This is a genomic window from Burkholderia sp. THE68 (assembly GCF_009938265.1).
Classification (GTDB): domain Bacteria; phylum Pseudomonadota; class Gammaproteobacteria; order Burkholderiales; family Burkholderiaceae; genus Caballeronia.
The window spans coordinates 396,232-453,902 of sequence record NZ_AP022317.1 but is presented as its reverse complement, the minus strand read 5'-3'; the positions used below and the strand labels follow the sequence as shown (position 1 = coordinate 453,902).

The 57,671-nt window shown below is 61.1% G+C and carries 49 protein-coding genes (2 of these 49 only partly in view); 36 read left to right on the top strand and 13 right to left on the bottom strand.

Annotated features, from left to right (window positions below):
- Nucleotides 1-937 carry the 3' portion of an acyl CoA:acetate/3-ketoacid CoA transferase gene (locus BTHE68_RS23370; RefSeq protein ID WP_162069160.1) on the top strand. The gene continues 584 nt to the left of window position 1, outside the view, so the window shows 937 of its 1,521 coding nt (coding positions 585-1,521); the start codon falls outside the window, past its left edge; the stop codon is at nt 935-937.
- Between the two features lie 25 nt (nt 938-962).
- On the opposite strand, the gene BTHE68_RS23365 is transcribed toward BTHE68_RS23370, so the two are convergent.
- Nucleotides 963-1,646: a TetR/AcrR family transcriptional regulator gene (locus BTHE68_RS23365; protein WP_162068676.1), complete on the bottom strand. Its 684-nt coding sequence runs from the start codon at nt 1,644-1,646 to the stop codon at nt 963-965.
- A 169-nt stretch (nt 1,647-1,815) separates the two neighbouring features.
- On the opposite strand from BTHE68_RS23365, the gene BTHE68_RS23360 reads away from it, so the two are divergent.
- The 10 genes from BTHE68_RS23360 (at nt 1,816) to BTHE68_RS23315 (ending at nt 14,001) form a co-directional block, all read left to right on the top strand.
- Nucleotides 1,816-3,324 (top strand): aldehyde dehydrogenase family protein, encoded by a 1,509-nt coding sequence (locus BTHE68_RS23360; RefSeq protein ID WP_162068675.1) that lies wholly within the window; start codon nt 1,816-1,818, stop codon nt 3,322-3,324.
- Between the two features lie 71 nt (nt 3,325-3,395).
- On the top strand, nt 3,396-5,069 hold the full coding sequence (locus tag BTHE68_RS23355; protein WP_162068674.1) for a GMC family oxidoreductase: 1,674 nt from the start codon (nt 3,396-3,398) through the stop codon (nt 5,067-5,069).
- An 81-nt stretch (nt 5,070-5,150) separates the two neighbouring features.
- Nucleotides 5,151-6,230 carry a sugar ABC transporter substrate-binding protein gene (locus tag BTHE68_RS23350; protein ID WP_162068673.1) on the top strand — a complete coding sequence of 360 codons (1,080 nt, stop codon included), beginning with the start codon at nt 5,151-5,153 and terminating at the stop codon, nt 6,228-6,230.
- Entirely contained in the window at nt 6,227-7,246 is a 1,020-nt protein-coding gene (locus tag BTHE68_RS23345; RefSeq protein ID WP_162068672.1) for an ABC transporter permease, read from the top strand. Before BTHE68_RS23350 ends, BTHE68_RS23345 begins: the two co-directional genes overlap by 4 nt.
- 16 nt (nt 7,247-7,262) lie before the next feature.
- Complete coding sequence (locus BTHE68_RS23340; protein ID WP_162068671.1) at nt 7,263-8,762, top strand: sugar ABC transporter ATP-binding protein; 1,500 nt, start codon at nt 7,263-7,265, stop codon at nt 8,760-8,762.
- 7 nt (nt 8,763-8,769) lie between these two features.
- Nucleotides 8,770-9,729: an ABC transporter permease gene (locus BTHE68_RS23335; RefSeq protein WP_162068670.1), complete on the top strand. Its 960-nt coding sequence runs from the start codon at nt 8,770-8,772 to the stop codon at nt 9,727-9,729.
- 30 nt (nt 9,730-9,759) lie between these two features.
- Nucleotides 9,760-10,509 carry an electron transfer flavoprotein subunit beta/FixA family protein gene (locus BTHE68_RS23330; RefSeq protein ID WP_162068669.1) on the top strand — a complete coding sequence of 250 codons (750 nt, stop codon included), beginning with the start codon at nt 9,760-9,762 and terminating at the stop codon, nt 10,507-10,509.
- Nucleotides 10,509-11,468, top strand: a complete 960-nt coding sequence (locus BTHE68_RS23325) for an electron transfer flavoprotein subunit alpha/FixB family protein (RefSeq protein WP_162068668.1) — start codon at nt 10,509-10,511, stop codon at nt 11,466-11,468. Before BTHE68_RS23330 ends, BTHE68_RS23325 begins: the two co-directional genes overlap by 1 nt.
- Before the next feature lie 42 nt (nt 11,469-11,510).
- Nucleotides 11,511-12,944: an MFS transporter gene (locus tag BTHE68_RS23320; protein WP_162068667.1), complete on the top strand. Its 1,434-nt coding sequence runs from the start codon at nt 11,511-11,513 to the stop codon at nt 12,942-12,944.
- A 19-nt stretch (nt 12,945-12,963) separates the two neighbouring features.
- The gene (locus tag BTHE68_RS23315; RefSeq protein ID WP_162068666.1) at nt 12,964-14,001 is read left to right on the top strand and encodes a Gfo/Idh/MocA family protein; all 1,038 of its coding nucleotides are present in this window, start codon (nt 12,964-12,966) and stop codon (nt 13,999-14,001) included.
- Here the strand turns inward: BTHE68_RS23315 and aroQ are convergent.
- From aroQ to BTHE68_RS23285, 6 genes are read right to left on the bottom strand one after another with little or no spacing between them, the layout of a single operon-like run.
- Nucleotides 13,966-14,409 (bottom strand): type II 3-dehydroquinate dehydratase, encoded by a 444-nt coding sequence (aroQ, locus tag BTHE68_RS23310; RefSeq protein ID WP_162068665.1) that lies wholly within the window; start codon nt 14,407-14,409, stop codon nt 13,966-13,968. The genes BTHE68_RS23315 and aroQ overlap by 36 nt on opposite strands.
- A 19-nt stretch (nt 14,410-14,428) precedes the next feature.
- Nucleotides 14,429-15,262, bottom strand: a complete 834-nt coding sequence (gene aroE, locus BTHE68_RS23305) for a shikimate dehydrogenase (RefSeq protein ID WP_162069159.1) — start codon at nt 15,260-15,262, stop codon at nt 14,429-14,431.
- A gap of 7 nt (nt 15,263-15,269) precedes the next feature.
- Nucleotides 15,270-16,481 carry a CaiB/BaiF CoA transferase family protein gene (locus BTHE68_RS23300; RefSeq protein WP_162068664.1) on the bottom strand — a complete coding sequence of 404 codons (1,212 nt, stop codon included), beginning with the start codon at nt 16,479-16,481 and terminating at the stop codon, nt 15,270-15,272.
- A complete protein-coding gene (locus BTHE68_RS23295; protein WP_162068663.1) occupies nt 16,481-16,939 on the bottom strand; it encodes a MaoC family dehydratase in 459 nt (152 codons plus the stop codon). Before BTHE68_RS23295 ends, BTHE68_RS23300 begins: the two co-directional genes overlap by 1 nt.
- A gap of 2 nt (nt 16,940-16,941) precedes the next feature.
- Nucleotides 16,942-17,334 carry a VOC family protein gene (locus tag BTHE68_RS23290; protein WP_162068662.1) on the bottom strand — a complete coding sequence of 131 codons (393 nt, stop codon included), beginning with the start codon at nt 17,332-17,334 and terminating at the stop codon, nt 16,942-16,944.
- Nucleotides 17,331-18,281: a ketopantoate reductase family protein gene (locus BTHE68_RS23285; RefSeq protein ID WP_162068661.1), complete on the bottom strand. Its 951-nt coding sequence runs from the start codon at nt 18,279-18,281 to the stop codon at nt 17,331-17,333. The genes BTHE68_RS23290 and BTHE68_RS23285 overlap by 4 nt, the downstream gene beginning before the upstream one ends.
- Before the next feature lie 91 nt (nt 18,282-18,372).
- Between BTHE68_RS23285 and BTHE68_RS23280 the strand changes: the two genes are divergently transcribed.
- A complete protein-coding gene (locus BTHE68_RS23280) occupies nt 18,373-19,284 on the top strand; it encodes a LysR family transcriptional regulator (protein ID WP_502710605.1) in 912 nt (303 codons plus the stop codon).
- 1 nt (nt 19,285) lies between these two features.
- On the opposite strand, the gene BTHE68_RS23275 is transcribed toward BTHE68_RS23280, so the two are convergent.
- A complete protein-coding gene (locus tag BTHE68_RS23275; RefSeq protein WP_174258107.1) occupies nt 19,286-20,203 on the bottom strand; it encodes a LysR family transcriptional regulator in 918 nt (305 codons plus the stop codon).
- A gap of 89 nt (nt 20,204-20,292) precedes the next feature.
- Between BTHE68_RS23275 and BTHE68_RS23270 the strand changes: the two genes are divergently transcribed.
- The 13 genes from BTHE68_RS23270 (at nt 20,293) to BTHE68_RS23210 (ending at nt 33,601) form a co-directional block, all read left to right on the top strand.
- Nucleotides 20,293-21,126, top strand: coding sequence for a shikimate dehydrogenase family protein (locus BTHE68_RS23270; RefSeq protein WP_162068658.1), 834 nt, complete (start codon nt 20,293-20,295; stop codon nt 21,124-21,126).
- Between the two features lie 25 nt (nt 21,127-21,151).
- Nucleotides 21,152-21,934 carry a sugar phosphate isomerase/epimerase family protein gene (locus BTHE68_RS23265; protein WP_162068657.1) on the top strand — a complete coding sequence of 261 codons (783 nt, stop codon included), beginning with the start codon at nt 21,152-21,154 and terminating at the stop codon, nt 21,932-21,934.
- Nucleotides 21,935-21,966: 32 nt separating this feature from the next.
- Nucleotides 21,967-22,326 carry a hypothetical protein gene (locus BTHE68_RS23260; protein ID WP_162068656.1) on the top strand — a complete coding sequence of 120 codons (360 nt, stop codon included), beginning with the start codon at nt 21,967-21,969 and terminating at the stop codon, nt 22,324-22,326.
- Nucleotides 22,327-22,409: 83 nt separating this feature from the next.
- Nucleotides 22,410-23,024, top strand: coding sequence for an HD domain-containing protein (locus BTHE68_RS23255; RefSeq protein WP_162068655.1), 615 nt, complete (start codon nt 22,410-22,412; stop codon nt 23,022-23,024).
- Between the two features lie 470 nt (nt 23,025-23,494).
- Nucleotides 23,495-24,904, top strand: coding sequence for a dihydropyrimidinase (hydA, locus tag BTHE68_RS23250; RefSeq protein WP_162068654.1), 1,410 nt, complete (start codon nt 23,495-23,497; stop codon nt 24,902-24,904).
- A gap of 223 nt (nt 24,905-25,127) precedes the next feature.
- Nucleotides 25,128-26,627 (top strand): ABC transporter substrate-binding protein, encoded by a 1,500-nt coding sequence (locus BTHE68_RS23245; RefSeq protein ID WP_197919740.1) that lies wholly within the window; start codon nt 25,128-25,130, stop codon nt 26,625-26,627.
- 121 nt (nt 26,628-26,748) lie between these two features.
- The gene (locus tag BTHE68_RS23240) at nt 26,749-27,717 is read left to right on the top strand and encodes an ABC transporter permease (protein WP_197919738.1); all 969 of its coding nucleotides are present in this window, start codon (nt 26,749-26,751) and stop codon (nt 27,715-27,717) included.
- 23 nt (nt 27,718-27,740) lie between these two features.
- Nucleotides 27,741-28,559: an ABC transporter permease gene (locus BTHE68_RS23235; RefSeq protein ID WP_197919736.1), complete on the top strand. Its 819-nt coding sequence runs from the start codon at nt 27,741-27,743 to the stop codon at nt 28,557-28,559.
- On the top strand, nt 28,556-30,214 hold the full coding sequence (locus BTHE68_RS23230; protein WP_162068651.1) for an ATP-binding cassette domain-containing protein: 1,659 nt from the start codon (nt 28,556-28,558) through the stop codon (nt 30,212-30,214). The genes BTHE68_RS23235 and BTHE68_RS23230 overlap by 4 nt, the downstream gene beginning before the upstream one ends.
- Nucleotides 30,166-31,125, top strand: coding sequence for an NAD-dependent epimerase/dehydratase family protein (locus tag BTHE68_RS23225; RefSeq protein ID WP_174258106.1), 960 nt, complete (start codon nt 30,166-30,168; stop codon nt 31,123-31,125). The genes BTHE68_RS23230 and BTHE68_RS23225 overlap by 49 nt, the downstream gene beginning before the upstream one ends.
- A gap of 11 nt (nt 31,126-31,136) precedes the next feature.
- Nucleotides 31,137-31,895 carry an SDR family NAD(P)-dependent oxidoreductase gene (locus BTHE68_RS23220; protein ID WP_162068650.1) on the top strand — a complete coding sequence of 253 codons (759 nt, stop codon included), beginning with the start codon at nt 31,137-31,139 and terminating at the stop codon, nt 31,893-31,895.
- Nucleotides 31,896-31,911: 16 nt separating this feature from the next.
- Nucleotides 31,912-32,832, top strand: coding sequence for an allantoinase PuuE (locus BTHE68_RS23215; RefSeq protein ID WP_162068649.1), 921 nt, complete (start codon nt 31,912-31,914; stop codon nt 32,830-32,832).
- A 58-nt stretch (nt 32,833-32,890) separates the two neighbouring features.
- Nucleotides 32,891-33,601, top strand: coding sequence for a GntR family transcriptional regulator (locus BTHE68_RS23210; RefSeq protein ID WP_162068648.1), 711 nt, complete (start codon nt 32,891-32,893; stop codon nt 33,599-33,601).
- A gap of 51 nt (nt 33,602-33,652) precedes the next feature.
- Here BTHE68_RS23210 and BTHE68_RS23205 read toward each other — a convergent pair whose 3' ends face one another.
- The 4 genes from BTHE68_RS23205 to BTHE68_RS23190 all read right to left on the bottom strand — a co-directional run bounded on the left by BTHE68_RS23205 (nt 33,653) and on the right by BTHE68_RS23190 (nt 37,266).
- A complete protein-coding gene (locus BTHE68_RS23205; protein WP_162068647.1) occupies nt 33,653-34,504 on the bottom strand; it encodes a sugar phosphate isomerase/epimerase family protein in 852 nt (283 codons plus the stop codon).
- A complete protein-coding gene (locus BTHE68_RS23200; RefSeq protein WP_162068646.1) occupies nt 34,501-35,664 on the bottom strand; it encodes a dihydrodipicolinate synthase family protein in 1,164 nt (387 codons plus the stop codon). The genes BTHE68_RS23205 and BTHE68_RS23200 overlap by 4 nt, the downstream gene beginning before the upstream one ends.
- A 16-nt stretch (nt 35,665-35,680) precedes the next feature.
- Entirely contained in the window at nt 35,681-36,451 is a 771-nt protein-coding gene (locus tag BTHE68_RS23195; RefSeq protein ID WP_162068645.1) for a 3-ketoacyl-ACP reductase, read from the bottom strand.
- Between the two features lie 134 nt (nt 36,452-36,585).
- Nucleotides 36,586-37,266, bottom strand: a complete 681-nt coding sequence (locus BTHE68_RS23190) for a TetR/AcrR family transcriptional regulator (RefSeq protein ID WP_162068644.1) — start codon at nt 37,264-37,266, stop codon at nt 36,586-36,588.
- A gap of 203 nt (nt 37,267-37,469) precedes the next feature.
- Between BTHE68_RS23190 and BTHE68_RS23185 the strand changes: the two genes are divergently transcribed.
- The 3 genes from BTHE68_RS23185 to BTHE68_RS23175 are packed head-to-tail and all read left to right on the top strand — an operon-like array spanning nt 37,470 to nt 41,112.
- Nucleotides 37,470-38,978, top strand: coding sequence for a CoA-transferase (locus BTHE68_RS23185; protein WP_162068643.1), 1,509 nt, complete (start codon nt 37,470-37,472; stop codon nt 38,976-38,978).
- 14 nt (nt 38,979-38,992) lie between these two features.
- Nucleotides 38,993-39,763, top strand: coding sequence for an enoyl-CoA hydratase/isomerase family protein (locus tag BTHE68_RS23180; RefSeq protein WP_162068642.1), 771 nt, complete (start codon nt 38,993-38,995; stop codon nt 39,761-39,763).
- A gap of 50 nt (nt 39,764-39,813) precedes the next feature.
- Nucleotides 39,814-41,112, top strand: coding sequence for an MFS transporter (locus BTHE68_RS23175; RefSeq protein WP_162068641.1), 1,299 nt, complete (start codon nt 39,814-39,816; stop codon nt 41,110-41,112).
- A 2-nt stretch (nt 41,113-41,114) separates the two neighbouring features.
- Here the strand turns inward: BTHE68_RS23175 and BTHE68_RS23170 are convergent, their stop codons facing one another.
- Nucleotides 41,115-41,819: a hypothetical protein gene (locus tag BTHE68_RS23170; RefSeq protein WP_162068640.1), complete on the bottom strand. Its 705-nt coding sequence runs from the start codon at nt 41,817-41,819 to the stop codon at nt 41,115-41,117.
- Between the two features lie 201 nt (nt 41,820-42,020).
- Between BTHE68_RS23170 and ald the strand changes: the two genes are divergently transcribed.
- The 8 genes from ald to tssF all read left to right on the top strand — a co-directional run.
- On the top strand, nt 42,021-43,139 hold the full coding sequence (ald, locus tag BTHE68_RS23165; RefSeq protein WP_162068639.1) for an alanine dehydrogenase: 1,119 nt from the start codon (nt 42,021-42,023) through the stop codon (nt 43,137-43,139).
- Nucleotides 43,140-43,404: 265 nt separating this feature from the next.
- Nucleotides 43,405-45,747: a type VI secretion system Vgr family protein gene (locus BTHE68_RS23160; RefSeq protein ID WP_162068638.1), complete on the top strand. Its 2,343-nt coding sequence runs from the start codon at nt 43,405-43,407 to the stop codon at nt 45,745-45,747.
- Nucleotides 45,748-45,887: 140 nt separating this feature from the next.
- Entirely contained in the window at nt 45,888-48,581 is a 2,694-nt protein-coding gene (locus tag BTHE68_RS23155) for a hypothetical protein (RefSeq protein ID WP_162068637.1), read from the top strand.
- A 12-nt stretch (nt 48,582-48,593) separates the two neighbouring features.
- Nucleotides 48,594-49,538, top strand: coding sequence for a hypothetical protein (locus tag BTHE68_RS23150; protein WP_162068636.1), 945 nt, complete (start codon nt 48,594-48,596; stop codon nt 49,536-49,538).
- Nucleotides 49,539-50,775: 1,237 nt separating this feature from the next.
- Nucleotides 50,776-51,033: a PAAR domain-containing protein gene (locus BTHE68_RS23145; protein ID WP_162068635.1), complete on the top strand. Its 258-nt coding sequence runs from the start codon at nt 50,776-50,778 to the stop codon at nt 51,031-51,033.
- 4 nt (nt 51,034-51,037) lie between these two features.
- The gene (locus BTHE68_RS23140) at nt 51,038-52,273 is read left to right on the top strand and encodes a KPHS_23130 family T6SS system protein (protein WP_162068634.1); all 1,236 of its coding nucleotides are present in this window, start codon (nt 51,038-51,040) and stop codon (nt 52,271-52,273) included.
- Nucleotides 52,255-55,791: an ImcF-related family protein gene (locus BTHE68_RS23135; protein ID WP_162068633.1), complete on the top strand. Its 3,537-nt coding sequence runs from the start codon at nt 52,255-52,257 to the stop codon at nt 55,789-55,791. The genes BTHE68_RS23140 and BTHE68_RS23135 overlap by 19 nt, the downstream gene beginning before the upstream one ends.
- 42 nt (nt 55,792-55,833) lie before the next feature.
- Nucleotides 55,834-57,671, top strand: the 5' portion of a protein-coding gene (gene tssF / locus BTHE68_RS23130) for a type VI secretion system baseplate subunit TssF (protein WP_162068632.1). 22 nt of this gene lie beyond the right edge of the window; the window shows 1,838 of its 1,860 coding nt (coding positions 1-1,838); the start codon lies at nt 55,834-55,836; its stop codon lies beyond the right edge, outside the window.

Genomic DNA, 57,671 nt, shown 5'->3' with positions numbered 1-57,671 from the left:
CGCCGCGCTGGCCGCGCACAACAGCGCGGGCCGCGTCATCGTGCAGGTGAAGGAGCGCGAGCCTGAAGGCTATGTGCCGGCGCGGCTCGTGCGCATTCCGGGCATTCTGGTCGATACGCTCGTCGAAACGCCAGGGCAGGTGCAATGCGTGGTGTCGGACTACGATCCGGCGCTGAGCGGCGAAGCGCAGTGCGCCATCGGCGACGGATTCTACGAAGTGCCGACGGGCATCCGCCGCATCATCGCCGCGCGCGCCGCGCTCGAACTGCGTGAGGGGCAGTCGGCGAATTTCGGCTTCGGCATTCCGGGCGGCATTCCCGCGTTGCTCGCGCAGCAGGGGCGCATGGGCACGTTCTGGGGATCGGTGGAGCAGGGCATCCACAACGGCGCCATGCTCGATGGCCCCATGTTCGGCACGGCGCGCAACGCGCACGCGATCCTGTCGAGCGTCGATCAGTTCGATTTCTACAGCGGCGGCGGCGTCGATGTCTCCTTCCTCGGCATGGGCGAGATGGATGGCGCGGGCAACATCAACGTGTCGAAGCTCGGTTCGACGGTGGTGGGGCCGGGCGGTTTCATCGACATCACGCAGGGCGCGCGCAAGATCGTTTTCTGCGGCAGTTTCGAGGCGAAGGGCCTGCAAGTCGAGCAGGCGGGGACGCGTTTGAATATCGTTTCGCCGGGCAGCGTGCCGAAGCTCGTCGAACGCGTGCAGCACATCACGTTCAGCGGCGAGCAGGCGTTACGCAGCGCTCAGGAAGTGCTTTACGTGACCGAGCGCGCGGTGTTTCGACTGGAGGCCGAAGGCGTGCGTCTGATCGAAGTCGCGGATGGCGTCGATATCGAGCGTGACGTGCTGGCGCGCATGGCGTTCAGGCCGCTCGTCGATGAAGCGTTGCTCGCGCGGATGTCGGCATCGCAAGAGAAGGTGGCGTGAGATGACACCGCTCCGCGCGCAAGCTTCACGGCCGTACGAGCCGCAGGATGGTATCGATATTGAAGTCGAGGCGGCTCTTGAGCGCCGCCTTGTCCATGAAGTCGATGTCGAAGATCACGCCGCTCGTGAAGCGGTTCGTGAGGTAGTAGTAGCCGATCGCGGCCATGGTGATATGCAGTTGCCGCGCATCGACGCCGCTGCGGAACACGCCTGCTGCGACGCCGCGGTCGAGGATGCGCTGGAGCATCGAAATGAAACCCTGATGCAGTTCCTTGAAGCGCGCGGACTTCTTGACGTGCCGCGCGCGATGCAGGTTCTCGCTGTTCACGAGCGTCATGAACTCGGGGTTCTTGAGGTAGTAGTTCCAGGTGTGCGTGGTGAGCGCGACGATCGCGTCCTCGGGGGAGAGATGGTCGAGATCGAGCTTCTGCTCGGCGGAGCGGATGTCGGCGTAGACATCTTCGAGGACCGCGACGAACAACTCCTCCTTGCTGCCGAAGTAGTGATAGATCATCCGCTTGTTGGCCTTCGCGCGTGTCGCGATGGCTTCGACCCGCGCGCCCGCCATGCCGAGTTTGGCGAACTCCTTTTTCGCGGCTTCGAGGATGCGGGCCTTCGTCACCTCCGGGTCCCGTTGTCTGGGCTGACGCGTGACTTCGGCCTCGGCCGTCTTGGATGCGCGTTTCTGCGTGGTGGTGGCGAGGGTCATGTGCGTCGTCGAAATGAGAGTTGGAATGCCGGCAGGCGTTCAGGATGTTAGCGACTATAAACCAAAAATCGGCTTGTAAGGAAGTAACCGGATGGTGCAGAATGCGTTTCGATGACGCGGGGCGGCGTGGACGCCGGACGCACCATGAGAATGTTGAATGGAGACGGATATGAGTGATTTGAGCGAACTGGCAGCCTCGCTGCATCTGCCCGACGAACCGTTGCGCACGCCGATGTTCATCGACGGAAAGGACTATGCGGGTTCATCCGCCGAATGGGTGACGCGCAAGAGTCCGGGCCACGGCGTGGGCGTTACGGCGACGCTACGCGCATCGTCCGGCGATCTCGACGCTGCGGTGGCCGCCGCCCGCCGCGCGTTCGACGACGGTCGCTGGTCACGGCTTTCCGGCGAACAGCGCGCGACGGTCCTGCTGAAAGCGGCGCGCCTGATCCGCGACAACGTGGAGACGCTGGCGTATCTGGAAACGCTCGAAAGCGGCAAGCCGATCGGCCAGTCGCGCGGTGAAGTCACGGCGGCCGCGGGCATCTGGGAATACGCGGCGGGGCTCGCGCGCGTGGTGCACGGCGATTCGCACGACACGCTCGGCCCCGACATGCTCGGGCTGGTACTGCGGCAGCCGGTGGGTGTCGTGGGCATCGTCACGCCATGGAATTTTCCGTTCTTCATTCTTTCCGAACGTCTGCCGTTCGCGCTTGCCGCGGGATGCACGGTCGTCGTGAAGCCTGCCGAGCTGACCTCGACCACGACGCTCAAACTCGCCGCGCTGCTCACCGAAGCCGGTCTGCCCGATGGCGTGGTGAACGTGGTCACGGGTCTCGGTTCGGTGGTCGGTCAGGCGCTCGCCGAACACATGGACGTCGACATGATCTCGTTCACCGGTTCGACGCAAGTGGGCCGTGCGGTACTCGCGGCAGCGGGCGGCAACATGAAGAAGGTCGGCCTCGAACTCGGCGGCAAGAATCCGCAGATCGTGTTCGCCGACGCCGACCTCGACGACGCCGCCGACGCCATCGCGTTCGGCATCGCGTTCAACGCGGGACAGTGCTGTGTGTCGGGCAGCCGGCTCGTCGTGCACCGGTCGGTGGAAGCCGAACTCGTCGAGCGTATCCGCGCGGTGCTCGCCCGCGTGCACACGGGCGATCCGCTCGATGCGTCCAATCATGTCGGCGCGATCGTCGAGGCACGTCAGTTCGACAAGATTCGCGGCTTCATCGATGCGGGCACGCGCGACGGCGCGCAACTCGTGTGCGGCGGCGACGCGAGGAGCGAAGGTGAACGCTTCTTCATCCAGCCGACGGTGTTTCGCAACGTGCAACCCGGCAGCTCGCTCGCGCAGGACGAGATTTTCGGGCCGGTTCTGTCGGTTACGCCGTTCGACAGCTTCGAGGAAGCCATCGAACTCGCGAACGGCGTGCCATACGGTCTCGCTGCAAGCATCTGGACGCGCGATCTGCAAGGTGCGTTCAGGAGTTTGCGCGACGTGCAGGCGGGCCGCATCTGGGTCAATTGCACGATCACCGGCGGTCCGGAAATGCCCATCGGTGGATTCAAGCAATCGGGTATCGGTCGCGAGACGGGGCGCTATGGCGTCGAGGAATACACGGAGATCAAATCCGTGCATGTCCAACTCGGCAAGCGGGCGCGCTGGATCGCGTAGGGCACGTTCCGGAGAGAGCGACGCGCAAAGGCCACGCGCGACTCGTGGCGAACAAGGAATCGGAGACAGCAATGTATGACTATGTGATCGTGGGCGGTGGCGCGGCGGGCTGTGCGCTCGCGGCCCGTCTGAGCGAAGACGCGAGCAGCCGTGTGCTGCTGCTCGAAGCCGGTCCCGCCGATACCGACCCGTACATCCATATGCCGGTCGGCTTCTTCAAGATGACCGGCGGCCCGCTGACCTGGGGCTATCGCACGGTGGCGGCGGCGGAAACGCAACGGCGCGAGATTCCGTTCGCGCAGGGGCGTGTGCTCGGCGGCGGCGGTTCCATCAACGCGATGGTCTATACGCGCGGTCAGCCCGCCGACTACGACGCCTGGGAACGCGAAGGCTGCACCGGCTGGGGCTTTCGCGACGGCGTCCTGCCTTATCTGCGCCGCATGGAAGACAACGAGCGCCTGTGCAACGAATATCACGGGGTAGGCGGACCGCTCGGTGTATCCGATCTCATCAGCGTCAACGAACTGACCAAGGCCTTCGTGCTCGCCGGTCAGGAAGCGGGCCTGCCGTACAACAGCGATTTCAATGGCGCGCAGCAGGAAGGCGTCGGCGTGTATCAGGTCACGCAACGCGGCGGACGGCGCTGCAGCGCGGCGGTCGGCTATCTGCAACAGGCGCGCTCGCGCAGCAATCTCACCGTGAAGACGAACTGTCTCGTATCGCGCATCGTGATCGAGAACGGGCGCGCGGTGGGCGTCGAATATGCCGATCAGAACGCGCGCTCGAATGTGATCGTGGCGCGCGCCGAGCGCGAGGTGATCGTGACGGCCGGTGCGATCGGCTCGCCGAAGATGCTGATGCTCTCGGGCATCGGCCGCGCGGCGGATCTCGAGCGTGCGGGCATCAAACCCTTGCACGCGCTCGATGGCGTCGGCGCGAATCTGCAGGATCACTTCGACATCGATATCGTGTACGAGCTCAACGGCCCGTACAGTCTCGACAAGTACGCGAAGAAGCACATGATGCTGCTCGCCGGCCTCGAATACAAAATGTTCAACAAGGGGCCGGTGACGTCGAACATCGCGGAAGGCGGCGCGTTCTGGTACTCCGGCAGCGATGTGCCGACGCCCGATCTGCAGTTCCACTTCCTGCCCGGCGCTGGCGTCGAAGCGGGCGTGCCGCCGGTGCCTTCCGGTTCGGGCTGCACGCTCAACTCGTACTTCCTGCGCCCGAGAAGCCGCGGCAGCGTGACGCTCAACAGCGCCGATCCCGCCGACGCACCGGTCATCGATCCCGCCTACATTCGCGATCCTTACGATCTCAAGGTGGCGGTCGAAGGCATCCGTCAGAGTCGCGAGATCATGAGCCAGAAGGCGTTCAGCAAGTACATCAGGAGCGAGCACTTTCCGGGCGGCTCGGTGCGCACGCAGGCGCAATACGAGGAATACGCGAAGCAGTACGGGCGCACGGGTTATCACCCGGTCGGCACCTGCAAGATGGGGATCGACGAGATGTCGGTGGTCGATCCGCAATTGCGCGTGCGTGGGATCGAAGGCTTGCGGGTGGCGGATTCATCGGTGATGCCGCGCATCGTCAGCTCCAACACCAATGCGCCGACGCTGATGATCGCGGAGAAGGCCTCCGACCTGATTCGCGGACTCGTCGCGGCGCCGATGCCGCTGACGGGTCAACTGGCGGCGCACGCTGGCCGCTCGATGCGCGACGCCAGCGCGACCGTGGCGTAGGCGCCCGAAGGGTCCGGCATCACCGGATTCTTCAGGCAATAAATAACTATCCGTATATTTATTATATTGGTGGGAGACATCATGTCGAATCAAGCTCAACGCGCGGTCTTTTCGCGCCGGGATTTCATGAAGCTCGGCGCCGGGGCGGCGTTCGCGATGGCCGGCGGCGGCCTCTCGCGCCTGTCGCTCGGCGCGGACAAGACGACGCTTGCCTGTTCGTTTCGCTCGCTGACCAATCCGTACCACGCCGCGTTCAACAAGGGCGCGCAGAGCTTTGCGGCGAGCGTGGGCCTGCCTTATGTGCCGCTCACGACCGAAGGCAGTTCCGAGAAAGGCATCGCCGATATTCGCGCACTCCTGCAGCGCACCAACGGCAATCTCGTGCTCAACGTCGATCCGAACGATTCCGCCGATGCGCGCGTGATCGTCGAGGCCTGCTCGAAAGCGGGCGCGTTCGTGACGACGATCTGGAACAAGCCGAAAGATCTGCATCCGTGGGACTACAACCCGGACTACGTCGCGCATCTTTCCTACGATGGCGTCGCCTACGGCGAGGAAGCCGCGACGCAACTCTTCAAGGCGATGGGTGGCAAGGGCGGCGTCGTCGCGCTCGGCGGCATCTTCAGCAATGTCCCCGCGATCGAGCGCAAGGCGGGTCTCGATGCCGCGCTCAAGAAGTTTCCCGACATCCAGTTGCTCGACTTCCAGGTCGCCGACTGGAACTCGCAGAAGGCGTTCCCGATCATGCAGGCCTGGATGACGCGCTTCAACGCGAAGATCAAGGGCGTATGGGCCGCCAACGACGACATGGCGCTCGGCGCGATCGAGGCGTTGCGCGCGGAAGGGCTGGCCGGCCAGATGCCGGTGACGGGCATGGACGGCACGCCGCCCGGACTTGCCGCGATCAAGGCGGGCGAGCTGATCGCATCGGTCGACTGGGACCCGTACTGGCTCGGCGGCATCGGCCTGTCGATGGGACTGCAGGCGAAGGACAAGAAGATCGACGTGGCGGCCCTGCCGAAGGACCGGCGCGAAACGTATTGCAAGGCCACGTTCGTGACAAAGGCGAACGTGCAGGACGTCATCAAGCGCGCCGCCGCACCCGGCGGTGACTGGAACAACCTCTATGCCCGCGTGGCGGGTCCGGTGGTGTATCGATGAACAAGCTGACCGTAGCGCCCACCCGGCAGGCCGTACGCATAACAACAACCGGGACTCCGAAGGTATCGAAGCAGGCTCTGCTGCGACGATTCGCACCCGTTCTGGTGCTGGTGGCGCTCGGTCTTTGCATCGGCGCGCTGAACCACGACTTCTTCGATCCGATGAACCTGTCGCGCATCGCGGTAGGCGCGGCGATTCCGCTGACGATCGCGCTCGGTGCCGCGTTCGTGATCCAGCTCGGCAGCATCGATCTTTCGGCGGAAGGCATCGTCGCGGTGGCGGCGATCGCGGTGTCGATGCTGGTCGAGAACTCGTACAACGATAACCACTACGGGCTATGGGTGCTCGCCGTGGCGATCGTGGCGGGCGTGCTGCTGGGTTTCGCCAATGGCGCGCTGCATGTGTTCCTGCGGATTCCCTCGTTCATCACGACGCTGTCCATTGGCTTCGTGGCGACGGGCATCGGGACCGCGTGGCTGTCCGGGAACACGATCCGCGTCAGCGATCCGCTGCTGCGCGCGATTTCGATCACACGCTATTTCGGCCTGCCTCTGTCGGTGTGGATCGCGGTGCTGATGCTGGGACTCGCGTGGTTTGTCTATAAGCACACGCTGCTCGGCCGGCATACGCTGGCGATCGGCGGCGGCGAGGACCTCGCGCGCCTGAGCGGCGTGCGCGTGCCGCGCGTGCGCATCGCGGTGTTCGCGCTGGCCGGTGCTTTCTATGGCGTCGCGGGCATCCTCGCCGTCGCGCAGTACGGACAGGGCCACGCGCGCATCGCCGATGGGCAGTTGTTCGTCGCCATCACCGCAATCGTGGTCGGCGGAACGTCGCTCGCGGGCGGCAACGGCAGCCCGATGAACACGCTGATCGGCACGCTCATCGTCATCGTGCTCGGCAACGGCATGGTGCTGCTCGGTGTTCCGCCGTACGTGCAGCAGGGCATTCAGGGCGTGCTGATCATCGCGGCAGTGACGCTCGCGCTGAATCGTTCGCGCCGCCGCATCGTCAAGTAAGCGTGAGGAGATGAACATGCTGTCACTCAGGAATGTCACCAAGCGCTTTCCAGGCGTGCTCGCGCTGGACGACGTATCGATCGACGTGCGGCCCTATGAGATCGTCGGTCTGATCGGCGAGAACGGTGCGGGCAAGTCCACGTTGATGAAGCTGCTGACGGGCGCGTATCGCCAGGATGCGGGCGATATCACGCTCAACGGCAAGCCGCTTGCGATCCGCAATCCGCGCGATGCGACCGCCAAAGGCATCGCGATGGTGTATCAGGAGCAGTCGATCCTGCCGAACCTGACGGTCGCCGAGAACCTTTTCCTCGGCCGCGAGGAGGAGTTCGTTCGCTTCGGCCGCATGAACTGGAAGAAGCTCAGGCAAGCGGCGAGAAAGGAACTGGCAACCGTGCGTCTGGACATCGATCCGCTGACGCTCTGCGAAGACATGTCCTTCGGTCAGCGGCAGATGGTCGAACTCGCGCGTGCGCTCTCGCTCGCCAGCCGCACGGGCGGCACGCCGATCATCCTGCTCGACGAGCCGACCTCCGTGCTCGAAGCGGGCGAGATCGAGATTCTCTTCGGGCTGGTGCGTGAGCTGAGATCGCGCGCCTCGTTCGTGTTCGTCTCGCATCGGCTGGATGAACTGCTGTCACTGAGCGATCGCGTGTATGTGATGAAGGATGGCAAGGTCGTGTCGGAGATGGCGTCGGGCACTGCGTCGGTGGCGAAACTGCACGAACTGATGGTGGGCCGTTCGCTGCATGGCGAGTACTACCGCGAAAACCTCCAGAAGCCGTGTCGAGAGGAAGTGGCGCTGTCGGTGCGTCACGCATCGCTCGGTCATGTGCTCGACGACGTGTCCTTCGATGTCCACTGTGGCGAAGTCTTCGGCGTCGCGGGTGTGGTCGGGTCGGGGCGCGAGGAACTGTGCCGCGTCATCGCCGGACTCGAAAAGCTCGATCGAGGCGAAGTGCTGGTCGGCGAAACGCGTCTGAAGCCACAGGCGAACCATGCCGTTGCGCTGGGCATCGGTTACGTGCCGCGCGAACGCAAGGTCGAAGGCCTCGTCACGCAAATGAGCGTCGCGCAAAACCTCACCTTGCCGCGTCTTGGCGCGGTCAGCCGTGGCGGCATCGTGAAGAAGGCGAACGAGCGCGCGTTCGCCAACGAGTGGATTCAACGCCTGCACATCAAGACACCGGGCGCCGATGCTTCCTGCCGCAATCTCTCGGGCGGCAATCAGCAGAAGGTGGTGCTGGCGAAATGGCGCTTCGCGGGCAGCCGGATTCTCGTGCTCGATCATCCGACGCGCGGACTCGATGTCGGCGCGAAAGAAGAGGTCTATCAGCTGATCCGCGAACTGACGGCGGAAGGCGTCGCCGTCGTCCTGACCGGCGACACGCTCGAAGAGATTCTCGGCCTCAGTCATCGCGTGATGGTGATGCGCGATGGCCGCGCCGAGAAGATCCTGCCGTGCGAAGTCGGGCACAAGCCTTCGCAGGTCGAAATCGTCGAACACATGGTCTGAGGTCAACATGCCACAACTGAACGCACCCCTCGCGGCGAAGTTGCGCGACAACGCGCCGTTTCTCGCACTCATCGTGCTCTATGTCCTGATCGAGATCGCGCAGCCGGGCTTTTTCGCGCCATCGACGCAACTCGGCCTGCTCGCCGATAGCTCGACCCTGTTCATCATGGCGGCGGGCACGACCTTCGTCGTTCTGCTCGGCAGCATTGATCTTTCGTTGCAGGCGGTGGCGTCGCTGTCGAGCGTGATCGTCGCGATGTTGCTGCCGCGCTATGGCGCGCTGGCGGCGGTCGTCGCGCTGGCGGCTTCGTTCGGCATCGGACTGTTGAGCGGCGTGATCCAGACCGTGTTGCGCATCCCCTCGTTCATCGCGACGCTCGCGGTCGGCGGGATTGCATCGGCGGCGGCGCTGACGCTCTCTGGCACGCGCTCCATCGGCATCAGCGACGAGATGCGCAATGCGTCGCTCGGCTGGACGACGGGCACGTCGTTCGGCGTGCCGCATGAAATCCTGCTCGGCGTCGCGGTGTTTCTGTTCTGCGTGTTCCTGCATCGCTCGACGGTGTTCGGCCGGCGTACCGATGCGATCGGCGCGGGCGAGCCGGCGGCGATCGCGTCGGGGGTGCGCGTGTCTGTTACCAAGTGCCTCGTGTTCGGCACTTCGTCGTTCTTTGCGGGACTGGCGGGCGTGGTGATGGCGGGTCGGCTGGGAAGCGGTTCGCCCACGCTTGCCGATCAGTTCCTGTTGCCGGCGATTGCGGCCGTGATCGTCGGCGGCACTGCGCTGACGGGCGGCGCGGGTGGCATCGGCCGGACGCTGGTCGGTGCGCTGCTGGTGTCGGTGGCGCGCGTGGGGATGACCTTCGTCGGCATCAGCGTGTTCGCGCAGCAGATCGTGTTCGGGCTGATTCTGATCGTCGCTGTCACGGTGGCGTTCGATCGTTCGAAGGTGTTGATCATCAAGTGAGTGTCGATTTCGTCGAAGGAAGATTGGGTCATGAAAATTCTGGTACCGGTGAAAAGAGTGGTGGACTACAACGTGAAGGTCCGAGTGAAGTCGGACAACACGGGTGTCGATATCGCCAACGTGAAGATGTCGATGAACCCGTTCGACGAGATCGCTGTTGAAGAAGCGGTGCGTCTCAAGGAAGCGGGTGTTGCGACGGAAGTGATCGCTGTGTCGTGCGGCGTGACGCAGTGTCAGGAGACGTTGCGCACGGCGCTGGCCATCGGCGCGGATCGCGCTGTGTTGGTGGAATCGTCGGAAGAGTTGCAGCCTTTGGCCGTAGCGAAGTTGTTGAAGGCCCTGGTCGATCAGGAGAAGCCGGAACTGGTCATCCTCGGCAAGCAGGCCATCGACGACGATTCGAATCAGACCGGTCAGATGCTCGCGGCGCTCGCGGGTCTGCCGCAGGCGACGTTCGCATCGAAGGTCGTGGTCGCGGATGGCAAAGCGACGGTATCGCGTGAAGTCGATGGCGGCGCGGAGACGCTTTCCCTCAAGCTTCCCGCCGTGGTCACCACGGACCTGCGCCTGAACGAGCCGCGCTACGTGACGCTGCCGAACATCATGAAGGCGAAGAAGAAGCCTTTGACGACGGTGAAGCCCGCCGATCTGGGCGTCGATGTCGCGCCGCGTCTGAAGACGTTGAAAGTGGTCGAGCCGCCGAAGCGCAGCGCGGGCATCACGGTGCCGGACGTGCAGATGCTGGTGGAAAAACTGAAGAACGAAGCGAAGGTAATCTGATGACGATTCTTGTTATTGCGGAACACGACGCCCCGAAGGAAGCCCCCTTTGGGGGCAACGCGTCGATCAAGGCATCGACGCTGAACACGGTGGCAGCGGCGGCGAAGATCGGCGGCGATGTGCACGTGCTGGTCGCGGGCTCGAACGCGCAAGGCGCGGCGGATGCGGCAGCGAAGATCGCAGGCGTAAGCAAAGTGCTGCTCGCCGATGCGCCTCACCTCGCCGAAGGCCTGGCCGAGAACATTGCAGCCACGGTGCTGACTATCGCGAAGGATTACTCGCACATTCTCGCTCCGGCGACGGCTTACGGTAAGAACATCGCCCCGCGTATCGCGGCGCATCTGGATGTCGCGCAGATCAGCGACATCACCGCCGTCGACAGCGCCGACACCTTCGAGCGCCCGATCTATGCGGGCAACGCGATCGCCACCGTGCAATCAAGCGATCCGATCAAGGTGATCACGGTTCGCGCAACCGGCTTCGATCCGGTCGCAGCGGAAGGCGGTAGCGCATCGGTCGAAAAGATCGAAGCCGCCGCCGATGCGGGCCTCTCGCAGTTCGTGAGCCGCGAAGTGACGAAGCTCGATCGTCCGGAACTGACGAGCGCGCACATCATCGTGTCGGGTGGTCGCGGTCTGGGCAGCGGCGAGAACTACACGAAGACGCTGGAACCGCTCGCGGACAAGCTCAACGCGGCGCTGGGCGCATCGCGTGCGGCGGTCGATGCGGGTTACGTTCCGAACGACTATCAAGTCGGTCAAACCGGCAAGATCGTCGCGCCGCAACTGTATGTGGCGGTCGGCATCTCGGGCGCGATCCAGCACCTGGCGGGCATGAAGGATTCGAAGGTCATCGTCGCGATCAACAAGGATCCCGAAGCGCCGATCTTCAGCGTCGCGGATTATGGGCTGGCGCAGGATCTGTTCGAAGCCATTCCAACGTTGACGGCGCTCGTCTGACACGTCGATCACGCGAAACGATCCACCACTTCGGAGACATGCATGGCCACACGAAACAATAACGAGCCGAGACACAGACACCAGTCGAAGAAAGCCGCTGCCAGCGGCTGGATTGGCTCGACGCTGGAGTACTACGACTTCTTCATCTACGCGACGGCGGCATCGCTGATCTTCCCGCAGATATTTTTTCCGCAGAACGATCCCAAGATCGCCATCGTCGCATCTCTGGCGACCTATGGCGTGGGCTACGTCGCGCGTCCGATCGGCGCGCTCGTGCTGGGGCACCTCGGCGATACCCACGGGCGCAAGTTCGTGCTGATCCTGTGCATGTTCATGATGGGCTTCTCGACCATGGCCGTCGGCCTGCTGCCGACCTATGCGCAGCTGGGCCTGTGGGCGCCGGCAGGGTTGGTCGCGATGCGCCTGATTCAGGGCTTCGCGGTGGCCGGCGAAATCGCGGGCGCCAGCTCAATGGTTCTGGAGCACGCTCCGTTCGGCCGGCGTGGATTTTTCGCGAGCTTCACCCTGCAGGGTGTACAGGCTGGCCAGATTCTGGCGGCGGCGGTGTTCCTGCCACTCGCGCACTACCTGCCGAAGGATGCGTTCAATGTCTGGGGCTGGCGCATACCGTTCATCCTGAGCTTTTTCATCATCGTCGCGGGTTACTACATTCGCCGCGATGTCGATGAGACACCGGCCTTCGTCGAAGAGGGCGAGCAGGGCGAGATTGCCCGGTCGCCGATCTTCCAGGCGTTCACCGATAGCTGGGCGGATATGTTGCGCGTCGCCTGCATGTCATTGACGACCGTTATTCCCGTGGTGGCGACGATCTTCGGTGCGGCATATGCCGTGCAGCCCGCTTATGGCATCGGCTTCCATACGGACGTCTATCTCTGGATTCCGGTACTCGGCAATCTTCTGGCGGTGATACTGATTCCCTATGTCGGCAATCTGTCGGACAAGCTCGGCCGCAAGCTCCCGACGATCGTCGGCGCGCTCGGCTCCGGCCTGCTTTCGTTCGGGTATCTCTACGCCATCAGCATCCACCACGCGCCGCTGGCGATCGTCATGGCGCTGCTGATGTGGGGCGTCGCATATCAAGGCTTCAATGCTGTCTTTCCGAGTTTCTATCCCGAGTTGTTCCGCACGCGCAATCGCGTGACGGGCGTAGCGATCGGCCATAACACCGGAATCACCATCGCGGCGCTGATGCCTGCCCTGTTCGTCGCCGTGGCGCCTCCCGGCGGAACGGCCAACATTCCGCTCACCATCGGCGCGATCACGCTGGCGGCGACGATCATCGCGGCAATGGCGGCGCTGACTGCGCGGGAGACTTATCGCATCCACCTGAACGATCTGGGCAAACGCGGTGGCGTTCCTGTCGGCCATGGGGATTATCATCGGATACGCGCGCAGACGCTGGCCGACGCGAAAGCGGCCAAGGCGGAGCGTTCGACCGTTGCGCCGGAAACGTAAAATTTTCGAGGACATCTCGATGCACAGGATTCGAATCGCAATCGTCGGCGCTGGATTGGCGGCGACGCCTCACGCGCTTGCGCTAAATGAATTGCGTGACGAGGTGGAGGTTGCAGCCGTCGTCGGCCGTTCGCCGGAACGGGTGGCTCACTTTGCCGGCACGCATGGGTTTCCCGCTGGCGCGTCCTTCGATGCGATATTGAAGGACGCGACCATCGACGCCATACTCGTGCTCACGCCGCCGAACACGCATCTCGAACTGGTCGAACAGGCCGCTGCGGCGGGCAAGCACGTGCTGCTCGAGAAGCCGCTCGATATATCGATGTCGCGCGCAACGCGCATCGTCGATGTCTGCCGTACAGCGGGCGTCAAGCTCGGCGTAGTGTTTCAGAACCGCTTTCGTCCCGCCGTGCGACGGCTTGCGGAACTGAGCGCGAGCGGCGCGCTTGGTCCGATCGCCTGCGCCGGCCTCGATCTGCGCTGGTGGCGGCCGCAATCCTATTACGACGAGCCTGGCCGCGGCACTTATGCGCGCGATGGTGGTGGCGTGCTGATGACGCAGGCGATTCATTCGCTCGACATTCTCCTGTGGCTCGCGGGAGAGGTGTCAACCGTCGTGGCGGCGACGGCGACAACGGCATTGCACAAGATGGAAGCCGAAGACTTCGCGAGCGCCGCGCTGACCTTCGAAAGCGGCGCTGCGGGTCACGTGCTGGCGACGACGGCTGCGTTCCCGGGCTTTCCCGAGCGCATCGAGCTGACCGGCGAAAACGGAACGGCGACGCTCGAAGGCGGGCACTTGCGCGTGTTTTTCCGCGATGGACGCACCGACGAGTTTCGCGATCCTTCATCGTCCGGATTTGGCGCGAAGCCGATGGACTTTTCACACGCCGCGCATCGCGACCTGATGAAGAATTTTTGCGATGCCATTCGCGAGGACCGCGAACCCGGCGTCACCGGCGATGACGCGCTGCGCGTGCAGCGTTTGATCGAACGCATTACCGCGCCCGTGGCTGATACTTCACGTGTGCTTGCCCCGAGCGACCGCCGCCCTTAAAGCCAGCAGATAGCTCTCCAGACCAAAGCCGCAGATCTGCCCATCGACCACTTCCGCGAACACGGAGTGATGCCTGAATGGTTCGCGTGCGTGGATGTTGGACATATGCACTTCCACGACCGGGCAGGTGAGAATCGCCAGCGCATCGCGGATGCCGTAGCTGTAGTGCGTCCATGCTCCGGCGTTGATCAGCACGGCGTCGCGGCGTTCCTCGAAGGCTCGGTGAATGCGCTCGCACATCGCCCCTTCGCTGTTGCTCTGAAACGATTCGACCTGCACGCCGAGTTCAGCGCCGAGGGACTGCAAACGGGCATCGATTTCGGCCAGCGTGATCGTTCCATACTGCGCGGGATCGCGCTTGCCGAACATGTCGTGATTGATGCCGTGAAGCATCAGGATCTTTTTCATTTGCCGTTTCCTTGCACGTTCAATCGAGAGGTACCGTAAGTCGGTCGATCACCGCCCGCGTGGCGGGCCGCACGCCGCGCCACCAGTCGAAGGCTTCCGCCGCCTGTTCCACCAGCATCCCCACGCCGTCCGCGATGCCACCCACGCCCGCGTTGCGCGCGAGGCGCAGAAAGGGCGTCAGGCGTTTCCCATAGGCAAGTTCGTAGGCCGCGCCTTCAGGGCTGAAGACGCTCGGAGGCACGGGCGGCAGATCGCCCGTGAGACTCGCCGATGTCGCGTTGACTACCAGATCGAAGCGTCCTTTCGCCTCCAGATCGCCATATCCGCAAGCGGAAATCGGACCACGCGCGCTCACCTGCGCCGCGAGCGCACGGCCCTTGGCGATGTCGCGATTCACCAGGATCACCTCGGCCGGACGAGCGGCGAGGAACGGCAGCAGCGCGCCCCGCACCGCGCCGCCCGCGCCGAGTATCAGAGCGCGCTTGCCGGCCATCGGCAGGCCGAGATTGACTTCGATATCGCGCACGAGCCCGATGCCATCGAAATTCTCCGCGATGATGCGTCCGTTCTCGAACTTCATCGCGTTGACGGCGCCCGCGAGCGCCGCGCGCTCGCTGCGTTCGTCGGCCATGGCGAAGGCCTTGAGCTTGAAGGGCGCCGTGACGTTCATCCCGCGGCCACCCGATGCAGCGAATGCACGCACGGTTTCAGCAAACGCCTGTTCGGGTTCCAGCGGTCCTTCGATGGCCGTATAAGCCATGTCCTGCCGTGTCTCCTCCGCAAAGATTCCATGAATGAGAGGAGATTTGGTGTGTCCGATCGGATTGCCGATCACAGCATAGTGGTCCGTCATCATGGCCTCACTTTGAAAACAGCACGCCTGCGGTCTGCATGGCGTCGATCTCCGCGGGTCCGAAGCCCAGCGATCGCGCCACTTCTGCGTTGTGCTGACCGAGGTCCGGCCCGACGTCGCGAATCGTCGTGTCGCAGTCGGAGAAGCGGAACGGCAGGTTCGGCAGGCGCAGCGTTCCGAAGCGCGGATGCTGTTGCTCGACCACCATGCCGCGCGCGACGATCTGTGGATCGGCGAGCACTTCGTCGATGCGCTGCACCTTGGCGCAAGGCACATCGACGCTGTCGAGCAGTTCGAGCACCTGTGCGACCGGCCGCGCCGCTACCCAGGGCTTCACGACCGACAGTATTTCCACGCGATTGGCATTGCGCCCATTGAGGGTGTGGAAGCGCGCGTCGGCGCCGAAGCCTGCCGGTCCGCCGTGCGTTTCGACGAGCGCGGCGAAGCGCTTCCACGCGTCGTCGACCTGCGCGGCGATGACGAGATCCGCGTCGGCGGCGCGGAACACGCCGTAGAGCGTCGAGGTGGGCATGTCGTGGCCCGTCTGTTCGGGCAGGATGCCCTGCATCGTGTAGCACTGCACTGCGTATTCGTGCATCGACACGAGCGTGTCATAGAGCGCCATGTCGATGTGCTGGCCCCGGCCGCTTGTCACGCGACCGAGCAGCGCGGCGTTGATCGCGGCGACCGCGTGGATGCCGGTGTACATGTCGCCGAGCGAAATGCGCATCAGCGGCGGCGGCGAACCGGGCTCGCCGATCATCTGCATGATGCCGCTCTTCGCTTCGGCGATGAGACCAAAGCCCGCGCGATGCGCATCCGGCCCGGTGTGTCCGTACGCGGAGATCGAGCAATAGACGAGGCGCGGATTGCGCGCGCAAAGCGCTTCATAGCCGAGGCCGAGCTTGTCGAGCGCGCCTGGCCGGTAGTTTTCGATGAACACGTCCGCCGAGTCGCACAGACGCTGCATGAATTCCTTGCCGCGCGGATCCTTCATGTCGACGCTCACGCCGCGCTTGCCCATGTTGAGCTGCAGGAAATAGGCGCTTTGCTGGTCGTCGAGGACGGTGGCGTGCTGGCGTCCAGCGTCGCCGTTGCCGGGACGCTCGACCTTGATGACTTCCGCGCCGAGCGCCGCGAGACAGCGTCCGACATAAGGGCCGGCGAGAAAGTGGCTGTAGTCGACGACGCGCAAACCTTCGAGTGGACGGGCCTGCATCAGAACGCTCCCGGACGGCGCGGCACCATCAGTCGATGCTCGCCGCGCTGGACGACCTGGCCGTCCTGGTTGATCAGCTCGGACGGCAGCACGACGATGCCCCAGTCCGGACGGCTCTTGCTCGCGCGCATCGCGCCGACGCGGAACTTCACGTGCAGCACGTCGTTGACCTTGATCGGCAGCAGGAAGTCCCACGTCCAGCCGAGCGACATGCCCGGCAGGAAGCGATATTCGCTTTGCGTCTTGAGTCCGTCCGCGATCGACAAGCCGAACAGACCGTGCGCGACGATCGAACCGAAGTGGCTGGCGTTCGCATAGTCCTCGTCGACGTGCACCGGCGTGTGGTCGCCCGTGAGGTCCGCGTACGCCAGGATGCGTTCTTTCGTGACCGTGTAGGTGGGGCTGCGGCATTCGTCGCCTTCGCGGGCGTCGTCCCAGTATTTCTCGATGATGTTCATGGTCACGCCTCCGCGCGTGGATTGATCGCCAGCGCTCGTGCGACGCACGCGGCGGGTTTCGCCTGAATCAGTTCGACCGCGAGACCATCCGGCAGTCGCAGCCAGTTGCGTCCCTGCGGCATTTCGGTGACGCCGAACGCTTGCGCGGCGGCGAGCGCGGCGTCGAGGTCTTCGCACATCACGCCGAGATGCGCGAGCCGGCCTTCGGGACCTTCGTAGCGCGGATCGTGGATGAACTGCAGGCCCCCGAGCGTCCAGTACTGGCGCGGTGATTCGAGAGTCCCGTCCACTTCGCGCATGGACATGCCGAGCACTGCTTCGAAGAAGCGAATGTGCCAGTGGATGTCCTTCACCCAGATCGCGACGTGTTCCAGATACGCTTTTGAGCCGCTCATGCTGTCGCTCCTTCGCGTTGCCGGTCCGTCATCGCACGCTCGATGCCCTTGATACATGCGACCAGGGTCGAATTGACCGGCGTCGGCACGCCGAGCCGTTCACCCCAGCGCACGACCGCGCCGTTGATGAAGTCGATCTCCGTAACCGATCCTTTTTCCAGGCTTTGCAGCATGGAGGTCTTGAACTCGGGCGCGAGTCCTTCGGCTGCGAGATTCCAGGCCTGTTCCGCATCGGTCATCGATAGCCTGATGCCCGCTGCCTTGGCCGCCGCCATCGCTTCGGCCACGGCGGCGAGCGCGGTCGCCTTCAGGGCAGGCTCCTGATATAGCTGGCCGTACGTGAGACGCGTGATGCCGGTCACCGCGCCCGTCGCGACATTGATCAGCAGCTTGTCCCACATCGTGCCGAGGATGTTGTCGCTGACCTGCGTTGCGAGACCCGATGCGTTGAACGCGTCGGCGATGGCCTTTACCCGGCGCGTGAGCTGACCATCGAGTTCGCCGATGTAGGTGAGTTTTCCGCTTACGCCGCGCTGGATGTGGCCCGGTGCGCGCAGTACGCCTCCGACATACGTCTTGCCAGCCAGCACGCGCTCCCGCCCGACGATGTCGGCGAGCACGACTTCGTGGCCGAGGCCGTTCTGCAACGACAGCACCAGCGTGTCGGGGCCGATGAGATCGAGCGCGCCGCGCATCGCCGAATCCGTGTGAAAGGACTTGACCAGCACGACCACCAGATCGACGGCGCCGACTTCGGCGGCGCGTGTCGCAGCCTGTACTTTGACGCGCCGGGAACCATCGGCATCGTCGACTTGCAGGCCGTCGCGGCACATCGCCCCGACGTGTGCCGGCGAGCGGTCGATGAGCCAGGTCTCGTGCCCGCCCTCGGTCAGTGTGGAACCGATGGCGCAGCCCAGCGCGCCGGCTCCCAGAATTGCGATCTTCATTGGCGTCTCCCGATGTGTTGACGCAACGATAGAAGTCGCCGTTCATCATGGCAATGCAATGACTACAATGATGTCATTGCGTTTCGTAATAATGGCCGTGACCCCGACCGAACTGCCCGACCTGAAGCTGCTGCAGCTTTTCGACCTTCTGTACGACACGCGCAATGTCACGCGTGTGGCGGAGCAGCTCGGGCAGAGCCAGCCGACGATCAGCATCTGGCTCGGGCGTCTGCGCGAATTCCTGCAGGATCCCTTGTTCATCCGCACGCCGGGCGGCATGGCGCCGACGCCGCAGGCAGACGCATTGATCGGCCCCTGCCGCGAAATTCTCGAATCGCTGCGGCGCTTTGCTGCGTGGGAAATCGCGTTCGATCCCGCGACCGCGAAGCGCCGGTTTCGCATCTGCATGACCGATGCGAGCCACATCACGCTGCTGCCGCGCATGCTGGCGCATATCCGTGCGCAGGCGCCGGGCGTTCGTCTGGAGGCCGCGAGAATAGACGGGAACACCGAACGGGCGCTGGAATCCGGCGAGGCGGATCTTGCGATCGGCCATGTGCCGTGGCTGAGCGGCGGCATCTACCAGCAGCAGTTGTACACGCAGGACTGGGTGTGTCTGACGAACCGGCATCACCCGCGTGTGCGCGCGAAACTCGGCGTGAAGCAGTACCGCGCGGAGGGACATGTCGCGATCGCGGCGGGGACGGGCGCCCAGTTGCTCGAGCAGGCGCTCGTGCTGGCGCAGGTTCAGCGGGACATCGTGCTGGAGTTGCCGGGCTTTCTCGGCCTCGGAGCAATCATCCAGACGACGGACCTGATCGCCACGCTGCCGCGGCATATCGGCCAGACGCTCGCGAAGGTCAATGACCTGTCGATCCATCCGTGTCCGATTCCCGTGGAAGGCTTTGCCGTGCGGCAGCACTGGCACGCCAGATATCACCACGAACCGGGCAATCGCTGGTTGCGCGAAACGGTGGCGCAGTTGTTCAGCAGCTTGCGCTGAGTCACGCCTTCCACAGCGCGAACTCGCCCTTCGAGAGTTCCTGCTTGAGAAAATCGATGCAGACGCGCACCTTGGCCGACTGCGCCGCGCGTGCCGCGGACATCGCCCAGACGTCCGCTGGCTGCTCCCACGCGGGCAGCACGCGCTCCAGCGAGCCTTCCGCGAGCGCCCGCGCCACATATGACTGCCCGACCATCACGATGCCGTGACCATCGCGGGCCCAGCGGAGCACTACGTCGCTGTGATTCGACGCAAGCGGCCCGGTGACTTTCACCGTGCTCCAGCCGCCCGGCCCGAGCAGACGCCACACGCCGAACGGCTCGTCGCGCTCGCGAAAGACGAGACAGTCGTGTTGCGCGAGTTCATCGACGCTCTTCGGCCGGCCGTGCGCGTCGAGGTAAGCGGGCGCCGCGCACAGCACGCGCGGACTGACGGCAATGTGATGCGCGATCAGCCCGGGATCCTGCACCGCGCCCACGCGGATGTCGAGATCGAAACCTTCGTCGACGAGATTGACGCGCCGGTCGACCAGTTCCAGCCAGATTTCGAGTTCGGGATAGCGCTTCTTCATCAGCGAGACGATCGGCGCGATGTGGCTGCGCCCGAGGCGCTGGCTCGAACTGATGCGCAGCGACCCCTGGGGATTTACCCGCAGACTGGAGAGGTCGTCGCGCATGGCATCGACGTCCTGCAGGATGGCGCGCGCCCAGCGAACGACCGTTTCGCCATCGGTAGTGAGCGACACACGGCGCGTCGTGCGATGCAGCAGCTTCACGCCGAGCGTCTTTTCCAGCAAGGCGATGCGCTTGCTGACGTGTGTTTGCGAATTGCCGAACTCATGCGCGGCCGCCACGAAACTCAACCGGCGCGCGACTTCGCAGAACAAACGGAGATCGCCGAGCATCGGTTCATTGAGCATGATGTGGTGATTATGGAGTGCTGGATCGAATAATAATAGTTTGAATCGGCGATAGTAACCTCCGGTCATGCTTTGAAACGGAGACAAGCATGATCAATGGCAATACCGGGCTCATCGCACATATCGGCTATCCGACGCACGCCTTCAAGTCGCCGATGATCTACAACCCTTACTTCGAGCATGCCGATGTGGATGCCGTCGTCGTGCCGATGGGTTGCAAGGCCGAGCATTACGCGGCCTTCCTCCGCTCGATCTTCACGCTGGAAAACATGCGTGGCGCGCTCATTACGATGCCGCACAAGGTGAGCACGGTCGGCTTGCTCGACGACGCCACGCCCACCGTGAAGATCGCCGGATCGTGCAATGCGGTGCGGCGCGCGGACGACGGGCGGCTCATCGGTGACATGTTCGATGGCGAAGGCTTCGTGCGTGGCGTGCGCCGCAAAGGATGCAAGCTCGAAGGCGCGCGTGCGCTGGTCGTGGGCTGCGGTGGCGTGGGGTCGGCGATCGCGGCATCGCTGGCTGCGGCGGGCGTGGCCTGGCTCAGCCTCTTCGATGCGCGGGCCGAATCGGCGCAAGGGCTGAAGGCGCGCCTCACGACTCACTACCCGAGACTCGAAGTCACGACAGGCAGCAACGACCCGGCCGGTTACGACCTCGTCGTCAATGCGACCCCGATGGGCATGAACGACGGTGATCCATTGCCCGTCGATGTAGCGCGCATCGCGCCCGAGACCTTCGTCGGCGAAGTCGTGATGAAGACCGAAATGACGGCGTTTCTCAAGTCCGTGCAGGCGCGCGGCTGCCGTTTTCAGGTGGGCTCGGACATGCTGTTCGAGCAGATTCCCGCTTACCTCGAATTCTTCGGCTTTCCGACGACGACGCCGGAAGTGCTGCGCTCGGTCGCGAAGCTGAGCTATTGATTTCACCAAAAACCAAGGATATCTAATGAACGAGATGCCACGATTCGGCTGGTGTGGACCCTTGCAGAACGCCGCGCTGATGAAAGAGGCCGGCCTCGATTACATCGAGGCCCAACTCGTGCCGATGACACTCGAAGACGATGCGTCTTTCGGCGATGCCAAAGCGCGCATCGTCGATTTGCCCTTGCCCGCGCTCGCGTTCAGCTATCTCTTTCCGCACGATGCGCGCATCGTAGGTCCCGAGAAGGACGAGCGTCGGAATCGCGCGTACTTCGATCGCGTGGTGGAACTTCTCACGCTGGCGCGGGCGCGCGTCGTCGTGCTCGGCAGCGGCTGGACGCGCAACATTCCGGAAGGCTGGACGCAGGCTCAGGCCGAAGATGAATTTCTGACGACGCTCGCATGGTGCGCCGATGCACTCCAGGGCAGCGGCGCCACGCTCGTGATCGAGCCGTTGAACCGCAAGGAATCGAATCTGGTGAACAGCGTTGCCGATGGCGCGCGGCTTGCCAAAACGTTGAATAGAAATGAAGTGCGCGGCCTTGCGGACTTCTATCACATGGACGAAGAAGCCGAGCCGCTCGATGAAGTGCGCGAGCACTGCGCATGGCTCGCGCACATTCATCTGGCCGACACCGGGCGGCTGAATCCGGGCACGGGCTCGTACGACTACTCGACGTTTTTCGGGCATCTCAAGGCGAGCGGCTATCAGGGCCTGCTCAGCGCCGAATGCGGTTTCAAGGGTGAACCACTCGCATCAGTGCGCGAGAGCGCGGCGTTTCTGCGCGCAGCGTGGGACGCGGCATAACGCTGAACCGATCTCACCGGAGGAGACAAGACATGGATATCGCCATCGATGGCGGGACGGCTACCGACCGCGCCGCGAGTAAGTCGGCCAGGCGCCTCATACCCTTTCTGCTTTTGATGTACGTGCTCGCGTTTCTGGATCGCGCGAACGTCGGCTTCGCGAAACAGGCCTTGCACGATGTCGTCGGCATCTCCGATGCGGCGTTCGCCTTTGGCGCCAGCATCTTTTTCATCGCCTATGTGCTGCTCGAAATCCCGAGCAATCTCGCGAGCTTCGGATCCAGCGTGGCCGGAGTGATTCTGCTGAGCGGTGTGGTCGTGCTGGCGGCGCTGCTGTTCATCGGCGCGCGGCGCTCTTCGCCGCCGGCGGTTGCGAAGGCCGTTCACACTTGAAGCTAGCTTATATAATTGCCCGCGTTCCCGACGGCTTTCGCTTCGCGCCGGAAACAGTTTTCAGCCGAAAAGGAATGCGCCATATGACTCATTCGTCCCCTGATGAAATCGCACGCCAGCTTGCCTTCCTCGTCGAGCTGGACAAGCTGAAGTCGATCATGCGGCAATCGCCGCTGATCGATCAGAGCAGAAAGGAGAACTCCGCGGAGCACTCCTGGCATCTGAGCATGTTTGCGCTCGTTCTCTCATCGCATGCGAAGGATCTTGATGCCCTTCGCGTCGTCAAGCTTTTGCTGGTTCACGATATCGTCGAGATCGACGCCGGGGATCATCCGATACATTCGGCCAGTGGTAACGACGCGCTGGTCCAGCAAGCTGAACAGGATGCAGCCGAGCGTATCTTTGGGCTATTGCCCGAACACCAGGGGCGTGAAATGCTCGAACTCTGGCGCGAGTTCGAGGCGGCGCAAACGCCCGAGGCCATCTTTGCCAAGGCACTGGATCGATTGCAGCCGCTGCTGATCAATACATTGTCGAACGGTGGAACGTGGACGGAGAATGGCGTTACGCAACAGCAGGTGATGGAACGGTACGGACCGGTGATCGCGCGTGGTTCACCGATTCTGTGGGAGGCAGCAAGCAAGCTCGTCAGTGAATATTTTGCCGAAGCTGGTCGGAGTCAAAGCGGCCAACGGTAGGCATTGACTCCCCAAGTCAAGCCCGTAAAAAGCGTCCCGGATCGCCCCTAGCGGCGATGCCGGGACGCTGTCCTTTCAGAGACCATTCCGTTCACGACAGTTCTCCGCCGCTTCGTTCGCATTGGACAGTGAGGAAGCCGAATCAATGGATCTGAGGTCATCAGACCGCTGAAACGAATCGGCGCTGCAATTACCGTTTGCAGGCTTCTCACCCACGCGTCATGTGCTGGTCGCAGACCGCGCGCGCCGGCGCGCTCGCCCGGCACGACTATTTCCCCGCAGACCGATACATCGGGTTTGCACCAATTGCGCACTTAATGCGCTGATTTGAATATTCATTTCATGTCAACAAGAATGTAGACAAGAAATGTCGAGTCAAATGTTGACGATAGGTGTTGACGGAATTTTGACGCGGTACATTCGCTGCAAGTCGATACTCCATGCAACCTTTCCGAACGCAAGGACGAGCAATGCCGAAAGCATTCGATCTGGTGGTTCGAAACGCTCACGTAGCCACGGCCAGTGATACGTTTCGTTCCGACATCGGCATCAAAGACGGCGTGATCACGAACCTGGGGTTTTCATTGCCCGAGGGTGAGCGCGAGCTGGATGCCAATAACCGTGTCGTGACGCCGGGCGGCGTGGATGGACACTGCCATCTGGATCAGGTCATTCCGCCTCCGGCCAGAATGGCCGACGACTTCTTCTCGGGCACGAAATCCGCTGCGTGCGGCGGGACGACCACGGTCATCCCTTTCGCCGCGCAGCAGAAAGGCCAGTCCTTGCGTGCCGCGGTCGAGGAGTATCACCGCCGAGCCGAAGGACGCGCGACCGTCGATTACGGATTCCATCTGATCGTGGTCGATCCGACGGCTGATGTAGTTGCGAAAGAACTGCCGCAGTTGATCGAAGAGGGGTACACGTCGTTCAAGATTTATATGACTTACGACGACCTCAAGTTGAACGACCGCCAGATGCTCGACGTGCTCGCGGCGGCGCGTCGCCATGGCGCGATGACGCTGGTCCACGCGGAAAATTCGGAATGCATCGGGTGGCTGACGGAAAGCCTCGTGAACAACGGGCTCACGGCGCCGCGCTATCACGCGAATGCCCGACCCATGCTGGTGGAGCGTGAAGCGACGCATCGTGCCATCAGCTTCGCGGAACTCGTCGATGTCCCCATTCTCATCGTGCATGTTTCCGGCCGCGAGGCAGTCGAGCAGATTCAATGGGCGCGAAATCGCGGGATGAACATTCTGGCGGAGACTTGTCCGCAGTATCTTTTCCTCACTGCTGAAGACCTTGGCATCGACGACAGCTATCAGGGCGCGAAGTGTGTATGCAGTCCGCCGCCGCGCGACTCCGCGAATCAGAACGTCATATGGAGAGGGCTGGCGGACGGCACGTTCACCATTCTCTCTTCCGACCACGCCCCCTTTTCCTTCGATGATGAAGCGGGAAAGCACCCCAACGGGGAGCAGGTTGCGTTTCCCTACATCCCGAACGGCATCCCTGGGCTCGAGACCCGGCTGCCGCTGCTGTACACCGAAGGCGTACTGGAGGGACGCATTTCGCTGAACCGGTTTGTCGAATTGACTGCCACGAATCCCGCCAAGCTTTACGGCCTGCATCCAAAGAAAGGGACGATTGCGATCGGCGCCGATGCAGACCTCGTCATCTGGGATGAAGTCGAACGGACGTTGACGAATGACATGTTGCATCACGCCGTCGACTATACGCCCTATGAAGGACGCAGAATCCGCGCGTGGCCGGCTTTCACGCTTTGCCGTGGGAGGGTTGTATGGGACGGAAAGGACTTCACAGGCAAGGCGGGCGAGGGCAAGTTTCTGCGCCGCGGACTGCCGACGCTGCGCCGCTGACGTCAATGAATGGATTTGAATACCAAGTAGATTCGATAATAGTTAGCTATACATATCAACGTAACCGATAACTGGACGTGAGGCCAATATGATGAAAGAAATCACCAACGTATCTGCTGATTTACGGTCGAGTCGAAGTCCGCGTGGCATCGCGCTGGCCAGCGTAGCCCTTGTCGCGTTGTTCGGTGCCGCCGTACCGGCTCACGCCCAGAACAACAATTCGGTGCTGGTGGTAGCCGGTCCGCGTACGCCCGAGTCGCTGGATCAGGAGTACCCGCCGACCGAAGCCAGTCACGAAGCGCGGCGCAATATCTTCGAGCGGCTTCTGACTTACGAGATGAAGTCCGGCGAAGGTGGCGTCATGGTCGAAAACTTCGACAAGCTCAAGGGCGCGCTCGCCGAGTCCTGGCAGACGTCACCGGACAAGACGTCCATCACGTTTCACTTGCGAAAGGGCGTGAAGAGCGCGGCAGGCAACACGCTCAACGCGGACGATCTCATGTGGACCTTCGAGCGGGGATGGAACCTGAAGGCAAACTTCCACTGGTATATGACCCAGGTGCTGAAGATTCAGGACTTCAAGTCCGCATTCCAGAAAGTCGACGACCAGACCGTGAAGGTCACGCTGCCGAAGCCGTCGCCGCTCATCGAACGAATCTGGGTCAACAACGACCTCGGCATTCTCGATTCCGTGGAAGCCAGGAAGCACACGACGTCCGAGGACCCCTGGGCCTCGCGCTGGCTGTCGAGTCATTCCGCCTCTTTCGCGCCGTATCAGGTGACGAAATATTCGCCGGGACAAGAGGTCGTGTATGAAGCGAACCCGAACTACTATCGCGGCGCGGCGAAGATTTCGAAGGTGATCTTCCGCGAGATGCCGACATCGGCCAATCGGCTGGCCGCCCTGCAGGCGGGCGCCGTGGACGTTGCTGAATGGCTTCCGCCACGGGAGCTGAACACGCTCTCCAGCATTCCGACGGTGAAGGTCTGGAAGGTGTACGGCAACTATGTGCAGCGCGTGGAAATGAATAACAACACGCCTCCGTTCAACAACGAAAAGGTGCGGCAGGCGCTGAACTATGCCGTGCCTCGCGATGAAATCCTCAAGTCGATCTTCTATGGCACGGCGCGCCCGACGAAAAGCCCCATCTCGGAGATCTACCCGGCTTATACGGACAAGTACTTCGACTACAGCAACAACATCGAAAAGGCGAAGGCGCTTCTGAAGGAAGCCGGTTTCGAGAAGGGCTTCAAGACTCAGCTGGGTTACCCGACGGGCGACCAGACTGAAGAGGAGCTCGCAATCGTGTTGAAGACCGCCTTTTCCAGGATCGGCGTCGATGTCGAGTTGCAGAAGCTGCCTGCTTCGACGCTCGTCGAGCGCTATTCGAAAGGAACGATCCCAATGTACTTCTTCCGCGACATGGCGATCGTCCCGGACGCGGGATATGTCGCCAATCTCTGGCTCAATAGCGCGTCGCTGATCAATTATTCGCATTACAAGAATCCGGAAGTCGATCAGCTGATCAACGAAAGTCTTTCGTCGACAGACGAGCCGAAGCGCAAGACGCAGATGGAACGGGTGCAGCAACTGGTGATGCAGCAGGCTCCGTGGGTCTTTCTCATCAATCCCGGATACCAGCTTGCGACGCGAAACAACGTGAAGGGCTACAGCTGGAACACGACGAACGGGAATACCTGGTACGACTTCTCGAAAAACTGATGGGCCGGGGCCGCCGGCCCCTCTTCAATTCGATGAAAGTGAGGCAACAATGGCGCTGATATCGTTCTGGCGGTCGATTCCACGGCCGCTTCGCATCATCCTTGCTCGGCTCGGAACACTGGTGCCCCAGTTGTTCGGGGTCATGTTCGCGACGTTCCTGCTCGTGCGTATGCTCCCGGGCGATCCGGCATTGCTGATGCTCGGGAATATGGCGACGCCCGAAGCCATCGCAGCCCTGCGCGAGAAGCTTCATCTGAACGCGTCGATCTGGTCGCAATTCGGCGCCTATCTCGACGCGCTCACGCACGGCGATCTGGGCACTTCGATGTTCACATCGAATCCCGTCACGGTCGATCTCTTCCAGCGCGTCCCCGCGACGTTCGAACTGATCGTGTATTCGATGCTTCTCACCATCATCATCGGTGTCGGGCTGGCGGTGGTGTCTGTGGTGCGTAAAGGTGGCGTCGTGGATCGCATGGGCAAGGTGTACGGACTCGCCGCGGGCGCGATTCCGGATTTCTGGGTCGGACTGCTGCTGATTTATGCGCTCTTCCATATGGCCGGAATCGCGCCGGCTCCATTCGGCCGCATCGATACGTTCATCACCCCGCCTCCGACGATAACCGGCTTCTACACGATCGACAGCATTCTGACTGGCAACTGGGTTGCGTTGAGGTCGTCCGTCTCGCACCTGTTCCTGCCGGTGCTGACCTTGAGCATCGTCAACGCCGGCGGGCTCATGAAACTGAGTCAATCCGTGTTCGAGGATATCTACAAGAGCGAGTTCATCCGGCACGCGAGAGCATCGGGCCTTTCCGAGCGGCGCATCATCCTGAGCGCCTTGCGCAACAGTCTTCCGCCGATCATCACCATGGTCGGGTTTCTCTTCAGCTTTCTGCTCGGCGCGGCGGTGCTGGTGGAAACGATCTTCGCGTGGGGTGGGCTTGGCCAATATGCGGTTCAGTCCGTGGTCAACAGCGACTATCCGGCGCTTCAAGGCTTCGTGCTCGTGGCTGCCGGTTTCATTCTTCTTGTCTATACAGCGGTGGACGTGATGTACGGACTGGCCGACCCGAGGATCGAAATATGAAATCGCTCCGACTCTTCTCCGACTTGCGTTTCAGCGCAGGCTTGACGACCGGCTGTCTGCTGCTTGGTCTGCAGATCGTGCTCATCGCGTTCGCGCCGTGGATATCGCCGTATTCGCCCGTGGATGCAGACCCGCTGAACGTGCTGAAGGCACCGTCCTGGCAACACTGGTTCGGAACCGATGTATCAGGCATGGACATCCTATCCCGGGTCATCTACGCGACCCGGATCAATCTGCTGATCAGCATCACGGCGGTGGCCGGCGCGTTCGTGATCGGCGTGCCGGTCGGGCTGCTCATCGGCTTCTACCGGAACGCGGTCAGTACGCTCGTGATGCGGGTGTTCGACTTCATCCAGTCGTTTCCCGTGTTCGTGATCGGCATGGCGCTCGTCTCGGTGATGGGGCAGGAAATCTGGAACGTGGCGATCGTCCTGGCCGTGCTGTTCGTACCGATGTTCGCCCGGCTCATCCGGGGCGAGGTTCTCTCGTTGCGCGACAGGCCGTTCATCAGCGCGGCTCGCTGCAGTGGCGCAACGGATGGCACGATCATGTTCAGGCACATCCTGCCCAATGCCATCACGCCGGCCATCGTGCAGATTTCGATCAGCATCGGCATGGCGATTCTCCTGACCGCCGGCCTGTCATTCGTGGGCGCTGGCGTGCGAATGCCCACCCCCGAGTGGGGCCTCATGGTCGCGAACGGCGCTCAGCAAATGATTCTGGGTGTCTGGTGGGCGGCGCTCTTCCCTGGTCTGGCGATCGTGGTTTCCGTGCTCACGTTCGCCGTCCTCGGGGACGCGCTCAAACGCTTTGCTGCACCAGCCTCGAAAGGTGAAAGATGAATACTTCCGCAGATTCATTGCTGCTCGAAGTCGACGAGTTGTCGGTCGACTGGGGCGACGAGCAGACCAGAGTGCTCGATGGCATCAGCTTTTCACTCAAGCGTGGCGAAATCATCGGCATCGTTGGCGAGACGGGCGCGGGCAAGTCGGTGCTGGCACGCGCGATCATCGACATGCTTCCGGACGGCGCGCGCGTGAGCGGTGGCACGATCAAGGTCGAAGGGCGCGACATCCTCAAGCTCAGCGAGCAGGAGCGGCAGAAATATCGCGGCGGCGATGTCGCGCTCATCGGTACGAACGCAAAGATGCTGCTCGATCCGGTCGAGACGGTCGGCGCGCAGGTCGTGCGCGTGCTGCGCGACCATAAGCGCATGAGCCGGAAGCAGGCGTGGTCCGAAGCGATCGAACTCTTCAGGCAGGTCGGCATCGTCAATCCGGAAGCGAGAGCGCATTCCTATCCGCATGAAATGTCGGGCGGCATGGCCCAGCGCGTGGTCATCGCCATGGCGCTCATCGCGCAGCCGAAGATTCTGCTGGCAGACGATGCGACGCTCGGCCTCGACGCGACGATCCAGCTTCAGGTTCTCGACCTGATGGCGCAAAAGGGCAAGGATCTGGGTCTCGGCGTCGTGCTCATCACGCATGATCTGGGGATCGTCGCGAATTACTGCGATCGGGTGGCGATCATCAAAGGCGGCAGGCTGATCGAGCTCGCCGAGGTGGAAGACTTCGTCAAGGCGCCTGAGCGAGAGTACAGCCGCGAGCTGCTCGATGCGGCGAAGGTGCGCCCCTCTACGCTCAGGCTCAATACGGGTTCTGCTGCCGGCATTGCGCCGAAGCCGCCGCTGCTCGAGGTCGAGAATCTCGTCAAGACGTTCAAGTCCGACCGCACGCATGCGGTGGTCAGGGCGATCGATGATGTTTCGTTCAGGATCGCGCGAGGTGAAACACTGGCGCTGGTCGGCGAGAGTGGCTCTGGCAAGACCACGACGGGTCAGTGCCTGCTGCGTCTGCTCGAATCGGATTCCGGGACGATACGCTTCGATGGCCAAAGCACGCGCGCGATGAGCAACGCGGAGTTTCGAGGCATTCGGCGCCGCATGCAGATGGTGTTTCAGGAGCCTTACGTATCGCTCAATCCGCGCTGGCGCACGGGCGACCTGATTGCGGAACCCTTCGCGCTTCTGCCGAAGATGACGCGCGCGGACCGTCAGAAACGCATTCTCGAACTGCTGCAGCTCGTCGGGGTGTCGGCACGGCGCGTCGGCGCCTATCCGCACGAGCTCACCGCAGGCGAGCAGAAGCGAGTCGGCATCGCGCGGGCGCTGGCTGCCAATCCGGACTTCGTCGTGTTCGACGAGTGCACGACCGCGCTCGACATTCGCGTCCGTGCGCAGATCATCGATCTCGTGCGCAACCTGCAGGCGGAAATGGGGCTGTCGGCGCTTTTCATCACGCACGATCTGAACTCCGTCCGGTCACTGGCGCACTACGTGGCCGTGATGCAGTACGGGAAGATCGTGGAGACGGGCGAGACGGAATCGATTTTCGCTGCGCCGGTGCAAGCGTACACGCGCAAGCTTCTGCAGGCGGAACTTCCCATCGAATGCAAACCGAGAGTCGCGGCTCTCGATGTCGTAGGAGCCAGACAATGAGCAAGGAAAGGGTGCTTGTCACCGGAGCGGCAGGTTTGGTCGGCAATGCGATTGCGCGCGCCCTGCTGGACAGAGGCGACCACGTCGTTGCAATCGACCGGTTCGCCGGCCGGATCGAAGGTGTCGACGTCATGCAATGCGATCTGAACGACGTCCACCAACTGCATGCCGTGACCGGTCCCGGCCTTGCCGGCGTGATTCATTGCGGCGCGTTTTCCGGTCCGATGGTCGCGCGAGACAACCCGTACGCAATGGTGCAGGTGAACATCGTCGGCACCGCGAATGTCCTCGAACTCGCACGCATCTACAAGTCGCGGCGCTTCGTGTTCTGTTCGTCGACCAGCGCGTATGGTCACGCAAAGGGCGATCCGGTGCGGGAAGATTCGCACATGGAGCCGGAAAGCCTCTACGGCGCGAGCAAGGTCGCAAGCGAGCAGATGGTCTCTGCCTACGCAAAACAATATGGTGTCGACGGGGTCAGTATTCGTCTTTCGTGGGTGTACGGGCCGCGCCGCACGACCGACTGCGTCATTCGGGACATGCTCACGAATGCGCGAGCCGGCCTTCCGACGACGCTTCACTTCGGCGCTGACTTCCATCGTCAGTTCATCCACGTCGACGATGCGGCCGCCGCGCTGCTCAAGGCGTTCGATGCGCCCGCGTTGCCGCGACGCACATACAACGCGACCGGAGGAACGCGAGTCACGCTGTCGGATATCGCGGATATCGTGAGGGACATCTACCCGGCGGCCAACATCGAACTCGCGAAGGGTCCCGATCCGCTGGACGAGTTTCAGGACGAGTTCGATCTCTCGGCGGCAAGACGTGATCTGGACTACGTTCCGCGTGTCGCACTTGCGGAAGGGATTCGCCGATACGCGCACTGGCTGGAACAAACGCATAAAAGCTAAGGAAGACACTCATGGAATCGTTCTCCCTCGAAGGAAAAGCGGCCGTCGTGACCGGCGGCAATACCGGTATCGGACGCGCGATCGTCGAATTGTTTGCCGCGCACGGAGCAAAGCTTCTCGTCGCGCATTTCAAGGATCGGGAGCGCACCGCGGCGTGGGCATCGGAGCTGGAGGCACGCGGCGCCGACGTGAAAGTCGTCGAGTGCGATGTCACCGACGATCAATCGGTTGCGCGACTGGGCGACTGGACGCGCCGTTCTTTCGGACCGGTCGACATTCTGGTGAACGGAGCGGGCGTCTGCAGCGAAATTCCGTTCGGCAAACTTTCGGTCTCGGATTGGGACCTGACGATGGCGGTCAACCTGCGCGGCGCGTTCCTCGTCACGCGTCAGTTCTTCGATGGGATGAAAGAGCGCCGCTACGGCCGGATCATCAACATCGCCTCACAGCTGGCTTATAAGGGAACGGTGGACGCGGCGCACTATTGCGCCTCCAAAGCGGGTCTCGTCGGCTTCACGCGCGCGCTTTCCTACGAGGGAGCGCCGTTTGGCGTAACCGTCAATGCCATCGCTCCTGGGCCGGTCGAGACGGCGATGCTGGCCGGTTTCACGGACGAATGGCGCGCGATGAAGTTCGCGCAACTCCCGGCCGGACGATTCGGTCAGGTCGACGAAATCGCCCCGACCGCGCTGCTATTGGCGTCAGAAACCGGAGGCGCTTACTACATGGGTCAGACGTTGTCGCCGAACGGCGGCGACGTCATGATTTGACGGAACCGGAGATTTCATGAGCAACGATCGCACGACACCCGCACGCAATTTCGAGGGTTATGGCGCCAACCCGCCTTCGGCCAACTGGCCGAACGGGGCACGTATCGCAATCAACCTCGTGTTGAACTACGAGGAAGGTTCCGAACCATCGATCGAGCACGGCGAAACGCAGAGCGAGACCTGGTTCACCGAATCGCATGGCCTGCATTCGGGCGTGGTCGGTCGGGACCTGGCGGCGGAAGGGCTTTTCGAGTACGGCAGCCGAGTCGGCTTCTGGCGGCTCATGCGTATAATTCAAGAGCGGAATTTGCCGGCGACGATTTACGGGTGCGCCCTGGCGCTGGAGCGCAATCCGTCGGCCGCGGCGGCCATTCGAGCGTCGGGCTTCGACGTCTGCAGTCACGGCTGGCGGTGGATACAGCACTATCGGCTTGCGCCGGAAGAGGAGCGGCAGCACATCCGGATGGCCGTCGAGTCGCTCACGCGTACGACCGGCCGGCCGCCCGAAGGGTGGTATTGCCGCTATTCGCCATCGGTGAATACAAGGCGTCTGCTCGTCGAGCACGGCGGCTTTCTGTACGACTCTGACTACTACGGCGACGAACTTCCGTTCTGGACCACGGTAGGCGAGACGCCGCACCTGGTCATTCCGTATTCGCTGACGACAAATGACGGACAATATGCGGGTACCACGGGCACGTCGCAACAGTGGTTCGATTTCATGAAAGACGCATTCGACATGCTGTACAAGGAAGGAGCGAAGACGCCGAAGATGATGTCAGTCGGCCTTCATCTCAGGCTGATCGGGCATCCGGCGAGGGCCGCCGGTCTCGAACGATTCCTCGACTATGTAAAGAGTCACGAGGATGTCTGGTTTGCCCGGCGGATCGATATTGCTCGCCATTGGATCAAAGAGCATCCTTATCACGGTGTGTGACAACCCTCACGCCGGCAACTCCGAGGCGCCCCCCGAGCGTCCAGAAAGGCTTTCCAACATGCCCAAGAATTCAGTTCTTCCTCTTCTCAACGATACGCAGTCGACGGACAGCACGAGCGACGAAATCTACGAGCGAATCTACCTTGCAATCCTGGAGCATCGGCTGACACCGGGAACGAAGCTGGCTGAGGAGCGCCTTGCTTCGATCTTCAAGGCCAGTCGCGCGCGGGTGCGGGAAGCGCTGAGCAAGCTGGCCTATGAGCAAATCGTCGAGGTTTTTCCGAAGCGAGGCTGGTTCGTCGCAAAGCCTTCGGTGGAGCAGGCTCGGGATGTATTCGAGGCCCGAAGACTGATCGAGCCCGCTGTCATGCGCCGTCTGGCCAATAGCATGACCGACGAGAAGCGGGCAGCATTGAAGGAGCATCTGGATAAGGAGATGAACGCTCGTAAAGTCGAAGACAAGCGCGCGATCATCCGCTTGTCCGGAGAGTTTCATAACCTTGCGGCAGCGCTCGCCGGTAACTCTTCATTCACCCGCAGCTTGCGCGAGCTTTCCACCCTGACATGCCTGGTCATTCTTCTGTACAACGCACCGATCGTCGCGAGCTGCCGAGCCGACGAACATGAGCGTATCGTGGTTGCCTTGAATCAAGGCGATGGCGAAACGGCCGCGAAGATCATGCTCGAGCATCTCGACCACATCGAAGGTTCATTGGATCTTGACTCGACAGAGGACGAAGCGGACCTTGAAGAGATCTTCCTGCGCTAGTCCGGAGCGGACTAATCTGGAGTTTCGACTTTCTACGCAAACGGATCAGCCTCAGCAGACCGATTGCAAGCGCGCGGCGCACGTCTGCAGGACCTGATCGGGTGGGCGTTTCCACCAGTTGTCGCGCGAAAAGATCTCGACTTCGACCATGCCGGCATAGCCCGCATTTTCGACATTTCGCCGGAAACCCCGCAGGTCGATCACGCCATCGCCCATCATGCCGCGATCGAGCAACAGATCGTTCGTCGGTACGAGCCAGTCGGAGACGTGGTACGCAAAAATGCGATCGTCCTTGCCGATCGAAGAGACCGCCGCTTCCAGCCGCGGGTCCCACCAGCAGTGATACACGTCGACAGCAATTCCGAGGAAGCCATCGTTATGCGGATCGAGTTCGCGCGCGATGACGTTCGCCTGATCGATCGTGTTGATCACCGACCTTTCGCCCGCATACATCGGATGCAGCGGTTCGATCGCCAGGCGGACGCCCAGCTTGCGCGCCGCTTCGAGCAATGCGCCGATGCCGTCCCGTACCTGCGTGCGCGCCGCCGACAGGTCGCGGCTTCCTTCAGGCAGGCCGCCGACGACCATCACGAAGCATTCGGCGCCCAGTTCAGCCGCGTCGTTCAGCGCCCGGACGTTCGACTGAATGTTGACCAGACGCTGCGCCTGCGTCGCGGCAGGGAAGTACGTCGACCGACAGTACCCGCTGACCTTGAGTTCCAGCGCACGAATCTGCCTGGCGATCCTGCTCACGCCGGCCGCTTCCACTTCATGACGCCACGGCGCCAGTCCACCGAAGCCCGCTTTGGCGATCCGGTCGATCGTCACGTCGATGGTTTCGCGATGTCCGAGTGTCGCGGTGTTGATGGAACAACGGGCGAGGTGAAGAGGTTCCTTGATCATTGCCCGCATCCGAGCGTGGTCATGACCGCTCGCATGCGGCTGACGGCCAACTCGGGATCCTTGAGCAGATTCGCCTGATCGGCGAGCCGGAAGACTTCCGCCAGATAGGCAGGCGGCCTCATGCCATGATGGCCACCGAGCATGAAGAAGTGCGGCTGGAATCCGTTCAGATAGGCGAGGAAGACGACTCCGGTCTTGTAGTACTGTGTCGGCGCGCGAAAGATATGGCGCGACAGCGGCACCGTTGGCGCGAGCAGCTCGTCATAGCGAGCGAGATCGTTCGCGGCGAGCGCGGACAACGCCTGTGACGCCGCAGGCGCGATCGCATCGAAGATGCCGAGCAGCGCGTGCGAGTAACCGTACTCGTCGCCGGCGATGAGCACCGGGTAGTTGAAGTCGTCGCCGGTGTACATCTTCACGGACGCAGGAAGACGTCGGCGGAAGGCGATTTCCTTCGCGTCATCCAGCAGCGAAATCTTGATGCCATCGACTTTCGCTTCATTCGCGACGATGACTTCGAGACAGACCCTGGCCGCGTTTTCGAAGTCGGCATGACCCCAGTATCCGGCCAGTTCGGGATCGAACGCCTCGCCGAGCCAGTGAAGAATGACCGGCTTGTCGCACGCAGCCAGCACTTCGCGATAGACACGAATGTAGTCGTTCGCATCCCTGGCCACGCGCGCGAGGGCGCGGCTCGCCATCAGGATGATCTGGCCGCCCGCGCGCTGGACGCTCTCGATTTGCGTCAGGTAGGCCTTGATGACATCGTCGCACGAGCGCGCGTCGTTGACCGGCAAGTGATCCGTGCCGCAGCCCGATGCGATCGACGCGCCGGGAATGTCGCGCGTTTCATTCAGCGTGCGGACGATCAGCTCTTTCGCCGAGTCCCACGACAGGCCCATGCCGCGTTGCGCCGTATCCATCGCCTCCGCGATCCCCAGACCTTGCTCCAGAAGATAGCGGCGATATTCGATGGTCCGGTCCCAGTCGATCGCGCAGGCTTGTCCGAGTTCGCCGCTACGCAGCGGATCGGCGACCACGTGCGCCGCCGAGTAAACGATGCGGTTGAACGCCGTCACGGGCTTGACGACCTGCAAGGGCGTGCCGGTCAGACGGTAATCGGCGAGCGCGCCGTCCAGGGTGGGAAGCTTGATTTGCATGGTTCGAATCTCGAAATCAGTATTTGGAAACAAGAAGACCGCCATCGACGCGGATCGCCTGACCCACGCTGAACGGCAGACCACCCGTTGCGAGCGTGCGTACCGTAAGCGCGACTTCATCCGGCTTGCCCCATCGCTTGATGGCGGTCAACCCGTCCTCCATGAGCGCGTCGTAACGCGCCTTCGATGGCGCGGTCATTTCGGTTTCGATCAGGCCCGGCTGTACTTCGAATACGCTGACGCCCAGTTCAGCCAGCCGCAGACCGAACAGGGTAGTGGCCATCGACAGCCCTGCCTTCGACACGCAATATTCGCTGCGCTGTGGCGACGCCGCCACGGCGTTGGATGAGGTGATCGTGATGATCGAGCGATTGACCGCCGACTGCCGCGCCCGCGCGACACGCCGGCCGAATGCCTGCATCAGGAAGAAGGTGCCTCGCGTGTTGACGTTGAGGCATCGGTCGTAGCTTTCTGGCGTGACGTCGAGTAGATCGCCGCGCGACATGACGGACACGCCAGCGTTGTTGACCAAGCAGGTGACCGGGCCGAGCGCATCGTCGACCGCCTGAAACAGCGCGTCGTGATACGCGATGTCCGCGAGATTCGATGTCAGCGCCACGCACTTCACACCGACGCGTTCGATATCGGCGCGCGTGGCGACCAACTCCTCCGATGTCTCGACGTCCGTGATGGCGATGTCGAACCCGGCATTGGCAAGTTCGAGCGCGATCGCCCGACCGATGCCGCGACGAGCGCCCGTAACCAGCGCGACCTGGCGTTGTTCCATGTTTCATCTCTTCCTAAGTAACGATCCGTTTCGTTATTTAATACCTGTCGAAACGCGCTGTCAAAAAAGGGTTTTCCCCTATGAAGCGGAAAACCCTTGCGCGACGGAGCGAAGAAGAGAGGAGCGCGGCGCGATCAGCTCGGGCGCAGCAGGCTGAAGACTGTTTCGAGATTGAAGTCGAGACGTTTCTGAAGCGCTTCCTTCGAGACGAAATCGAAGCCGAAGATGACTTCGCCGGTGAAGCGATTGGTCAGATAGTAGTAACCCAAGGCAGCGATGGTCAGGTGCAACTGGCTTGCATCGACGCCCGCCTTGAAGTCGCCGGAGGCTACGCCTCGCTCGAGAATATGCTGCAGCATGTTGACGAAGCCGCGATGCAGTTCGCTGAACCGTCTCGACTTCTTGACATGCCGGGCCCGGTGCAGATTTTCGCTGTTCACGAGCGACATGAACTCCGGGTTCTTCAGGTAATAGTTCCAGGTGAACGTCACGTAGGCCCGGATCGCCTCGACGGGCGCGAGCTTATCGAGGCCGAGCGCTCTTTCCTCGGTCCGGATGTCGGTCCACATTTCCTCGAGGACGGTCTGGAACAGCTCTTCCTTCCCCTTGAAGTACTCGTAGATCATCCGCTTGTTGACGCCGGCCTTCTCGGCGATCGTCTCGATGCGCGCGCCGCCCAGTCCAACTTTCGCGAACTCGGCTTTGGCGGCAGAGAGGATTTTGGCTTGCGTCTGGATCGGATCGCGCAGCCGCTTGGCACGCGCGGGCTTCTCGACAGCGCGTACTTCGCCGCCCGGTTCGACTGGGGTCTGCATATTCGTGGGTCACATCCAAAGTTAAACGGTAACTGACAACGCCATCGCGTCGCAATCGTGGCGTACGAGCGGCTCTGTGCGCATCCATCATCGTAAACCCGATTTCAGGCGCTTTTCCCTTGAACGTCGCTTTTGCCTGTGCCACGATTCGTGTCAAGTAACGATACGGTTCGGTACTAAAGACTTTCGAATCAGGAGGCGTTGTGAAAAAGTGGACCAGTGCGCAAGCCGTTGCGGCTTCGATCTTCGACGGTGCGACGATCGCCATCACCGGCTCGGGCGGCGGGCTGCTCGAACCGGACGCGATCCTCGCTGCGATCGAAGCGCGATTTCTCGAAACCGGCCATCCGCGCAATCTGACGGTCGTTCATGCGCTGGGCGTGGGCGACGGGCTGGGCAGCGGCCTCGGCAGATTCGCTCACGCCGGGATGGTCAGGCGCGTGATCGGCGGCCACTGGGTCTGGTCATCGGCGATGCAGAAGCTGGCCGAAAGCGGTGCGATCGAGGGTTACAGCTTCCCGGGCGGTGTGATTGCGACCTTGTTCCGCGAAATCGGCGCGGGCCGGCCGGGCGTGATTACGCGCGTCGGCCTGAGAACCTTCGTCGATCCGCGACTGGACGGCGGCAAGCTGAACGACGTCACCACCGAAGATCTCGTCGAGCTGATCGACATCGACGGCACGGAATTCCTGCGCTACAAGCCCTTCAAGATCGACTTCTCGATCGTCATGGCGTCGTCCGCGGACGACAGGGGCAATCTCTCGACCCGTCATGAACCGGCGGACCTCGACATCTATGCCGTCGCGCTGGCCGCGCACAACAGCGGCGGCAAGGTCATCGCGCAAGTCAGATCGCGGCCGCGTCTGCACGTGCCCGCTCGTCTGGTTCGTGTGCCTGGCGTGATGGTCGATTTCACTGTCGAGACCCCGGCTCAACGCCAGTGCCAGATCAGCGAGTACGACGCCACGTTGAGCGGCGAAGCGCTCGGCGAGACACCCGATGTCGAGATGCCCGATGGCATGCGCCTCATCGTGGCCGAGCGCGCGGCCCAGGAGCTTGGCATCGATCAATCCGTGAACTTCGGCTTCGGCTTTCCGGGCGCGATTCCGGCCGTTCTCGCCTCGCAAGGTCGCGGCGACGAGTACTGGGGTTCCGTCGAACAGGGCGTCCACCGCGGCTCGATGCTCGACGGCTCGATGTTCGGCACCGCGCGCAACGCCGACGCCATCATGCCGAGCGTCGATCAGTTCGACTGGTATAGCGGCGGCGGTATCGACGTGACCTTTCTCGGCATGGGCGAATTCGACGAAGAAGGCAACGTGAACGTGTCGAAGCTCGGCTCGACGGTCGTCGGGCCGGGCGGATTCATGGATATCGCGCAGGGCGCGAAAAAACTGGTGTTCTGCGGCGCGTTCGAGGCCAAGGGCTTGCGTGTGGAACGCAAAGGCGACGCGCTCGACATTCTCTCGCCGGGATCCGTGCCGAAGGCCGTGAAAAAAGTGCGGCACGTGACGTTCAGCGGCGTGCAGGCGCGTCTGGACGGCAAGGAAGTTTTCTATATCACCGAGCGCGCGGTGTTCAGGCTCGATACGCTCGGCGTATGCCTCGTCGAAGTGGCGAAGGGCGTCGACATGCACCGCGATGTGCTCTCGCGCATGGAGTTCACGCCGCTCATCGACGAGCGCCTGCTCGAAGCCGCTGCGGCTCACTGACAAAGAGGTTTTACATGTCCGACACCGACATTCTCTACGAAGCCAAAGGTGGCGTCGCCACGATTACGCTCAACCGCGTATCGCGTCATAACGCGTTGACGTTGCAGATGCTGGATGACATCGAACGTGCCGTGACGGACGTCGAGCGCAATGATGAAATCCGCGTGCTGAAAATCGAAACCGCGAGTCCGCGCTTCTTTTGCAGCGGCGCGGATATCAACGAGTGGGGCGACATCGATCCGCAGAAGATGGGCACGCGCTTCATTCGCGAAGGCAACCGCGTGTTCCGTCGCATCGCCGAACTCGACCAACCGACGATCGCTGTTCTTTCCGCCAGCGCGCTCGGCGGCGGATTCGAACTCGCGCTGACGTGCGATTTCCGCTACGCAAGCACACAGGCAAAGGTCGGCTTTCCTGAAGCGTCGGTGGGCGCCATCCCCGGATGGATGGGCTGCTCGCGGCTTTCCGAACTCGTCGGCGCGACGCGCACGCGTGAGTTGATTCTTCTCGGTGAACCGATCTCCGCCGAAACCGCCGCTGCATGGGGCGTGATCAACGAGGCCGTCGAAGCGGATCAGTTGCGCGGCCACGTCGACGCAATCTGCGAAACGCTCATCAAGCGATCGAGGACTTCGCTGTCAGTCGGTAAGCGGCTCGTTCGCATGATGGAGACGGGCCAGCACGAATACGCTCACGAACTCGCCGCATCGGTGTGCAAGGCGTCGCCCGATGCAATCGAAGGCGTCGCGGCATTTCGCGAGAAACGCCCCGCATTTTTCCGGTAACTCTCAAGCCGCATCAGCGGATCAGGCATTTCAGGAGACAGGAGTCGCTCATGGACCGTACAGCTATCCGGTGGCGCATCTGCGCGCTGCTTTTCTTCGCAACCACGATCAATTACCTCGACCGTCAGGTGTTGGGACTGCTCAAGCCCGAGCTTGCCGTCACGTTCAACTGGACCGAGACACAGTACAGCTACATCGTCATGGTGTTCACCGCGTGTTATGCAATCGGCATGGTGTTGTCCGGAAAGATGGTCGACAAGTTCGGCGTCAAGATCGGCTACGGCGTGTGCGTGCTGGTGTGGAGCATCGCCGCATGCGGCCATGCGCTCGTGCGCAGCACGATGGGCTTCGGCGTCATGCGTGCCCTGCTTGGCATCTCTGAGTCCGGCAGTTTCCCTTGCGCGGTGAAGAGCGTGTCGGAGTGGTTCCCGCGCAAGGAGAAAGCGCTGGCGGTGGGTATTCTCACCTCCGGTACCAGCATCGGCGCGGTGGCGGCACCGGCGACCGTTCCATGGCTCGCCGCAACGTATGGCTGGGAGGCTGCGTTCTTCGTCACCGGACTGACGGGCTTTGTCTGGCTGGGCTTCTGGTACTTCATGTATCAGGTGCCGGCGAAACACGCGAAGGTCAACGAGGCGGAGCTCGGCTACATCAGCGAGGATTCAGCGCCCGCTCCCGCGACGCAAAAGGTGAGCTGGTTCACCTTGCTCAAGCTGCGCCCGACGTGGGCATTCTTCGCAGGCAAGCTTCTGACCGACCCGATCTGGTGGTTCATGCTCTTCTGGCTGCCTTCGTACTTCAATTCGCGCTTCCACCTCGATCTGAAGAACCTCGGCCTGCCGCTGGTGATCGTGTACGTCTCGACCTCGATCGGCAGCATCGGCGGTGGTTTCATCTCGTCCAGGCTGATTCAGCGCGGCTGGTCCGTGACGAAGGCGCGACAAACCACCATGCTGGTCTTTGCGTTCCTCGTGATGCCGATTGCGTTCTCGCCGTTCATCGAGAACATGTGGGCGATGGTCGGCCTTCTGAGCCTCGCGGCGGCTTCGCATCAGGCATGGTCGGCAAACCTCTTTACGACCGCTTCCGACATGTTCCCGAAAGCGGCAGTCGGTTCGGTCGTCGGGATCGGCGGCCTGGCCGGTGCGCTGGGTGCGACGCTGTTCCCGCTCGTCGTCGGCGCGGTGCTGGACCATTTCAAGTTGCTCGGTCACATCGACGCCGGCTACAACGTGCTGTTCGTCGTCTGCGGTTCGGCGTATCTCATCGCATGGGTCGTGATGCGCGTCATTCGCTCGTCGAGCAAGCCCGTCGACATCGCGCAACTTGCGCCGGGCGCTCACGGTTGAAGTCAGTCGGCGCGGTACCAGCGACCCGATTCCGGGCACACGGCAACTGGTGAGCCGTTCAACCACACTTGTTCTTCATCCGGTAGCGGCGACGTCGGACGGGCGACGTCGAAGTCCACCTCGAGGACTTGCGCAACCTTGGCGTCCTCGATGGGAAGCTCCCAGCTCAGGAATATCTGGATCCAGTCCTGATCCGGCGCGAAGTCGGCCTCATTGAAATTGTCGCGGTGGCGCTGAATCACGCCATGAGGCTGACCGGTATCGAATATGAGGGCTGTTCCGCGGGTCAGCGGAATACGAAGTCCCGTGGCGGGAAAATGCACGTCCAGGCCACGGTCCTCGCTCAGGAAGAGATTGCAGAAGGCCTTGCCGCCATATTGCGCGGCGTCATGGTGATAGCGCGCGCCACGACACGCCATGAGCGCGACGTCGCTGTCGGCGAGCACGGCGCGCAGTCCAAGCGCGCGTGTCCAGTCCGACATGGTCTGCACGCAGCGCTTGTAGTCCGGCCAGCGCATTTGCGTTCGCGCCAGAGGCATTGGCTCGACATCGCCGGGTTCGAGAACGAGCCGCGACGATGTCTCTCTTTGCCAATCCGCGAGTAGTCGTGCGGAGGGTGCGGGCACGTCGAGCGTGCCTGAGAGAACCACGTCACTGACGCTTCGACTGCGGATCGCGTCGCCGCTCCAGAAATAGGAAGTCAGCATGTCTCGCATGCGATGCTTTCGATGGAAATGTGTCCGCGCCATTGTAGCGATTCAGACGGAACACCCCTGCGAAACCGATAAGATTGGAAACGATCGTCGCCGCACGAGACGACGACACGACCTCGCGGCTGTCGCCGACATGGTTTCAGGTATGAAGAAAATCGTCGCTGGCGAAGCGTGACGCGCTCACAGGAGACTGCCATGCGTATCGGCGTACCCAAGGAAGTGAAGATCCATGAATATCGCGTCGGACTGACGCCGGCCAGCGTGCGCGAACTCACCGCGCGTGGACATCCGGTCGTGGTGCAGGCGCAAGCCGGCGACGCAATCGGCCTGACCGACGAACAGTACCGGCTGGCGGGCGCGGAGATCGTCGCGGAGGCTGCGGAAGTGTTCGCTTCCGCCGACATGATCGTCAAGGTCAAGGAGCCGCAGCCCGCCGAGTGTCAGATGCTGCGGCCCGGACAGATCCTCTATGCGTATCTGCATCTCGCGCCGGACCCGGTCCAGACGAAGGCGCTCGTAGAGTCCGGGGCGATCTGCATTGCGTACGAGACCATCACCGGGTCGGGCGGCGGACTGCCGCTGCTGGCGCCGATGAGCGAGGTCGCCGGACGCATGGCGGTGCAGGCCGGCGCGCACTTTCTGGAGATCGCCCAGGGCGGGCGCGGCGTCCTGCTCGGGGGCGTGCCTGGCGTGACGCCTGGCCACGTCGCCGTGATCGGCGCGGGCGTGGTTGGCACGAATGCGTTGCAGATGGCGGTCGGACTCGGCGCGCGCGTCACCGTGCTGGACAAGAACGTCGATCGCCTGCGTCAGCTCGATCTGGTTTACGGCAATCGGATCACGACCGCGTTTTCCAACGCGCAGAGCATCGAAGAGGCCGTGCTCGATGCGGATGTCGTGATCGGCGGCGTGCTGATACCGGGTGCGTCCGCGCCCAAGCTCGTCGCCCGGGAGCACGTCGCCGGCATGAGGAAGGGCGCGGTGATGGTCGATGTCGCCATCGATCAGGGTGGCTGCTTCGAGACGTCGCATCCGACCACGCATGCCGATCCCGTCTTTTTCATCGATGGGGTCGTGCACTATTGCGTCGCGAACATGCCGGGAGGCGTGGCGCGCACGTCGACGTTCGCACTGAACCATGCAACGATCGGCCCCGCGCTCATGCTGGCGGACAAGGGCTGGAAGCGCGCAATGAAGGAAGACGTGCATCTTCGCCGCGGACTCAACGTGTGTGACGGGAACGTCACTTACAAGGCGGTGGCGCGCGATCGCGGTTATCAATATGTCGATGCGGAGTCGCTGCTTGATGGGTAGCCGCATCGGCTAAATCAGCGAATGAGGTTATAGGAGAAATCCGAAAGATAAGGTAATTTAATTTGCCTAACTAACTGAATTTAATCAAATAAAGCCGAGGCAAGAGGAATTGTCGCTTTCGGACGGGAATTTTGTACGCCAAAATAACCTGTATTGGCCCCCGTTCCGAATATGCCGGCGCTCGTCCACGCCGAGCAGTGTCTCTGAACAGGGTCGTCTCGATGTTGCCGTTGAGCAAGCGGCCTGAGTTCAGGGAGTTCCGTGCATGTCCATGGTGTTGCCGTCGCAAGCCTATTCGTTACAGCTCAAACCGCAGCCTGCGCTTATCTCGATATTGAGGTTTAACGGAGAGGCGAAAATCAGTGAGCTCTACGAATTCAATATCGAGTTCACGAGCGCGGTTGCCGACATTCCGATGGATCAGGTCGTCGGGCGCCCCGCGGTCTTTACCATCGATCCCATCGATCCGCAGGAAGCCTACTTGCGCCAGATGTTCGGCGAGCGCTGGAAGGACTTCAGCAAGGCCCCGCAGCCCAGCGTCACGCATGGCGTCATCGAAAGATTCGAGACGCTCGGCACGTCAGCCGATGAAACGCGCTATCGCGTCACGCTGGTGCCCAAGATCGCGGAACTGGCACGAGGACGCAAATGCCGGTTGTTCCAGAAGCAATCCGTCGTCGAGATCGTTACGGACACGTTGCGCCACTACGGCTATCGCCTGGGCGTCGATTTCGATTTCAAGGGCTTGCGTGGAACGTATAAGCGGATCGAATACGAGACGCAGTTTTACGAGACTACGTTCGCCTTCATTCAGCGCATCTGCGCCGAGGCGGGCATCTGGTTCCGCTTTGAACAGAAGAGCGATCGCACGGTCATCATTTTCGGGGATGATCTGGATGCCTATGCGCGCAAGCAGCGGGTGGTGCCGTATCGCAGCCACTCGGGACTCGACAGCGCCGGTGCGGAGTCGATTCGTTCGCTCAGAACGATCACGCAACGTGTGCCGGAAGCGGTGCAACTGAACGACTACAACCATCGTCAGGCGGACGTGGCGCTGCTGGTCGAAGAAAATGCCGCGCGCGCGGACAAGACGACCGACGCGGTGGACGGTACGTGGGGCGAGCACTACGAAACGCTGGAGGAAGGGCGCCAGATCGCGCGTCTGCGCCATGAGGCGTACATCGCCACGCAGATCAGCTATCGCGGTCGGGGTAATCCGTTCTCGATCGAAGTGGGCGAGGTGATCCGGCTCGATGTCAATCCCAAGGATGCGCCCAATGGGCTGTTCATCGCGTCGATGTGTTGCGGCGGCGGCCGGGGCGTGTCGTACTGGAACAACTTTCGGGCGATTCCGGCGGATCGCAAGTGGCGCACGAGCATTGATTCCGTTGAACGCCCGAAGGCTGAAGGCATCTGGCCGGCGAGAGTCGATTCACCGGGGTCGTACAAATACGGATATCTGGACGAAAAAGGCCGCTATGTCGTGAAGATGCCGTTCGATCTGGACGAGTGGAGCCCGGGTGGCGCGAGCCGTCCGATCCGCATGGCCAGACCGTACGCGGGCGCGGACTACGGACATCATTTTCCGCTGATTCACGGGACGGAGCTGGCGCTGATATTCACAGCGCAAGATCCGAATAGGCCCGTCATAGTGGGATCGCTTCATGACAGCCTGAACCCGGACCTCGTCACCAATCTCAACAATACGCGGAACATCATGAGGTCCGCTGCGCAGAATGAGTTGCGCATGGAGGATAAGGAGGGGATAGAGCATATCCACCTGACTACGCCTTATCAGACCAGTGAACTGAATCTGGGGCATATGGTCGATGGGGAGCGCAAGGAACGCGGTCGCGGAGCGGAGCTGAGAAGCGATGAGCATGTGGCCGTCAGAGGCGGAAAGGGCGTTCTGCTGTCTGCGGAAGCTCAGTCAAATGCGACCGGCGAGCAACTTGCAATGCAAGACGCCGACGTGACGTTTAACCAGGCCAGGGATCTGTTGCGTTCACTTAACGATTCGGCTAACGCCGCTAAAGCATGGCTCGCCGAGGTGGATCAGCAACGATCACTCATCGAGGAGAAGCTAACGAAACTGGGCAGGCCAGTGCTGGTCGCAACCGCGCCCGACGGACTTGGCATTGCGAGCGGACGGCAGTTGCAGGTGGCGTCTCGCAAGCAGATGTTCGTAACTTCGGGCGAGGGCGTCGACATTGGCGCATTCAGGCGAATCACGGTGGCTGCCGGCGAAGCGATATCCTTCTTCGCGGCAACGTTGGGAATCCGTCTTTTTGCGGCGAAAGGGAAGGTGCAGATCCAGGCCCAGAGCGACGCGATGGAACTGTTGGCCATGCAGGGAATGGTCGTAAGTTCCTCGGACGGTGAGGTGACGATTACTGGACGCAAGGGCGTGACGATCGGCGATGGCTCGGGTGCCTATATCAAGCTATCGGGTGGAAAGATCACGCTTGGTAGTCCTGCGGGTGAGATTGAGTCGAAGGGGAATCTGACAGTCGGTGACGCCGACGGCGGAAGTTTCACGTTCCCGTCCTGGTCCAACGCGCCAGTGCAAGACATCAAGGCCCCGATTTCCTTTGGATTTTCTGAATAAGCATCGAAATGGCAACTTCCGCACGCCCTACACAACAATCCGTGTCGACGCCGCAGCCAGCCTCGGGTAGCCAACGCAGTACCCCCGCAACGCCCAGTAGCGCACCGCGAGCAACGCCTGCAGACACTAAGGTCAAGCAGTTGTCGTTCGCATTCCCGTTCCTGAAGAAAGGGCAGCGGGACGCGGATGCTGCAGTCAAGTTCACTGACGAGCACGAGATCTACCAACTGTTGGCGGACAGGGAGCCTGGTGGCAGTTTTCTGGTGAGTAAGAACGGGTTTTGGCACGGCGGCATTCACATCACTGAGAATGGCGCGGGCAGCAAGCTCGACTTGAAACAAGGTATCCGGTGTATTGCAGATGGCCACGTCATTGCGTACCGCGTGAATCGGACTTATCCCGTAAGTCAGCTCGGAGGCGTGCAAGCGCCTTACAGCACGGGATTTGCCTTGGTACGCCATACGATGGAGTTTCCAAAAGGCACAAAGCTGACGTTCTATAGCCTGTACATGCATCTTCTGGCGTACGAAGAGTATGAACAAGACGCGACGACGAAAAAGCCGACGTATTGGCCGACGCAGTACAAGGTCACGGAGCATGCGCAAGACAAGCCTGATCCGAGTAGGGTCGGCCAGTTACCGGAAGCGGGTCAGCAAGGCTTGAGGGTGCGTAGCGGTCCGAGGGGCGGTCACAGGGGCGCACATCCACTTGGCATTCTGCCGCAGGGCGCATGTGTGAGCATCGGCGAGCAACAGAAGGGCTGGGGCAAGATCACGGATGTGCATGGAGCGCAACTGTACGCACCCAAGGTCGGCGAAGTGCCGCCTACTTCCGTTGTGGGCGGCTGGATTTTCCTGGGTAACGAGCATGGTGGTCCGGTAGTACAGGGATTCATGCCTGATGATGCCTTCGATCGTGTGACTGTCACCCTCTCATCGTCCAGCAGTGGGAGCGACGCGAACGCTCAAGGCATTCCCGTGAAGGCGGGTGATCTGATAGGGCATCTTGGGCGTTTCGACTCATTGAGTGCGAGTCCGCGTTCAGCGACGCGCATGGTGCACATCGAAGTGTTCTGTGATGAAAGCATCAAGTCGTTCATCGAGCAGGGCAGAAGCTGGGTCGCCTCGCACGGCGCGCACCCGGACGACTGGAAGCCGTTGGGACTTTCTTCCGAGCCGACGCTGTTGCGTATCGCGGAGGGAACGAAGCTGTATCGCAACGCAGAGCAGGAGGGTGCCGCGCCGCCAGTGACGGGTGTGGCGCAGCGGTGGTCATTGGCTGAGCTGGCGCGTGACCCGAACAGGAAGCACCTTGAAGCGACCGCAGATCGCAGCGGGCGCAAGTCGAACTGGTGGCGCGTTGGCAGTGCGGACCAGCGCGGACAGGCGATCGATGGCTGGGTTCGTGAAGAAAACTTCGCGGGGGGAACAGTAACGCGGGAGCTTGCGCAGAAATGGGTGGACTTCGCTTGTCTCGATGGCGCACATGATCCTGCTCATACGATATTTGCGACGACCAGGTCGTGGGTGGATTTTGCCAGCGATGCCAATGTCCCGGGTGCCAAGTCGCGTGCCAAACTCAGCCCGATGATGCAATCGGTTCATCGGACTTTGTTCCCGCAAGGCGATGGAGCCCACGCAGTGGATGACTTGTGCCTGAGTTACGCGGGTGAGTCTGGACATTATCCGTGGCTGATGCAGGCGGCTTCGCGACTGATCGTGAAACATGAAAGCGAGTGGTCCAATCCGCAGAAGTGGCGACAGCTCTATACGGAAATGGAGAAGGGTGCGACGAATCCTCAGTATGAGGAGGAGCAAAAGCGCATTGAGAAGCTGGTGTGGTGGGATGAGGTGAAGGCGAAGGTGCCGGGGTTTCCTGGGTCAGATGTGTTTCATATTCATCCGATAGGATTGGTGGGAAATTTTGCTCGGGCTAGCAGTTGTACTTGCGGATGCTGTTATTTAAACAAGTTCAAAGTTACGCGCATGGGAAATACCTACGGTCCTGTTTACTGGGGAAATCGGCCATTAAACAGTGCGTCTGTGTTCGAAGAAATGGTCGCCAGCGGCGAGATTACTCTCGGGGAAAAGAGAATCTTGATTGCCATGTCGGAAAATGAGGGGAAGTTAGACTCAGTTCAGTCCTATGATAGCGAGATTCTAACTTCAGGAGCCATGCAAAAGACGATCAATCCACAAGGTAAGGGCGAATTTCCGACACAAGTCGCGCTATTCAAATCGACCAACCCGAGCGAATATTTAGAGCTTTTTGAGCAATGCGGTTGGTCGGTTGAAGGGACAGGTAATGGGGCGAGCATGTACTACATTCATCCGTCCTTGACCCAGAACGAAAAAATCACTGGTGCCCGACTTAAAGCTCTCATACGACAAGATTGTAATGCTGATAAATATAATAAGGAGATCGAGAGTATTCCGCTTGCCCCGATCGTTAATGCAATTAACTCGAAAGCATTCGAAAAGAGGCAGCTTATGGATTTTATTGACCGTCTTCGGGACGAGGTCTTGCCAAGGAATCCAAGTAATTACTCTCACCCAATCAGCGCTTATTTCTTATCGGATCTTGGGAGAGCCGTGGCACTCGATCAAAGCGTAAATCGTCCAGCGTATGTTGCACCGGATGTTGGTGCTGCATTGGACAGGTTTTTTGCAAGGCATCCGACTATCTCAAGGGACCCAAGTGGTTGGGGGGGCAACCACGCCCAGTATGAAACTGAGATCGTTGAGGATTATGGGAATCACCGTCGAATGGCGCGGATTAATGGGGTAAGTGTTGCTCCGGCTCGTTACACGCATTTGAGAAGTCAACTCAACTAAGAAGAGCGATCAATGAAACGGTTTTTTCTTGTGGCTGCATTGTCCCTCTGTAGTATCGCGGTGCACGGTGCTACCTATACGGCTCATTTTTCTTCCGGAAGCAGCATTATTTTCAAAGATTCTATGTCTGGTAGAGATTTACGTCTGTTCGGTAGTGGATGGAAAAGTGCGACTTTCTTTGGTTTAACTGGGCAATCGAGAGCACTCTTCCCTCTTGAGAGTCTTAATCGTGGAACTGGGATAGTGTTCGATAACTCGAAAATTCAAGTGTCTGCGACTGGGAGATACGCTGTTCTTAGTGTCCTTCGTGTTGGTATCGTAGATCCGGGCCCGAGCGGCAAGCCTTTTACTGACAGTCGGCAATACTGTCCTGTTGTAGATACAACTTCAGGTTGCATCTTGAGTAATAACACTGGTGATATATGCGGAGGAGTCTGGGATTCGGTGCGTGACGAATGGACCGTATCGAAAGCAGATAACAATTCGACGCAGTCGATGATTGTTTATCAGCTTTCAAATGCGAAGGAAATCTGGAAAGGCTTTTTGTCGGCCAATACGAACTCTCATCGAAATTCCTTAAAAGATGCCGTGAAAGATAATCTTGGTGTCGGTAATATGCTAGCCTGCGAGTCTCTGAATACAGGAAATGTCGATGTATACCGAGCGATCGCTAAAGAATTGAACATTGAAGGAGCGGTAGCTGAAGCAGCTATTTTGTCTAATGCTATTAGCAAATTTGACGGGAAGATGAATGATGGCCACGTTTCAATGACCGTGAATCAAAAAACATCCCTGTTTGACGAGCCAGATTTTAAGTTCATAACAAAATCTTATCTCTTAAAAGGCGATCATGTCAAAATTGTAGGTGGAAAGGGTGATGATTGGGCCTTGATTGAATATACAACTGCAAAAGGAAAAATCTTAACCAAATGGATTCCTTCTAAAGCATTGAATTGAATAACTGGCTCATGATGCACGCATAGCGTCTCTGACAAAGAATGCTTGATCAAATCAATGCGAGCGATTAGACGCTGTCGCCTCAAAAATAGGTATTTAGACGATATTTAGGTAATGTAGAAACAAAGAGATCTGTGCTGTCTATTACTAATGCTTGTCTGGTCAAGTAAGGCATTTTCTACAGTCGGCGATAATGTATCACTTTGTCATGATTTCGAGGAGGTATATTTCAGCTGCAAAGTCGATAAGAAGATTGTATCGGTTTGTGCATCAGGGAATATTTCTCCGGAGAACGGTTATGTCCAGTATCAATATGGAATAAGAGATCGACTCGAACTGCGGTATCCTAATCAGCCATTTCCTCCGAAGGGCCGTCTGAAAATTAGTGAGATTTCGAGGAAAATATACAGTACACGCACCTGAAGTTTCAGCTAAATGGATTTAACTATGTCTTATATCAAGGCTTTCCAAGCGGAGTGTATGTAAAAAAACGTGGGAAAACTGTTTTTAATAAAATTTGTCAGCTAGATGAATACCAGAGGCTGAGCCAGCGGGCCTACCGAGGTATAGAAACCGTCGCTCCAGAAAGTGGAATTGATCAGTGATCCCTTCTTCGTCCTATCGATGACGTCGCGCGGAATTTAAATTTACCAACGGAGGACGATGAGGAGTATAAATGAGGAAATGTCCGTTATTTTTTGCATTGATGATTCAATTCCTATGTTTCGGCGTCACGTGCGCGGAAGGATTGTGTTTAAGCAACGAGAAAGAAATTTTTAATTGTGAATTGCCTCGGTTGAAGATCTCTCTCTGTGAATCGGACGACGGTCATATAGTATAGAGATCGGGTTTGCGAGATAAATTCGCCTGGAAGTATCGGACAAAAGAGAGCGGGTCAAATTATTTAATCTTTCGTCTAGTCACTGGTTGGCGGCGGTGAGACGCATGTGAGGTTCGATCATGGCGGATACACCTACTATATGTTCGATAGGATGATGGTGACAAACGACGGAACCGACTCCAACGCCGGAGTGATTGCATTAAAAAATGGTCGGATAATACTTAATCGCGCATGTTCAAATGACGCATCGGTACGACAAAGAGGTTACGACATTCTGCCGCGAGAAGATTTCAGAGATATCGGAGCGGAGTAGCAAGCGGAGTTTGGGGTTTCGCTCAAAAAGGAGTAGCGTTGGATTAAAGAGCTGGCCTGTACGCGTATAACAAAAATATTTCAATGAAAAATCTAATCTACGAAGGTGATGCCACCAGCCATGGCGGCAAAGTCCTGACCGGCTCAAATCGAATCAAGGTCAAGGGGCGTCGGGCTGCTCGCATCGGAGACATGGTTTCATGCCCAATGCATGGCGATAACCCGCTTGTCGAAGGAAGCCAACGAATCAAAGACGGTACGATTCCGCTCTCGCGTGATGGCGATCACGCGCAATGCGGCGCGTATCTGATTGCGTCCACAAGCGGTGCCTCCGTCCGTTAGCCTGATGCCCATCGATTTCGAGCGTATTCCACCGCGGGTCGACGTGCCCCCGGCACCGCGTCCGTCCGCTCTTCTCTGGGCGGCGTTGTTGTGCCTGGCGCTTTGCATCGGCGTGACGGTAACAGTTTTGTCCTGGACCGACGGAAGTCCCACGAGTAACGCCTGGTTCTGGCTATGCGCGGTGGGCTATCCGGTTCTCGGATGCGGTTTTCTGCTTGTCGCAAGTTTGGCTTACAGGCATACAGCACGGCAGTCGGCACTCGCCCAGAATCGGGTCAGCGAACAGACTGAACAGACGTGTCATACCGCGGCCAGCCGGCCTCTGGCAGTTCACGGATACGGGTGGCGTTTTTCTTCTGACAAGGACTTGAATAGTCTTCAGAGCCTGGTGGATGGGAAAGTCCAATCGGAACTACGCGCGAGTGCGGCGTTTCCTGGCAAAGACGTGAATGCCCGATGGATCGACGTGCCGGACGAACCGTTTTATCCAGGCAATGAGCTTGGCGAACACGCACGTCATTTGGCCGTGTGCGATTGGCTTATTTCGAGCGTTCTGGATGACCTCGCTGAATCATTGAGGAAGTTGCCGGCGCATACGGGGTTGCATGTGCATCTTTGTCTGCAGTCCGGACTTAAGCCGGAACCGGTTGTCGAGCAGTTACGCCGAACGTTGAAAATCCGATATCCGTCGCTTAATTCGACAATCAATCACGAGGAAGCGTTGTCGATCTTCGCGACGGACGCCTGGCTGGATCAAGAGATTGAGAAGACGGTCCATTTGGTCATCGCGATACAGCTCCGCGATGCGATCAGCAAACTCCTCGATGGCGGGGTAGCGGAGGCTGGGACAGCGCTGTTGCTCGGCGATCTGAGATGGTCCAAAGACGCGGGCGCTCCGGCGCTGTGTCTGCACCGTCCGGCGCGAGGCGAGATGGAGGAGGTGGCAAAGCTGATCGGACTTGCCAGTCGTTGGGGATGCGTAGATGCAACGGATCTGGATTCGGTGTGGACTCAAGGGACGTCAGTTGATGGTCTAGGCCAAATACGTCGTGCCGCAAATATTGATGCGGAGATATCGTGGCGGCAGATCGAGGCATCCGTCGGCGACTGCTCGGAGGCCGGTGTATGGCTCGCCGCAGCGCTGGCCGCGGCCAATGCCAATTCGACCTCAAAGCCTCAGTTGATCTTGTGCGCGCAAGGTCATGAATTGATCGCGTTGGTATGCAGGAGGGAAACGTGAAGGCAGTCAAAGAAAATCAAACGGAACAAGCCCCCCTCTGGCTGTTCATTGGCATCGCTATCGTCATCATCTATGTGACGCTTGCGCTGAGTGTGGCGGTGAAGGGGCCGAGCGTCGGCCTGTCGGGCTCCTGGCTGATCATCGCCGAACTCTCGTTGCTATCGCTGTGCCTCGTTCTTCTCCTTTTTGTGAAGTTCATCGAGGGAGCGGTGCTTTGGATTGCTTCTCTGAAGGCGACACGATGGTTTCGTCGCTACGACGAGAACAATCCGAGTCAACTGCGCGCTCGACCAGGCGGAAGCGAGTCATACGCGCTTCTCGAACGCACGCAATCCCTACGCGATGCGCTGCGCGAACGGTATGGCCTGCGCTGGAGATATCGAGCGCGTTGGCTTCTCGTGAGCGGCGAGCATTCGCCGATCGAGAGGCTGGTGCCTGGTCTTTCCGCATCCGGCTGGCAGCTCGTGAACGACGTACTGTTGATAAGTGGAAGCCAGAGCGACGGACAGCCTGGCGCTAACTGGCTCAATGAGCTGCGCAAGCTGCGACGTCGCCGCGCAATCGATGCGATCGTGGTGGTCACGCATGCCGAGGATTCATCAAATAAGCCATTCGATGCCGAGACCGTCGGCCAACGAATTGCGCGACACGCACGCGTCTTGCGGTGGGCCGCGCCTGCGTACTTCGTGAATGTGAAGGAATGTACAGGTGCTCTATCAAGGCACGACGAAACTGTCGGGCATCTGTGGTCGAGCGTACCTTCCGACAAGAAGCACATCGATAGCACACTCGCACGACTCGCCGGTGATCTGTCCGACATCGGTGTCGCGCGTATTTCTTTTGATCCGTATGATCGAATCGCTGCGGAACTGGCTCAACAGATCGAGCAGTTGCGCGCGGCCTTGTCTGATCTCATCGTGCGAGTCGGAAGCTCGCGGATATGGCGGACCGCCGTTCATGGTTTGCTGTTTGCGGCGATTCCCTACGCGCAACAAACGGAGGATGACGAGAAGAGCGACGAGGCGCGCTCGGATCCGCCACGCGCCGTGGTGTCCAATCATGCGCTCTGGAACACCATCGCCGCACACAGCCACAAGGTTTACGGCCGCCGCGTGGGTTTCTCGTGGTCGACCACGGCGGCATGGGCAACGATAGCCGCTGCTGCAATCTGGCTACTCGGATCAATGATCTCGGGCGCGGCCAACCGCACGGCAATGCACGACGCGTCTTCCATGCTCAGCACGGCCGCATCCACGCAAGACCCGACGCAAGCCTTGCTCGCCCTCGACGCACTCGACAAACAACTCGACACGCTCGAAGTTCACCGCAAGGAAGGCGCGCCGTTACACACGCGCTTCGGCCTGAATCACGACGCTGGGCTTTACGACGCACTCTGGCCGGCCTATCAAAAAGCCGCCTCACGCACGCTGATCGAGCCGATCAAAGCCAAGCTCGAAGCGCGGCTCCAGCAACTCGCCTCGCTCTCCGACGCCGAAATCGCCAGCGGCGGCAACACCCAGGTGCAGGCGGCCTATGACACACTCAAAACGTATCTGATGCTGGCCCACCCCGAGCATGCCGACGTCGCGTTCCTGAATGCGCAACTGTTGGCCACCAACGCGCCAGCACGCCCCCGAAACGCATCGGTCACGCAGGGCACCTGGGAAGACGTGCGCGAACACGCGATCGCGTTCTACGCGAGTCATCTGAAGCGCAGTGCGACGGCAGCAATATCGCCGGACGCCGCACTCGTCGCGTCTGCGCGTCAGACGATCATCGGCGTGCGGGGTTTGCAAAATTCGACCGATGCGATCTACCAGCAGATCATCGATGAGGCGAAGCCGAAGTACCCGCCACTGACCCTCGCCACACTTCTGGGGGATCATCCGAGCCGCGGCCTTTTCAACACCACGGCCACCGTCCCCGGCGTGTTCACCCGCGCCGCATGGGACGAGCGCATCCCCAAAGCGATCGATGAAGCGAGCGAGCAACGCACGGTCACCGGGGACTGGGTGCTGTCGGACGCAAAGACCGACAACACCGCGCCCTCGACGCTCAAAGCCGAACTGCGCCAACGCTACTTCGACGACTACGCGCGTGCCTGGGCGCAATTCCTCAACAGCATTCGCTGGCAGAACGCGTCGTCGCTATCGGGCACAGTCGATCAGTTGACGCTGCTGGGCGATCCGCAGCGCTCACCGATTGTCGCGCTGATGAACGCGATCGTCTTCCAGGCGAGCGCGGGCGCATCGACGCAATCGCTCTCGGACAACCTGATCGCCAAGGCGCAGCAGTGGGCGGGCAGAGACGAGAAGGATCCGTCGAAGCAAGCGCAGCCGCAACTCGCCCCGCTCGCCACGGCGTTCGGCCCGATCCTGCGTCTGACGGGCACGGATCTCTCCTTCGCCGCTCCGGCCAATCCAAAGGCCGCCGCACTCGGCGAACTGAGCCTGCCGCGCTATCTGGAACGCGTCACCGCCATGCGCCTCAAAACCCAGCAGATGATGGCCAGCGCCGATCCCGACGCGATGTCGCGCGCGGCCGCGCAAGCGGTACTACAGGGCAAAACCTCGGACATCGCCGACAGCCGCGACTACGCGAGCCGCCTGGCCGCGAGCCTCGGCGAGCAATGGTCGGGTTTCGGTCGGCTTTTTGAAGCGCCGCTCGAGCAGACCTGGCAGGTGGTCGTGCAGCCGGCTTCATCGAGCCTGAACGAAATCTGGCGCACGTCGATTCTGGCAGACTGGAATCGTACGTTCGACGGCCGTTATCCGTTCGCGGACTCGGACAACGACGCGTCGCTGCCCGACATGGCCAACTTCATGCGCATGAACAACGGCGTAATCGCGCAGTTCGTGACTTCGCAACTGGCAGGCGTCATCGAACGGCAGGGGAATCAGTGGGTGGCGGCGCAAGGCGCGGACCACGGCGGCCTCACGCTCGATCCGGCGTTCCTCGCGGCCCTCAACAAGCTCACGCGCGTGTCAGCCGTCCTGTTCCCCTCAGGCGACGCCCGCGTGCGCTTCGAGTTGCGCGGTGTGCCGACGCCGGGCATCACGGACATGAAGCTCGTCTCATCGGGCCAGCAACTGCACTATTTCAACCAGATGGAACAGTGGGTGCCGTTCGAATGGCCAGGCCAGGCGCTGGACAACAACGCGCAGCTTCAGTGGGAAACGGAGGAAGGCGGCCTGCGCTCGACGATGTACTCGCAGGGACGCTTCGCGCTCATTCGACTGATGGAGCGCGCGAAGATCTCGCAGCAGGACAGCGCGCGCTACGTACTGTCGTGGATGCCCGAGCAGGGCGCGGGCCCGGCGCTCTCGGTGCAACTGCGTGCCGAAAGTGGTGCCGGCCCGCTCGACGCGCTGGCGTTGCGGCACTTCACGCTGCCCTCGCGCATCTTCGTGACGAGGACCGCCGCCGAAAAGTCGACGGGACCGAACCCGCCACCGCTGCCCGCGGGCGCGCTCGCCGCCGCGCAGAAAGTCGGCGTGCCGCTGCCGGAGGCGAAGTGATGATGCCGACGAGCCCGCGCTGACGCTTTCATAAGACTAGCCATGAAGAACCCCTACCAAATCGACAGCGATCCGAACCTCGAATCTGACACCCGTCACGACGATCCGGTGCTGGGCTATTACGAAGCCGAGATGCGCTATCTGCGAGAGTCCGGACGTGAGTTCGCACGCGCGCATCCGGATCGGGCGCGCATGCTCAACCTGGACCGCGTCGGCGATCGTGATCCGTATGTCGAGCGGCTCTATGAGGGCTTCGCGTTCCTGACCGGCCGCTTGCTACAGAAGCTCGATGACGAACTTCCGGAACTGACCGAAGGCCTCGTGAGCCTTCTATGGCCGCACTATCTGCGCATGATTCCGTCGCTGTCGGTGGTGGAGTTGATTCCGCTCGGCGAGAAGATGCAGAGCACGATTGCCGTGCCGGCGGGCGTGCCCGTGCGCTCCGCGCCCATTCCGGTTCCCAGGGAAAGCGCCGAAGGCGTGACGCCAGAGACGGTGCAATGTCTCTATCGCACGACGCAAGCCGTGACGCTCCAGCCGATCCAGATCACCCGAGCCGGACCCGCCGTGCGTCATGACGGCAAATCCGTCATCCGCATCGCGTTCGAGCTCGATCACTCCACGCGTCGCGCGGAGACGGACCTGTCGCGCATCCGCCTGCACCTGAGTGCGGAGCAGCCCACGGCTTTCGCGATGCATCTGGCGCTGACGCGTCACGTCGAGTCGATCGAATGGCGCGTGCCGGAAGTGCGCGATGGCGAGGCGCGGCCACTCGCGGGCGTGACCATCGAACCAGCCGGCTTCTCGACGGACGAACGCCTGTGGCCCAAGGCCGATGCCGCCTTCTCGGGCTATCAACTGCTGCTCGAATATTTCACCTTCCGTGAGAAATTCCTCTTCGTCGACATCTGCGGTTTCGACCTGAACCGGCTTCCTGAGGAATCGACCCGCTTCGAGCTGGAGGTCGCGCTGAAGAAGGCCTATCCGTCCGACCAGCGCTTCACCAGGGACAATGTGCGCCTGTTCTGCTCACCGGTCATCAACCTGTTTCAGCTCGATGCGGAACCGGTCACGATCGACCATCACGAAACGGAATACCGCGTGGTGCCGGCGGGATATCAGGGCGGTCACGTCGAGACCTATTCGGTCGATGCGGTCGAGTCATTCGATCACCTTACTTCCGAGCGCTACGAATACGTGCCGTTCGCCACTTTCCGTCATCGCGGCGGCATGCTGCGGCACGAGTTCCCCGAGCGATATTTCCACACGCGCGTGCGTGCAGGACTGGATGGCCTGCACGAAACCTGGCTGATCCTGGGCGGCAACGCGTGGGAGTCGATGGCCGAACTGCCGGAGGAAAGCCTGTCGCTGCGGGTGACCGGCACCAACGGTCTGTTGCCGCGCAAGGGCTTGCGTGAAGCGCGTCTGGATGAACTCGCCGAGAGCACGCCGAACGTCGGTGGCGTGCGCAATCTGATCGCGCCCACGCTGCCGCTCTATCCGCCAACCGGCGATCGCTTCCAGTGGCGGGTGCTGTCGCATCTCGCGCCGAACTTCCTGTCGATGATGAACGCGGAGGTGCTGCGCGGGGCGCTGGCGCTCTACGACTGGACCAACGACGAACTGAACCGCAGGCGCTTGGCGGGCATCCTGCACGTATCGGAGGAACTGCTCGAAGAGATCACAGGCGGCGCGGTGGAGCGGGGCGTGTTGATCGAAGTGACGCTCGATTCGCAAGCATTCTCGGGCGAGGGCGACGTGATGCTCTTCGGAGAACTGCTGCATCGCTTCTTCGAGCTGTACGCCGAGGTGAATCTTTTCACGAAGCTCGCGCTGGTGACGCTGCCGTCGAAGATTCGCATCGAGTGGCCGCGCAGCAA

Coding starts and splice junctions, on each gene's coding strand:
- BTHE68_RS23365 (WP_162068676.1), bottom strand. CDS start 1,646: ATGACCCTCGCCACCACCACGCAGAAACGCGCATCCAAGACGGCCGAG.
- BTHE68_RS23360 (WP_162068675.1), top strand. CDS start 1,816: ATGAGTGATTTGAGCGAACTGGCAGCCTCGCTGCATCTGCCCGACGAA.
- BTHE68_RS23355 (WP_162068674.1), top strand. CDS start 3,396: ATGTATGACTATGTGATCGTGGGCGGTGGCGCGGCGGGCTGTGCGCTC.
- BTHE68_RS23350 (WP_162068673.1), top strand. CDS start 5,151: ATGTCGAATCAAGCTCAACGCGCGGTCTTTTCGCGCCGGGATTTCATG.
- BTHE68_RS23345 (WP_162068672.1), top strand. CDS start 6,227: ATGAACAAGCTGACCGTAGCGCCCACCCGGCAGGCCGTACGCATAACA.
- BTHE68_RS23340 (WP_162068671.1), top strand. CDS start 7,263: ATGCTGTCACTCAGGAATGTCACCAAGCGCTTTCCAGGCGTGCTCGCG.
- BTHE68_RS23335 (WP_162068670.1), top strand. CDS start 8,770: ATGCCACAACTGAACGCACCCCTCGCGGCGAAGTTGCGCGACAACGCG.
- BTHE68_RS23330 (WP_162068669.1), top strand. CDS start 9,760: ATGAAAATTCTGGTACCGGTGAAAAGAGTGGTGGACTACAACGTGAAG.
- BTHE68_RS23325 (WP_162068668.1), top strand. CDS start 10,509: ATGACGATTCTTGTTATTGCGGAACACGACGCCCCGAAGGAAGCCCCC.
- BTHE68_RS23320 (WP_162068667.1), top strand. CDS start 11,511: ATGGCCACACGAAACAATAACGAGCCGAGACACAGACACCAGTCGAAG.
- BTHE68_RS23315 (WP_162068666.1), top strand. CDS start 12,964: ATGCACAGGATTCGAATCGCAATCGTCGGCGCTGGATTGGCGGCGACG.
- aroQ (WP_162068665.1), bottom strand. CDS start 14,409: ATGAAAAAGATCCTGATGCTTCACGGCATCAATCACGACATGTTCGGC.
- aroE (WP_162069159.1), bottom strand. CDS start 15,262: ATGACGGACCACTATGCTGTGATCGGCAATCCGATCGGACACACCAAA.
- BTHE68_RS23300 (WP_162068664.1), bottom strand. CDS start 16,481: ATGCAGGCCCGTCCACTCGAAGGTTTGCGCGTCGTCGACTACAGCCAC.
- BTHE68_RS23295 (WP_162068663.1), bottom strand. CDS start 16,939: ATGAACATCATCGAGAAATACTGGGACGACGCCCGCGAAGGCGACGAA.
- BTHE68_RS23290 (WP_162068662.1), bottom strand. CDS start 17,334: ATGAGCGGCTCAAAAGCGTATCTGGAACACGTCGCGATCTGGGTGAAG.
- BTHE68_RS23285 (WP_162068661.1), bottom strand. CDS start 18,281: ATGAAGATCGCAATTCTGGGAGCCGGCGCGCTGGGCTGCGCCATCGGT.
- BTHE68_RS23280 (WP_502710605.1), top strand. CDS start 18,373: ATGGCCGTGACCCCGACCGAACTGCCCGACCTGAAGCTGCTGCAGCTT.
- BTHE68_RS23275 (WP_174258107.1), bottom strand. CDS start 20,203: ATGCTCAATGAACCGATGCTCGGCGATCTCCGTTTGTTCTGCGAAGTC.
- BTHE68_RS23270 (WP_162068658.1), top strand. CDS start 20,293: ATGATCAATGGCAATACCGGGCTCATCGCACATATCGGCTATCCGACG.
- BTHE68_RS23265 (WP_162068657.1), top strand. CDS start 21,152: ATGAACGAGATGCCACGATTCGGCTGGTGTGGACCCTTGCAGAACGCC.
- BTHE68_RS23260 (WP_162068656.1), top strand. CDS start 21,967: ATGGATATCGCCATCGATGGCGGGACGGCTACCGACCGCGCCGCGAGT.
- BTHE68_RS23255 (WP_162068655.1), top strand. CDS start 22,410: ATGACTCATTCGTCCCCTGATGAAATCGCACGCCAGCTTGCCTTCCTC.
- hydA (WP_162068654.1), top strand. CDS start 23,495: ATGCCGAAAGCATTCGATCTGGTGGTTCGAAACGCTCACGTAGCCACG.
- BTHE68_RS23230 (WP_162068651.1), top strand. CDS start 28,556: ATGAATACTTCCGCAGATTCATTGCTGCTCGAAGTCGACGAGTTGTCG.
- BTHE68_RS23225 (WP_174258106.1), top strand. CDS start 30,166: ATGCAAACCGAGAGTCGCGGCTCTCGATGTCGTAGGAGCCAGACAATG.
- BTHE68_RS23220 (WP_162068650.1), top strand. CDS start 31,137: ATGGAATCGTTCTCCCTCGAAGGAAAAGCGGCCGTCGTGACCGGCGGC.
- BTHE68_RS23215 (WP_162068649.1), top strand. CDS start 31,912: ATGAGCAACGATCGCACGACACCCGCACGCAATTTCGAGGGTTATGGC.
- BTHE68_RS23210 (WP_162068648.1), top strand. CDS start 32,891: ATGCCCAAGAATTCAGTTCTTCCTCTTCTCAACGATACGCAGTCGACG.
- BTHE68_RS23205 (WP_162068647.1), bottom strand. CDS start 34,504: ATGATCAAGGAACCTCTTCACCTCGCCCGTTGTTCCATCAACACCGCG.
- BTHE68_RS23200 (WP_162068646.1), bottom strand. CDS start 35,664: ATGCAAATCAAGCTTCCCACCCTGGACGGCGCGCTCGCCGATTACCGT.
- BTHE68_RS23195 (WP_162068645.1), bottom strand. CDS start 36,451: ATGGAACAACGCCAGGTCGCGCTGGTTACGGGCGCTCGTCGCGGCATC.
- BTHE68_RS23190 (WP_162068644.1), bottom strand. CDS start 37,266: ATGCAGACCCCAGTCGAACCGGGCGGCGAAGTACGCGCTGTCGAGAAG.
- BTHE68_RS23180 (WP_162068642.1), top strand. CDS start 38,993: ATGTCCGACACCGACATTCTCTACGAAGCCAAAGGTGGCGTCGCCACG.
- BTHE68_RS23175 (WP_162068641.1), top strand. CDS start 39,814: ATGGACCGTACAGCTATCCGGTGGCGCATCTGCGCGCTGCTTTTCTTC.
- BTHE68_RS23170 (WP_162068640.1), bottom strand. CDS start 41,819: ATGCTGACTTCCTATTTCTGGAGCGGCGACGCGATCCGCAGTCGAAGC.
- ald (WP_162068639.1), top strand. CDS start 42,021: ATGCGTATCGGCGTACCCAAGGAAGTGAAGATCCATGAATATCGCGTC.
- BTHE68_RS23160 (WP_162068638.1), top strand. CDS start 43,405: ATGTCCATGGTGTTGCCGTCGCAAGCCTATTCGTTACAGCTCAAACCG.
- BTHE68_RS23150 (WP_162068636.1), top strand. CDS start 48,594: ATGAAACGGTTTTTTCTTGTGGCTGCATTGTCCCTCTGTAGTATCGCG.
- BTHE68_RS23145 (WP_162068635.1), top strand. CDS start 50,776: ATGAAAAATCTAATCTACGAAGGTGATGCCACCAGCCATGGCGGCAAA.
- BTHE68_RS23140 (WP_162068634.1), top strand. CDS start 51,038: ATGCCCATCGATTTCGAGCGTATTCCACCGCGGGTCGACGTGCCCCCG.
- BTHE68_RS23135 (WP_162068633.1), top strand. CDS start 52,255: ATGCAGGAGGGAAACGTGAAGGCAGTCAAAGAAAATCAAACGGAACAA.